A 56289-nucleotide genomic window follows, 5' to 3' on the forward strand; every position below is an offset into this window, starting at 1 on the left:
ACCGGGTCCGCGGTGCGGCGGGGGGTGTAGCGGCCGGTGACCTCCAGCCAGGTGTCGGGGCGCAGGACCGGGGGGACCTCGCCGGTGAGGGCGATCTTGACCGGCTGGGCGTCCGCGGCGCAGCAGTTGAGGCCCATGCGGACCAGGTACGGGGTGCCCTCGCGGTCCAGGGTGACGAATCCGGTGATCTTCAGGTCGCGGCCGCGCAGGGAGCGGCCCTCGTCGTAGACCGCGCGGCCCGCGTAGTCGGCGACGGTGAGGCGGAGGGGGTCGCCGGCGGGCAGGGCCGGGAAGCCGAGGGGCTTCGTCAGGGCCGTGCCCGTGTGGGAGGCGCTGTAGGAGCCGAGGGCCGGCGGGGCGACCAGGATCAGGGCGAGGACCGGGAGGGTGAGCAGCCAGGAGACACGGGGCTCGTGGTGGTGGTGTTCCCGGGCGGGGGCGCGGCGGTCGTAGTAGAGGGTCGCGGCCGCCGTCGCGATCAGGACCGCGCCCGCCAGGAGGACCAGGGGCCGCAGGCCCTCCTTGACGTAGCGCAGGTACAGGTCGGTGGTGCCGGCGTGCACGAGCGTGGAGCCGAGCAGGAAGAGGAGGGCCGACTGGGCGAGGCGGTTCACAGCAGGACCGTTCCGGTGAGGGCCGCCACGAGGACGGCCAGGGCGAAGGTCGCGGGGGCGAAGCGCAGGGCGAAGGCGCGGCCGAAGGTGCCCGCCTGCATCGCGAAGAGCTTGAGGTCGACCATCGGGCCGACGACCAGGAACGTCAGACGGGCCGTCAGGGAGAACTGGGTGAGGGAGGCGGCGACGAACGCGTCCGCCTCCGAGCAGAGGGACAGCAGCACGGCCAGGGCGGCGAGGGCCAGGACCGACAGGACGGGGTGACCGGCGGCGAGGGCCAGCCAGTCCGCCGGTACGACCGCCTTGAGGGTCGCCGCCGCCATCGCGCCCACGACCAGGAAACCGCCCGCGTGCGTCACGTCGTGGCGGACCGAGCCCCAGAACGCCGCGCCCTTCCCCTGACCGTCGTACGGGGTCCGGGCCGGGGTGCGCAGCCAGTCCGTGCGGCCCACGCGGTGCCAGAGCCAGCCCATCGCGCAGGCCACCAGCAGGCTCGCGACGAAACGGGCCAGGACCATCTCGGGGTTCTGGGGGAACGCCACGGCCGTCGCCGTCAGCACGATCGGGTTGACGGCGGGCGCCGAGAGGAGGAACGCCAGGGCCGCCGCCGGGGTGACGCCCCTGCGCACCAGCGCCCCGGCCACCGGCACGGACGCGCACTCGCAGCCGGGCAGGACCGCGCCCGCCACGCCCGCCACCGGCACCGCCAGGGCGGGGCGCCCGGGCAGGGCCCGGGCGAAGAACGACGGCGGTACGAACACCGCGATGACCGCCGAGAGCAGCACGCCCAGCACCAGGAAGGGCAGCGCCTGGACCAGCACCGCGACGAACACGGTCATCCAGCTCTGCGTCACCGGTGCGGACAGGGCGCCGCGGATCGGGTCCTGGAACATCACCGCCGTGAGCAGCAACAGGGTCAGCAGGAGGGGGGAGTCGAGGTGCCGGGCCTCGTCCCGGTCCCTGCCCGGGCCTTCGTCCTTGTTCCCGACTTGGCCTTCGTCCCTGTCGCTGACCCGGCCTTCGCCGTCCCCGTCGGGGCGTGGCGCCGTGTCGGCGTCCGCGTGCGGGTCCCCGGGGTCGGTGGGGGCGGTCTTCGTGGTGGCCACGGGCCCGGTACCTCCGGTGGTGCGCGAGGGCATGTCCCTCCCCTCCCCCTGCTTACGGGCGGTGCGGCCCCGGCGTTCACGCGGCACCGTCCCGTTCTGGAACCGGCCGCCCCGGTGCGGCAGTCTTCTCCCCGTGGGGAGCGTTCCGAACCAAGGCCGGCCAGGTGATTTCGCCACGCACATGATCGTGTGCGGTGACGACGGACTGGCGCACCGGCTGGCCGCCGAACTGCGCGGCGTCTACGGCGAACAGGTCACGCTCGTCGTGCCGCCCTCGGGGCGCCGGGTGCGCCAGCCGGTGGTCGGACGCGCCCGGGCCGCGTCGGCCGCGCTGCTCGACCGGTTCGTGAACACGGCCGCCGGCCGCACGGGCACGGGCGGCGCCGAACCGGCCCCGGCCGAACAGGTCGTGGAGGCCGCCGAGATCACCGAGGCCGTGCTCGGCGAGGCGGGCGCGGACCGGGCGGCCGCGCTGGCGCTCGTGTACGACGACGACGAGACCAACATCCGCGCCGCGCTCACCGCACGCCGGCTCAACCCACGCCTGCGTCTCGTCCTGCGCCTGTACAACCGGCGGTTGGGACAGCACATCGAGGAACTGCTGGACCAGACGGCCGCCCTGGCCGCCGGGACCGGGTCCGGGCCCGCGGGACTCGACGCCTCGACGACCGTGCTCTCCGACGCGGACACGGCCGCGCCCGCGCTGGCCGCCACCGCCCTCGTCGGGACCAGCAAGGTCGTCCAGACGGAAGGCCTCGTGCTGCGGGCCGTGGAGCGGCAGCCGCCTCGGCCGGGCGAGGTGGCCGATCCCGGGCTGTGCACCCTGGCGTTGCTGTCCGCGACGAGCAACGACCCGGCCGGGGCGGACGGTTCCGAGGGCAGCGGGGAGCACGGGCCGCGACTCCTGCCGGACGAGGCGGCGGTGGCGTCGGCGACCGGGCGCGGGACCGTGGTCCTGGAGCAGGTGTCGTACTCCGGGCCGTCCCTGCCCTCGGGGCGGGGCGGTGTGCCGCCGATCGGCTCGCTGTTCTCGCGCCGGCTGCGGTGGTCGCTGGCCGGTCTGGTGGGGTGTGTGCTCGCGCTCGCCGTCGCGCTGATGGTCGTGACCGGGGAGCATCCGCTGTACGCCACGTACGTGACGCTGCTCGACCTGTTCGGCATCAACGACCCGGCGTACCACGACTCGACCGGGCGGCAGGTGCTGCAACTGCTGTCCGGGCTGGTCGGGTTGCTGCTGCTGCCGGTGCTGCTGGCGGCGGTGCTGGAGGCGCTGGGGACGTTCCGCAGCGCGTCCGCGCTGCGCAAGCCGCCGCGGGGGCTCAGTGGGCACGTGGTGCTGCTGGGGCTGGGGAAGATCGGCACGCGCGTGCTGACGCGGCTGCGGGAGCTGCACATCCCCGTGGTGTGCGTGGAGTCCGACCCGGAGGCGCGGGGGCTCGCCACGGCGCGGCGGCTGCGGGTGCCGGTGGTGCTCGGGGACGTCACGCAGGAGGGCGTGCTGGAGGCGGCGAAGATCCACCGGGCGCACGCGCTGCTGGCGCTCACCAGCGCCGACACGACGAACCTGGAGGCGTCGCTGTACGCCCGGTCCGTGCGGCCCGACCTGCGGGTGGTGCTGCGGCTGTACGACGACGACTTCGCGACCGCCGTGTACCGCACGCTCCGGGCCGCCCACCCGTCGGCCCTCACGCGGAGCCGGAGCGTGTCGCACCTGGCCGCGCCCGCGTTCGCCGGGGCGATGATGGGGCGGCAGATCCTCGGGGCGATTCCGGTGGAGCGGCGGGTGCTGCTGTTCGCGGAGCTGGAGGTGGGCGGGCATCCGCAGCTGGAGGGGCGGACGGTGGGGGAGGCCTTCCGGGCCGGGGCGTGGCGGGTGCTGGCGCTCAACACGGCGCCCTCGACGCCGGGTGTGGAACGGGGGGCGGCATCGGGGCTGGTGTGGGATCTGCCTCCCACGTATGTGCTCGGGGCCGGGGACCGGGTGGTGCTGGCGGCGACGCGGCGGGGGCTGGCGGAGTTGCTGGGGCGGAGGCGGCGGGAGCGGACCGGGGCGTGACGCCGAGCGGTGTCTCTCACGGCTCGGCGTCACGAGGTGCCCGGGGTTGGTGCCCGGATCGGGGCGTCGCGCAACCCGGCGCTGCGGGGTGCCGCCCGCGCCCACCCGTGCCGCCCCGGCGGCACGACTGGCCGCGGGTCGCGCGGGTGGCGCGGGTGGCGCGGGTCGCGCGGGTCGCGCGGGTGGCGGGCTGGTGACGCAGCGCCCAAGGGGCGCGGGGAACTGCGCAGCCGGCCACGCAGCACCCGCAACCGCCGACGCCACCCCCCCTCCCCGGGCTACCGGGCGCCCGAAGCCCCCTTCAAGTGCCGCTCCGCGAACTCCAGCTCCAGCCGCACCTGCTTGATCCGCTCGTCCACCACCAGGGACCCGTGTCCGGCGTCGTAGCGGTACACCTCGTGGACCGCGCCCCTGGCCTCCAGGCGCTTGACGTAGTTCTCGATCTGGCGGATCGGGCAGCGGGGGTCGTTGACGCCGGCCGAGATGTACACCGGTGCCTTGACCCGGTCGACGTAGGTGAGCGGGGACGAGGCCTCGAAGCGGTCGGGCACCTCCTCCGGCGTGCCGCCGAGGAGCGTGCGGTCCATCGCCTTCAGGGCCTCCATCTCGTCGTGGTACGCCGTGACGTAGTCCGCGACGGGCACCGCCGCGATGCCCACGGCCCACGCGTCGGGCTGGACGCCGAGGCCGAGGAGGGTGAGGTAACCGCCCCAGGAGCCGCCGGTGAGCACGAGCCGCTCGGGGTCGGCGAGGCCCGAGTCGACCGCCCACTCGCGGACCGCGGCGATGTCCTCCAGCTCGATGAGGCCCACGCGGTGCTTCAGCGCGTCGGTCCAGGCGCGGCCGTAGCCCGTGGAACCGCGGTAGTTGACACGGATCACCGCATAGCCGTGGTCGACCCAGGCCGCCGGGCCCGCCGCGAAGGAGTCGCTGTCGTGCCAGGTCGGGCCGCCGTGGATGTCGAAGACCGTGGGGAGCGGGCCGTCGGCACCCCGCGGCTTCTGGACGAGGGCGTGGATGCGGCCGCCCGGCCCCTCCACCCACACGTCCTCCACCGGCACCGAGCCGGGCGACTTCATGCCGGGCGGGTCGAGGACGACACCGCCCGCCGTGGAACGCACCGCCGACGGCTCGGCCGCCGAGGACCACAGGTACTCCACGCTGCCGTCGGGCCGGGCCGTGGCGCCGGAGACCGTGCCGGGCGGGGTCGGGATCTCCGTCAGGGCGCGGCCGGCCAGGTCGTAGCGGAACAGCTCGCTGCGGGCCTCGAAGCTGTGCGCGATGAGCAGGCCGGTGCCGTCCGGGTACCACTCGGCGCTGACGTCGCCGGGCAGCTCCAGCGCCAGGTCCGTCTGCTCGCCGGTGGCCACGTCCCACACCAGGGGCTCCCAGCGGCCGCGGCGCTGGTGGCCGATGAGCAGGCGCGTGTCGCCGTCGACGGGGGCGAAACCGAGCACCTCCAGGCCCAGCTCGCGGGTGCCGCCCTCGGTGTCGTCCAGATCGGCCACCGCCGTGCCGTCCGGGCGCAGGACGCGCAGGGCCGAGTGCATCGCGTCGCCGTGCTCGGTGTGCTCGATGGCGATGAGCGAACCGTCGTGGGAGAGGTCGCCGACGCCGGCCGACTCCCGGTGGCGGTAGATCTCCACCGGGGCCTGTCCGGTGCGGACGAGGTGGATGGTCGTCCCGTCCTCGTCCGTGGAGCGGCCCACGACCGCCGTGCGGCCGTCGCGGCCGAGGGCGAGGCCCGCCGGGTACGAGGCCTGGAGGCCCTCGGCGGCCGGCTCGTTTGGGCCGCCCTCGAAGGGCTGGCGGCGCCACACGCCGAACTCGTCGCCGTCCTTGTCGTCGAACCACCAGATCCACGCGCCGTCCGGTGACAGCACCCCGTCCGTCGTGCCGTTGGGCCGGTCCGTGACCTGGCGCTGCTCGCCGGTCGACCGGTCCCAGGCGTACAGCTCGTACGTCCCCGTCGCGTTCGACACGAACAGGGAGCGGTCCGGCGCGTCCTCCGCCCAGTCGGGCAGGGACACCCGGGGCGCCCGGAAGCGCTTCTCCCAGTCGGGCATCGGCTCCTGCTGTCCCGCCTGTACCACGTGCTCGTGCTGGTCCCGCTCATCCCGTGCGTCGGGCCCGTTGCTCTCAGTCATGGCCCCATACTGCCCGCCTCCGCCGGACTTTCGCTGGCCAGGTCCCCAGCCTGTGGACAACCTCCACCGCTCCCCCTCCGGCCGTCGCCCACCCCGCGGGCCGGGAGCGGCCGGCAGCCCCGTACCGTGGGGGGTGTGTACCGGTTTCTGCTGACGCCCCGATGGTGGGGGATCAACGCCTTCGTACTGCTGTCGATCCCGTTCTGCGTCTTCATGGGGTCCTGGCAGCTGGGCCGGTTCGAGGACCGCGTGCAGGACCATCGCACCGCGACCGAACAGGTCTCCGAAGCCGCGCGCGAGACGCCGCGGCCGCTGGCGGAGATGCTGCCGGTGACCAAGGCGACGTCCGGCAAGCCGGTCACCGCGACCGGGCGCTACGGCGAGCAGTTGCTGGTGCCGGGGCGGGAGCTCGACGGCCGGAAGGGCTTCTACGTGCTCACGCTGCTGCGCACCGACGCGGGCGAGGCGCTGCCGGTGGTGCGGGGGTGGCTGCCCGGGACCGCCGACGCCGCCAAGGCGCCGGCCCCGCCACGGGGCGAGGTCACGGTGACCGGCGCGCTGCAGGCGTCCGAGACGCCCGGGGACAACGGGGTCAGCGCGCGGGGCGGGCTGCCGGCCGGGCAGACCGGGGCGATCAGCGCGGCGTCGCTGGTGAACCTGGTGCCGTACGACGTGTACGACGCGTGGATCACGCTGGCGAAGGGCGACGCGGGCATGGAGGCCGTGCCGGCCACGGCGCCGCCGGACACGGGGCTCGACCTGAAGGCGTTCCAGAACCTCGGCTACACCGCCGAGTGGTTCGCCTTCGTGGGGTTCGTGATCTTCATGTGGTTCCGGTTGCTGCGGCGCGAGGTGGAGTTCGCGCGGGACGCGGCGCTGGGGCTGGTGCCGGACGAGGAGCCGGCCGCCGTGGGGGCCGCCGCCAAGTGAGCGGACGTCCGGGCCGGGACCGGGTGGGTCCCCGGCCCGGCGCGGCGGGCGCCACGGCTGAGGCCGCCGGGGCGCGCGGCTACGCCCCCGCCAGCATCCCCGTCCAGTACACCGTCCCCGCGCACGCGTTCGGGACGACGACCGAGGCCGCGCCCGAGCCCGTGCCGGGCGTGTAGGTCACGGCGACGCTGCCGTCGACCGTGCCGTCCTCGCGGGCCAGTTGCGGAGCCGTGCCCGTGTCGCCGCCGGTGGACGTGCCGGCCGTGGTCGCCGGGTCCTGCGAGGGGGTCGGGTCGGGGGTGGGGTCGGGACCGCCGACGCCGCCGCCGGCCGGCGGGCAGGTGTCCGAGGGCACCCAGGCGAACCGCACGTCGTAACCGAGGCCCGGCTGGAGCACCAGCTGGGCGGCCTCCAGGGACGGGTCGGGCAGCAGGCCGGCCGCCGCGTCCCCGGCGGTGTGCCGGGCGGAGCCGACCCTGCTGACGTCGGCCGCGCCCTGCGGCACCGCGCTCACCGAGCCGGGTGCGGCGACCGTGCAGGCCGCGCCGGAGACGTTGGTGACGCGGAAGGAGCCGGAGACCGCGCCGGTGGAGTCGGGGGCGCCGCTGCTCCCGGACGCCGGGCCGAGCTGGGCCGGGGTGCAGGCGGGGACGCCCGCGGTGGTGGAGGAGGAGGGGCCGGTGCCCTGGGACGCGCCGCTGCCGGTGCCGGCGCCGCCCTTGTCCTTGTCCTTCTCCTTCTTGTCGTCCTTCTCCTTGTCCTCGGACTTGCCCGAGGAGCCGCCCGCGGTGCTCCCGCCGCCGTCCGGGCCCTTGCCCTCGCCGGCGCCGCCCTGGGTCTGCGAGGCGTTCGCGGCGACCGACGGGTTCGCGTCGGAGCCGGTGGCGCTCGAGACGTGGACGAGGGCGGGGACGGCGGTGCCGATGAAGAGCGCGGCGGCGGCCATGCCCACGACGGCCTGCCGCTTGCGGGCCCGCCGCTGCGGCACCGCCTTGCGCAGGTACTCCAGCGTGCCGTCGCGCGGCTCCACCTCCTGCACCGCCTGGTGCAGCATCGTGCGCAGGTCCAGCTCGTCCGAGTCGAGCCCCTGAGGGCTCTGGTCGTCGGGGCCGTCGTTCACAGTTCCGTTCCCAGCGTGCGATTGCTTCGGATCTTGCCCGTGCAGCTTTGTCGGCTCGTGCCACTCGAAGGGCTCGTGCCGGTCGCGCCCGTCACGGGGCGCGCCGTCCGATGCGCTCATGCCGGCGCCTCCATGGCCAGCCTGAGCGCCGCGATCCCGCGCGAGCCGTACGCCTTGACCGAGCCCAGGGATATGCCGAGGCTCTCGGCGACCTGCGCCTCGGTCATGTCCGCGAAGTAGCGCAGCACCAGCACCTCGCGCTGGCGGCGCTGCAGGCCCTTCATCGCCTTGATCAGGGAGTCGCGCTCCAGCTGGTCGTAGGCACCTTCCTCCGCGCTGGCCATGTCGGGCATGGGCTTCGACAGCAGCTTCAGGCCGAGGATGCGGCGGCGCAGCGCCGAACGCGAGAGGTTGACGACCGTCTGGCGCAGGTACGCCAGGGTCTTCTCGGGGTCGCGGACCCGCTTGCGGGCGGAGTGGACACGGATGAAGGCCTCCTGGACGACGTCCTCGCAGGAGGCCGTGTCGTCGAGGAGGAGGGCCGCGAGACCCAGCAGCGAGCGGTAGTGCGCCCGGTAGGTCTCGGTGAGGTGGTCGACGGTCGTACCGGCCGCGACACCGTCCTCGGCGCCGTCACGCTGGTTCGGGATGCGGGCCGGCCGCGCTGCGGGCACGGGCGCGATCACCGGCATGCCACCGGGCGTACCGGGCGTGCGGGGCCGGAGAGCCGCCGGACGGGGCGGTCGCAGGACCGTGCCGCGTGCCGCGCTGAAGTCGAGTACCTCTGCCACGCCTGTTGGACACGCCGACCCCGGTGAGGGTTGTACGTGCCGGGCATCACTTTCATGCCGACCGTCGCCGTGGACGGTCTACCCGCGTCAGGCAGCACAACCGATGGTGCGTCAAATGCCCTCATGCGTCCCGCTCTTCCCCTATGTCCAGATGTGAACGGACGTCCCCACGCCCGGTTCCAGGCGTCCCCACGCCTGATGAAGCGCTCCCACGGCCGAAGAGGCGACCGCAAAGACGCTCCCCGCCCTCCGCGCGGTTGCGGAGGGCGGGGAGGTAAATCCTCTGCTGCCGACGGGCCCGGGACAAGTGGTCCGGATCATCGACCAGCTCACATGTCGCCCACAGATCCTACAAACCGCCTCTGACAACGGCTCGGGGATTTTGCCGCTTCGCGGTCGCGCGCGCCCGTGCCCTCGCGTCAGGGCAGTTCGGCGGCCACCAGCTCGGCGATCTGGGCGGTGTTGAGCGCGGAGCCCTTGCGCAGGTTGTCCCCGCACACGAAGAGTTCCAGCGCCGTCGGGTCGTCCAGGGCCCGGCGCACCCGCCCGACCCAGGTCGGGTCGGTGCCGACCACGTCGGCGGGGGTCGGGAACTCGCCGGCGGCCGGGTTGTCGAACAGCACCACCCCGGGCGCCGTGGCGAGGATCTCGCGGGCCCGGTCGACGGTGACCTCGCCCTCGAAGCGGGCGTGCACGGTCAGGGAGTGCGTGGTGATCACCGGCACCCGGACGCAGGTGACGGCCACCGGGAGCCCGGGCAGCCCGAGGATCTTGCGGGACTCGTCCCGCACCTTCATCTCCTCCGAGGACCAGCCGTCCTCGCGCGCGGTGCCGGCCCACGGCACGACGTTCAGCGCGACCGGCTCGGGGAACGGCCCCGTCCGGTCGCCGACGGCCCGCCGCACGTCACCGGGGCTGGTGCCCAGCTCGGTCCCGGCGACCAGGGCGAGCTGCTGCCGCAGGGTCGTCACGCCCTCGCGCCCGGCGCCGCTGACGGCCTGGTACGAGGAGGCGACCAGCTCGCGCAGCCCGAACTCGGCGTGCAGCGCGCCCAGGGCCACGATCATGGAGAGCGTCGTGCAGCTGGGGTTGGCGATGATGCCGCGCGGGCGCATCCGCACGGCGTGCGGGTTGACCTCGGGCACGACGAGGGGCACGTCCGGGTCCATCCGGAACGCGCCCGAGTTGTCCACCACCACCGCGCCCTTGGCCGCGGCCAGGGGCGCCCACCGCTCGGCGACGTCGTCGGGGACGTCGAACAGGGCGACGTCGACGCCGTCCAGGGCCTCCTCGGTGAGCGCCACGACCTCGGTCTGCTCACCGCGCACGGCCAGCTTGCGGCCGGCCGAGCGCGGGGAGGCGACGAGCCGGATCTCGCCCCAGACGTCCGCCCGCTGGGAGAGGATCTGCAGCAGGACCGTGCCGACGGCCCCGGTCGCTCCCACGACGGCGAGCGTGGGCCGGCCGGAGCGGCCGGTCTGCCCGGATCCGGCCATCAGCGGCCGGTGCCTCCGTAGACGACGGCCTCGTCGCTGTCGGAGTCGAGCCCGAACGCGGAGTGCACGGCGCGGACGGCCTCGGGCACGTCGTCGGCGCGCGTGACGACCGAGATGCGGATCTCGGAGGTCGAGATCAGCTCGATGTTCACGCCCGCGTCGGACAGGGCCGTGAAGAAGTCGGCCGTGACGCCCGGGTTGGTCTTCATGCCGGCGCCGACGAGGGAGATCTTGCCGATCTGGTCGTCGTAGCGCAGCGAGTCGAAGCCGATGCCGGCCTTGTTCTTCTCCAGCGCGTCGATGGCCTTGCGGCCCTCGGTCTTCGGCAGCGTGAAGGAGATGTCCGTCAGGCCCGTGGCGGCGGCGGACACGTTCTGCACGACCATGTCGATGTTGATCTCGGCGTCGGCGATCGTGCGGAAGATCGAGGCCGCCTCGCCCGGCTTGTCCGGCACGCCGACGACCGTGACCTTGGCCTCGGAGGTGTCGTGCGCGACACCGGAGATGAGAGCCTGCTCCACCTGCTTGTCCCCTTGCTCGATCGGCTCGCTGCTGACCCACGTGCCCTGCAGTCCGCTGAAGCTGGACCGGACGTGGATCGGGATGTTGTAGCGGCGGGCGTACTCCACGCAGCGGTGGAGCAGCACCTTGGACCCGGACGCCGCCAGTTCGAGCATGTCCTCGAAGGAGATCCAGTCGATCTTCCGGGCCTTCTTCACCACGCGCGGGTCGGCGGTGAACACGCCGTCGACGTCGGTGTAGATCTCGCACACGTCGGCGTCGAGGGCGGCGGCGAGGGCCACCGCGGTGGTGTCCGAGCCGCCGCGGCCGAGGGTGGTGATGTCCTTGGTGTCCTGGCTGACGCCCTGGAATCCGGCGACGATCGCGATGTTGCCCTCGTCCACCGAGGTCTTGATGCGACCCGGCGTGACGTCGATGATCCGGGCTTTGTTGTGGACCGAGTCGGTGATGACACCCGCTTGGCTGCCGGTGAACGACTGGGCCTCGTGGCCCAGGTTCTTGATCGCCATGGCCAGCAGGGCCATGGAGATCCGCTCGCCGGCGGTCAGCAGCATGTCGAGCTCGCGCCCGGCAGGCATCGGGGAAACCTGCTCGGCGAGATCGATCAGCTCGTCCGTCGTGTCGCCCATCGCGGAAACCACGGCGACCACCTGGTTGCCGTTCTGCTTCGCTTCCACGATCCGCTTGGCGACGCGCTTGATGCCCTCGGCATCGGCTACGGAGGAGCCTCCGTACTTCTGCACGACAAGGCCCACGTGCGCTCCTCGCTCAATCCGTCTCTATCCGCTCATACGCATTCGTACCGCGGTCGGCTCAGTCTAACGAGCGTCCGAAAAACCCCTCCGCGATATCGCATGGTGAGATCCGGCGCCCGTCCAGAGGGGCTCATGCCCATCTGGACACGGGCCACGCGGAAAAGTGCCCGGCGTCACAGGCCGTTCGCACCCCCATCCGGTTACCAAACTTTCAAGCACTATGGTTCGGCTGTGCGCGTACTCCTGGTGGAAGACGATGAACCGGTCGCCCAGTCCCTGCGCCGTGGTCTCAAGCGCTACGGCTTCGACGTCGCGTGGGTCACCACCGGCGAGGCGGCGCTGCGCCACGAGGACCCCTACGAGGTCGTCCTGCTCGATCTCGGCCTGCCCGACACCGACGGCCTGGACGTCTGCAAGGCGCTGCGCGCACGCGGCGACGTCCCGATCATCGTGATCAGCGCCCGCAGCGACGAGACGGACCGGGTGGTCGGCCTGGAACTCGGCGCCGACGACTACGTCTCCAAGCCCTTCGGCGTCCGTGAGGTCATCGCCCGGATCAGGGCGGTCATGCGCCGCGCGCGGCCCCGCACGCCCGCCGCGGACGCCCCGGACGACGGCCCCGACCGCTACGGCACGCGCCTGACCGTCGACCGCAAGGCGGCCCGGGTGCGCCTGGACGGCGCGGAGGTGGCCCTCGCGCCCAAGGAGTACGACCTGCTGGCCTTCCTCACCGAGGAGCCCGGGGCGCTGATGTCGCGCGAGCAGATCATGGAAGCGGTCTGGGACGCGAACTGGTTCGGGCCGACCAAGACGCTGGACGTGCACGTGGCGGCGCTGCGGCGCAAGCTCGCCGGGGCGATCACGATCGAGGCGGTGCGCGGGGTCGGCTTCCGGCTGGAGATCGTCACCGGCGAGGGCGACGGCGACGGCGCCTCGTGATCCGTCAGCTCGTCCGCAGCTACGTCCTGCTCGTCGCGGTCGCCATCGCGCTGTTCACCGTGCCGGTGGCGTTCACGCTCACCGACCAGTTGCGCGACGACACCGAGTCGGCCGTCCTGCGCGAGGCGGACGCCATGGCCCTGCTGCTCGGCGACGGCCGCGCGGCCTCCTGCCAGGCCCTGGAGGAGATGGCCCGGGCCTACGACGACGAGATCCAGGTGACCGGCGCCCCGGGCTGCGCGGCGGACCTGCCCCGGCCGGTGCGGGACGCGGCACTGACCCGGGCCCTGCGGGAGGACCGCTCCACCACCGACTGGGGGTCGTCCTTCATCTGGGGCCCGGAGCTGGTGATCACGGTGCCCGCCCGCGCGCCCGGCACCGACCGGACCGTCGGCGCCGTCCGGGTCGTCTACTCCACCGACGAGATGACCGGCCGCCTGTGGCAGATCTGGGGCTTCCGGGCGGTCCTCGCGGTGCTGGTGCTCGGGGTGGCCGCCCTGCTCGGCGTCGGGGTGGCCCGGCGGCTGACCCGGCCGCTGCGCCAGCTCAACGACATGGCCAGCCGGTTCAGCGACGGCGATCTGACCGCCCGCTCGCCCGTCACCGGCCCGCCCGAGACGCAGACCCTGGCGCGCACCCTCAACCAGGGCGCCGAGCGCCTGGACACGCTGATCGCGGCCCAGCGGATCTTCGTCGCGGACGCCTCCCACCAGCTGCGCACCCCGCTCACGGCGCTGCGGCTGTCCCTGGACAACATCGCGGACGGCGTGGACGACGCGTTCGTACGGGAGGACGTGGAGCAGGCGACGGCCGAGGTGGTCCGGATGAACCGCCTGGTCAACGGTTTGCTGGTGCTGGCCCGGGCCGAGGCCAAGGTGTCGGCGGCGGAGCCGCTCCCGCTGATGGACATCGTGCGGGAGCGGCTCGCCGTGTGGAGACCGGCCGCCGACGAGCGCGGAGTCACCATCACGCTCGGGGGGAGTGCCGACGGCCGGCCGTCCGTGCTGGCCGGCCCCGGTCATCTGGACCAGATGCTGGACAACGTGCTCTCCAACGCCCTGGAGGTCTCACCCGACGGCGGGACCATCACCGTGCGGGTGGAACCGGGGGGCGAGGTGGTGGCGGTGTCGGTCCTGGACGAGGGGCCCGGCATGTCGGACGCCGAGAAGTCCCGTGCCTTCGACCGCTTCTGGCGGGGCCAGGGCCTGACCGGGAAGGCCGGATCCGGCCTCGGCCTGGCCGTCGTCAAGCAGCTGGCGGCGGACGACGGCGGGACCGTGGCCCTCCAGGACGCGCCCGGGGGCGGCCTGTGCGTGACCATCACGCTCCGGGCGGCCCACCGGGGCGGCGGCTGACGCGGCTCAGCTCTCCGGCATCTTCGAGGAGTGGTGGTTGACGATCAGCCAGCTGCCGTCCGGCTGCTTCTCGTAGGCGTAGGTGTAGCGGGCCTCGACGGTGCTGCGGGCGCCCGTCCCGGGGTCGGTGAGCGTGAACTCGTAGACGCCGGTGTCGATGACGGTGTCGCGGTCGAGGATGTTGACGTGCGAGTGGATCTTCGTGCCGACCGGCTTGTTCCGCAGGAAGTGCTCGAAGTAGTCGACGATCTCGGCCCGGTCGGTGCGGACGCGGTCGGAGACGGTCGGCAGCAGGACCGCGTCCTTCGCGTACAGGTCGGCGACCTTCCGCGGATCGCCGGTCCGCAGCGCGGCGTTCCAGGTGTCGAACAGGCCGAGCACCTGCGCCTTGGTGACCGGCGCGGCGTGCCTCTTGGACGCGCTCTGAGGGTCGGCTCCGGCGACTCCGGCACCGAGGGCGAAGGAGCCGGCGACGGCGGCGGCGACCGCGGTGACGGCGGCCGTGCGGCGGCGGGCGGAGCGACGGTTCATGGCATCTCCAGGGGTTCTCAGGGGAGTTGACTTGCCTCCGCTTCCTCTGCGGTGGAAGTGACTCAAGCCTCGCGTCCCCCTGGTTAGGGCCCGTGCAGCCGCCGTACAGCGGACGTCCAGGATGTCTCCAACTCACTCGGAGCGAGCCCGGGATGCCGCCCGGGAGAGCGGAGCCGATGTCGCCGCGAGGGCCCCGGAAATGCGCAGGCGGGGACATCGTGCGCGCGCTACCTTCGGCGCCATGGACATACTGCGCTACGTGGCGTTCAGCACGGACCCCGAGGGCGGCAACCCGGCGGGGGTGGTGCTCGACGCGAGCGGTGCCGACGAGGCGGCGATGCTGGCGGCCGCGGCCGAAGTGGGCTACTCGGAGACGGCGTTCGTCACGCGGGCCTGCGACGGCTCCCTGGCCGTCAGGTACTTCAGCCCGCTGGCCGAGGTGCCGTTCTGCGGCCACGCGACGGTCGCGACGGCCGTGGCCCACGCGGAGCGGCACGGCACCGGACGCCTGCTGCTGCGCACGGCGGCGGGCCTGGTGCCCGTGACGACCGAGCGGGCGGCGGACGGCACGCTCGTGGCGACCCTGGTGAGCGTCGCGCCGCGCACGGCGCCCGTCGGCGAGGCGGATCTGGCCGAACTCCTGGCGATCCTCGGCTGGTCCGCGGCCGACCTGGACCCCGAACTGCCGCCGCGCGCGGCCTTCGGCGGGGCCTGGCACCCGGTCCTCGCCGCGGCCACCCGGGACCGGCTGGCCGCCCTGGACTACGACATGCCCGCGCTGGCCGCCCTCATGGCCCGCGCCGGCTGGACCACGGTCGACCTGGTCTGGCGGGAGTCACCCACCGTCTTCCACGCCCGCAACCCGTTCCCGCCCGGCGGCGTGGTCGAGGACCCGGCGACGGGAGCGGCGGCGGCCGCGTTCGGCGGCTACCTGCGGGAGCTCGGACTCGTCGCGCCCCCGGCCACGCTGACGATCCACCAGGGCGCCGACATGGGCCGCCCGAGCGTGATCACGGTGTCCGTGCCGGAGGGCACGGACACCGGGATCGCCGTCACCGGTACGGCCGTGCGGATCTGACGGCCTACTTCGCCGGGCGCAGTCCCAGCGGGCCCGCGATCTCCTCCGCCATGACCCGGCCCGCCTCGAACTCCAGCGTGTCGTCGCCCATGCCCTGGTCCGTGTCCAGTCCGTCGAGTTCGGCGAGGGGCTGGTTGAGGCGGACGTGGGCGAGGACCGACTGCAGCGCCCGGAGGGTGGCCGAGGCGGTGGAGCCCCAGTTGGAGAAGTACGAGAACTGCCACCACCACAGGGCCTCGGTGGTGCGGCCGGCGCGGTAGTGGGCCATGCCGTGGCGCAGGTCCGTGATGACGTCCGTGAGGTCGTCGGAGATCCGGGCCGGCACAGGGGCCTTGCGCGGCTCGTAGGGGTCGAAGACCTCGGAGTAGACGTCGATCGGGTCCAGCAGCCGGGCCAGGTTCTCGCGGAGTTCGTCGACGTCCGCGTCCGGGCCCGTGTCGGGCTCGTAGCGCTCGTCGGGCACGATGTCCTCGTGCGCGCCGAGCCGGCCGCCGGCCAGCAGGAGCTGGGAGACCTCCAACAGGAGGAAGGGCACGGCCGATTCCGGCTCGTCGCCCCTGGCGACCTCCGTGACGGCGACCAGGAAGCTCTCGACCTGGTCCGCGATCTGGACCGCGAAGTCGTCCGGGTTCTGGTCGGTGGCGTGCAGCGTGGCGTCAGACATCTAGGAGTCGTCTCCCCTCGAAGGCGCGGCCGAGCGTGACCTCGTCCGCGTATTCCAGGTCGCCACCCACCGGGAGGCCGCTGGCCAGGCGGGTGACCTTCAGGCCCATGGGCTTGATCATGCGGGCGAGGTACGTCGCCGTCGCCTCGCCCTCCAGGTTGGGGTCCGTGGCGAGGATGAGCTCGGTGACCGTGCCGTCGGCGAGGCGGGCCAGGAGCTCCCTGATGCGCAGGTCGTCCGGGCCCACCCCGTCGATCGGGCTGATCGCGCCGCCCAGGACGTGGTAGCGGCCCCGGAACTCACGGGTGCGCTCGATCGCCACGACGTCCTTGGGCTCCTCGACCACGCAGATGACGGCCGGGTCGCGGCGGGTGTCGCGGCAGATGTTGCACAACTCCTCCTGCGCGACGTTGCCGCAGGTCGCGCAGAAGCGGACCTTCGCCTTGACCTCCATCAGGGCCTGCGCGAGACGCCGTACGTCCGTCGGCTCGGCCTGGAGGATGTGGAAGGCGATCCGCTGGGCGCTCTTGGGACCGACGCCGGGCAGCCGCCCCAGTTCGTCGATCAGGTCCTGGACCACGCCTTCGTACAACGGACTGCCCTTCCTGGGTCTTCGAGGCCGGTACGCGACCTCCCGTACGTACCGTAGTTGTCGGCCGCCTGTCCGAGGAAGGCGGTACGCGGGTTCAGAACGGCAGGCCGGGGATGCCGCCGCCGCCCAGGCCCTGCGCGAGCGGGCCCAGCTTCTGCTGCTGGAGCGCCTGCGCGTTCTCGTTGGCCGCGTGCACGGCCGCCACGACGAGGTCGGCGAGGGTCTCGGTGTCCTCCGGGTCCACCGCCTCCGGGTCGATCTTCAGCGCGCGCAGCTCGCCGGCGCCGGTGACGGTGGCCTTCACCAGGCCGCCGCCCGCCTGCCCGTCGACCTCCGTCTGCGCCAGTTCCTCCTGCGCCCGCGCCAGGTCCTGCTGCATCTTCTGGGCCTGCTGAAGCAACTGCTGCATGTTGGGCTGGCCACCACCGGGGATCACGATCAGCTCCTTGCTCGGTACGGGTTTTCCCGTTCGGCACGAGCCTACGTGGTCGGGCCTGCCGTCGCCCCAGCACTCTTTCGAGTGAGTCCCCCTCGCGCCCCATAACCGATCAAGGAATACTTCCGGGCGGAAAAGCGGCGAAAGCCACGCCTTCGCCACCCATAGGGGGGTAGGAAGGGTCCGGCGCGTTCCGGACGCGGACCTCACGTGTCGTGCGTGTCAGGTGTGTCACGTGGGTCGGTCGTCGGGTCGGTGGGTCGCGCAGCGTGATCGGTGAGCGCACCGTGCGTGGTCGCTCGTGGTCAGTAGGGAGTGCCGGGTGGGTCAGCCGGAGATGCAGCCCGAGGGGCCGCCTCATCAGGACGGGCGGGGCGAGCAGGCGGCCCGGCCGCGGCCGGGTGATCTGACCGGGCAGCCCCTTCCGCTCGGGGACTGGGGGGAGCCGGCGGCCCGGCTGGACGAGCTGTACCGGTGGGTGGAGCGCGGGGCGCTGCGCACGGCGGCCTGGTACCTGGCGGACCGGGTGTGGAAGCGCCGGTGCGCGCGGAGCCTGCGCTGCGGGGCCGCGGCCGGGGCGGTGACCGGGGTCGCGCTGCCCCTGCTGGAGCTGACCGGGGTGGTGCGCGGGGTCGCGCCCTGGGGGTGCCTGGCGCTGCTGCTGGGGGTGGCGTGCGTGGCCGTGGACCGGTACTTCGGGCTGACGTCCGGGTGGATGCGGGACGTGGCGACCGCGCAGGCCGTGCAGCGGCGGTTGCAGGCGCTGCAGTTCGACTGGGCGGCCGAGAGCGTGCGGGAGGTGCTGGGCCCGACGGAGGGCACGGCCGGGGAGGCGGCCGAGCGGTGCCTGGGGGTGCTGCGGAGGTTCTCCGAGGACGTCACCGAGCTGGTGCGTGTGGAGACGGCCGACTGGATGGGGGAATTCCGGGGCGGGTGCGCACCCGCGGGCGTGCACGCGGTGGTGTTCCCGGGCGGGGCCCGGCCGGCGGAGGCGGGAGGCGTGAACGGCAGGTTCGCCGTGCCGCCGCACGGCGGAACCCGGCCGAACATGCCCCGGCAACGACCACCGGAGCCGCGGTGAGGACCGTACCGGCCGGAACTCGACGGTCGGCGGGCCCGGGCCGGCCGGCACCCCGCTGAGGGCGGAGACAGCCGGAGCGCACCGGTGAGGAGCGGACGACCGGAACTCGCGGTCACGACCGGGGCGGCCGGAACCCGGTGGGGCCGGGGCGGGGCGGCCGGGCCTTCGAGCAGGGTCGGGGACGGTCAGGCTCACGCCGGGTCGGGGAAGGCGACCGGGCTGCGCAGGCCCGACCTGCCGACCGCGCGCACCCCGAAGAACACGTTGTCCTTCGACAGGTCCACCTCGTGGGTCGTCACGTCGCCCACCGGGATCACGTGGGTCCACTCCGGCGACGTCGTCTCCCGCCACACCACCTCGTAGCCCGCCAGGTCGGGCTCCGGGCCCCGGTTCCACACCAGTTCCGTCGTGTTCGTCAGCGAGGACGTGAGGATCCTCGCGCCCCGCGGTGTGCCCGGGGCCTGGGCGAGCGTCCACAGGGCGGCCGCGTTCACCCGGGCCACGCGCGCCGTGAAGCCGGGGTCGCAGAACTCCGGCAGGTCGCCGTACTGCTTGCCCGTCCCGTCCACGCGCACGTCCTGGTGCTGGTGGGCGAAGTCCTCGGCCGGCTCGGTGAAGCGCGCCGCCGGGTAACCGCGTTCGAGGAACGGGATGTGGTCGCCGCCCCTGCGGTAGCGGTCGCGGCGGTGGATCACGCGGACGCGCATGCCCGTGGCGTCGTTGTCGGCCACGTCGCGTACGAACCGGGCCAGTTGGCGGGTCGCGGAGTCGTTCTCGCCGCCGACCGAGCGCCGCACCGCGGCCTGCTCGGGGGTCTCCGAGGACGGGACGCCCTCCGCGAACAGGCGGATCGTGTACGGGTCCCGTGTGCCGTCGTCCGCCGTGGGACTGCCGACGATGTCGTTGGTGAACATGCCCTGGACGTCCGTCCCGGCCGTCTTCAACAGCTGTGCCAGGTGGCCGGATCCGTACAGGCCCTGCTCCTCCCCCGCCACCGCCGCGAACACGATGGTCGACGCCGGGCGGCGCCGGGCCAGCACGCGGGCCAGCTCCAGGACCACGGCCACGCCGGAGGCGTCGTCGTCCGCTCCGGGCGCGTCGGACGTGGCGTCCATGACGTCCGTGACCCGGGAGTCGTAATGGCCGGCGACGACGTAGACGCGGTCCGGAGTGACCGAGCCGCGCAGTGTGGCGACGACGTTCGTGATGCGGGTGGCGGTGGGGATGCGCGGGGCCGGCTGCTGGACGTACGACTGGAGTTCCGCGGTCATCCGGCCGCCGGACGCGGCGGCGTACGAGCGGAGTTCGGACAGCAGCCAGTCGCGGGCCGCGCCGATGCCGCGCACCGGGTCGTCCTGGGACGAGAGGGTGTGGCGGGTGCCGAAGGAGACCAGCCTGTGGATGGTCGCCTCGATGCGCCGCGGGTCGATCTCCCGCAGCAGGGCGCGCAGTTCGCGGGTGGGGCGCTGGGCCGTCGCCGGGGGACGGCCGGGGTCCGGCCGCGCCGCCGCCTCGGCCGGGCCCGTCACCCCGCCCGCCGCCGCGGTCGCCGCCGTCGCGGTCAGGACCGTTCTCCTGCTGGGGCGCATGGATCCTCCCGGGGCTGGGGGTGCCGACCCGTCAAGCATGCGCCGTGACAGGGAAGTTCGTCACTGCCTCGTGTACGTCAGCCGTTCCCCGCTGCTGGTGTTGGTGCGCTGCAGGGTCCCGTCCGCAAGGACGGTGATCTCGGTGGCGGCGCCCGGGGTGCAGGCCGTGCGCGGCTGCCCCACGGTCACGGTGGAGGGGCCGATCCGCAGCGGGCCGCCGGCGTCGGGGGCGGCGGCCAGTTCCCCTTCGAAGACGCAGTGGTAGGTGCCGCCGCCCTTGGTCGGGCCGTCCGCCACGAGGGACAGCACCGCGTCGCCCGGCTCGCCCTGCCGGAGGGTGAGCCGGCGGGTGTGCTGTCCGTCGGCGTTGTCGATGGTGGTGGTCCAGGTGCCGAGGTACGCCGTCGGGACCGTGCCGTCCGCCGGGGAGGCGGAGGCCGTCGGCGAGGGGCCCCGGGTGGTCGGCGGTGCGCCGGTGCTCCGGGTCGGCGAGGGCTGCGCGTGGCCGTTCTTGCCGTCCCCGCCGCCCTGCATCAGCGCGAACACCGTCCCGCCCGCCGCGAGCGCGACGACCAGGGCGATCACGACGAGCAGCGCGGTGGACCGGCCGTCGCGCCCGTGCGGCTCCTGCCCCGGGCCGTACGGCGGGACCGGGCCGTAGGGCGGCGGCCCGTAGGGCGGGGTGGAGCCGAGTCCGCCGTGACCGGGGTACGACGCACCGCTCGCGGCGCCGGGCTGGGGGTGCTGCTGCGGGTGGCCGTAGGCCGGGTAGGGGGCCGGGTACGGGGGTGGGGGCGTGTGGGTGTGGGGCGGGACGCCCGGGCCGGGGGACGCGGCCGGGGCCGGCGGCGCGGGTGCGGGGATGCCCTGGCCCTGGCCCGCGGCCACGGTGGGCAGGTGGTTCAGCGGCGCCCCGGAGCCCGGCGCGCCCGGCGGGGGCGGGCCCGGAACGGTGCCGGGCACCGGCGGAACGGGCCCGGACGCGTCGGCGGCGGGGGCGTGCTCCGGGGTGGGGCCGGGGCCTGCGGGGACGGCCGAAGGGGCGGGGCCGGAGGCGGAGGGATCCGCGGGACCCGCGGCACCGGCAGGACCGGCAGCGCCGGACGGGTGCGCGGGACCGGCGGCACCGACGGCGGCGGCAGCGGCGCCGGAGCCCACGGCGGCGGGCGGAGCGGCAGGTCCCGAGTCCGGACGGCCGGCCGGTCCAGGAGCGGGGGCAGGCACAGAAGCGGGGGCAGGCACAGGCGCGGGGGCATGTCCAGGAGCGGGGCCCCGCCCCGGACCGCCGGTCCCCGGACGCGCCCCGTCCCCCGCGTCCGCCCGGGCCGGGGATCCCGCCCCCACGCCCGATACCGGCTCCCCCTCCGGGTTCTCCGCGTCCAGCAACCGCACCGCGTGGCGCCCCAGTTGGGCCACCAGTGCGCTCGGCAGCCACGGGTCGAGGGCGCGGCCGTCGGAGACGGTGTCGTCCGCGCCCGTGCGCCGCAGGACGTGGTCGAGGTCCGGACGGGCGGCGGGGTCCTTGCGCAGGCAGTCGCGGACCAGGTCGGCGATGCCCTCCGGCACGCCCTCCAGGTCCGGTTCCTCCTGGGCGATGCGGAACATCAGGGCGTGCACGCCGCTGTTGGCGCTGCCGAACGGCAGCTTGCCGGTGGCGGCGTAGGCGAGGACCGAGCCGAGGCAGAAGACGTCGCAGGCCGGGGTGATGCGGTCGCCCCGCACCTGCTCGGGCGCCATGAAGCCGGGCGATCCGACGAGCGCGCCGGTGCGCGTGAGCCCGCCGTCGGTCACCGTCTCCAGCGCGCGGGCGATGCCGAAGTCGATGACGCGCGGGCCGTCGATGGTGACCAGCACGTTGGACGGCTTGAGGTCGCGGTGGACGATGCCGGCGGCGTGGATGTCCTTGAGCGCGTGGGCGAGACCGGCCGCGAGGATGCGCACGGTCCGCTCGGGCAGCGCCCCGTGGTCGTGCCCGACGACCTGCTGCAGGCTCGGTCCGGCGACGTACCCGGTGGCGACCCACGGCACCGCGGCCTCGGTGTCGGCGTCCAGCACCGGAGCCGTCCAGTACCCGCCGACCCGCCGGGCGGCCCGCACCTCCTGCCGGAACCGCTCGCGGAACTCCTCCTGCGCGGCCAGCTCCTCGCGGACCAGCTTCACGGCGACGGTGCGGCCCCGCTCCGAGCGGGCCAGGTACACGTGCCCCATGCCGCCCGCACCGAGCCGCGCCAGCAGCCGATAGGCACCGATGCCCTGCGGATCCCCCGGCCCCAACGTCTCCATCGCTCAGCCGCCTTCCCCCCACACGCGAGCAACAGACCGAGAATAGTGCGGGGCGGGGGCCGGGTGACCTGGGAGACGTCTACGGTTCCGTAACAGGCGGGCCGGACGCGTCGAGCACCTGCGCCAGCCGCTCCAGCACGCGGACCGCCTCCGCCAGTTCCGCCTCCCCGAACGCCTCGGCCAGCCGGTCGGCGAAGGCCGCGTGCCCGGGGCCGATACGGGCGACGGCCGCGCGGCCCTCCTCGGTCGGAGCGAGGAGCTTGGCCCGGCGGTGCGCCGGGTTCGGCCGGTACTCGGCCAGCCCCCGCTCCACCAGCAGGTCGGCGATGCGCTGCACGCTCTGCCGTGTGATCCCCATGGCGCGGGCGATGCCCGAGACGGGCAGCGGCTCGCCGAGGACCGCGCCGAGCACCTGCCACCAGGCGGCGGTGAGCCCGGCCGGCCGGGCCAGGTCCTCCGCGACGGCGAGGAACTGGCCGTTCAGCCGGAACACCCCGAGGGCGCTGCGGCTGAGCAGCTCCTGGCGTTCCCGGCTCACAGCGCCCCGGCCTTCTCCAGCACCGCGTACGCCGAGGCGTCGGAGTCGTGGAAGAGCCGGTACCAGGCGTCCAGCACCTCGCCCTCGTACACCCCGAGCAGCCGGAGGACCTCCCGGGCGAACGCGACGGGCTCGGTGGGGCCGGCCGTGACCAGGCCAGCGTCGGTGACGGCGTCGGTCTCGACGTAGCGGTCGCCGCCCGCGTAGCCGGTCGCGGCCAGGTAGAAGGAGACCGCGCTGGTGTGGGCCCGGTCGTCGAGCAGGCCTTCCCTGGCCAGTCCGGCGGTGGCCCCGCAGATCGCGGCGACCGGGACGCCCGCCTCCAGGAAGGTGCGGGCCTTGCGGGCGAAGGGCGCGAGGTCACCGGACGTGTCCCAGAGGTCGGCGCCCGGGAGGATCAGCAGGCTGCTGTCCTCGGGGCGCAGGTCGGCCAGGGCCAGGCCGGGCTGGACGCGCAGGCCGCCGATGCTGGCGACCGGGGCGGTTGACGGACCGACGGTGCGGATCTCGTGGCCGGCGCGGGCGAGGTGGGCCGTGGCGTGGCCGGTCTCCCAGTCGGCGAAGGTGTCGTAGACGGCGAGGTGGACGGGCTTGCGGTCTGCGGTGGCGTTCATGGTTCCTCCTCGGACCCTGTGCCTTATGACAGCATCCTGGCATCTCGACAGGATGCTGTCAATCGATCGGGCCCGGCATGGACAACCTGTCGCGGAATGGGGCCGACGCCCGACAGGCCGCCGATACCACCGCCCGCTCCCCCGCGCCTACGCTCGCCCGCATGACCCCTCAGCCGAACCCCGAAGCCGGCGCCGCCGTGAAGGCCGCCGACCGTGCCCACGTGTTCCACTCCTGGTCCGCCCAGGAGCTCATCGACCCGCTCGCCGTCGCCGGTGCCGAGGGGTCGTACTTCTGGGACTACGACGGCCGGCGCTACCTCGACTTCTCCAGCGGGCTCGTCTACACCAACGTCGGCTACCAGCACCCCAAGGTCGTCGCCGCGATCCAGGAGCAGGCGGGACGGCTGGCCACGTTCGCGCCGGCGTTCGCCGTCGAGGCGCGCTCGGAGGCGGCCCGGCTGATCGCCGAGCGGACCCCGGGCGACCTGGACAAGATCTTCTTCACCAACGGCGGCGCCGACGCCGTCGAGCACGCCGTCCGGATGGCCCGGCTGCACACGGGCCGCCCGAAGGTGCTGTCGGCCTACCGCTCGTACCACGGCGGCACGCAGCAGGCCGTGAACATCACCGGCGACCCGCGCCGCTGGGCCTCCGACAGCGGCACGGCCGGGGTCGTGCACTTCTGGGCGCCCTACCTCTACCGCTCCCGCTTCTACGCGGAGACCGAGGAGCAGGAGTGCGCGCGGGCGCTGGAACACCTGGAGACGACGATCGCCTTCGAGGGGCCGTCGACGATCGCGGCGATCATCCTGGAGACCGTCCCGGGCACCGCCGGGATCATGGTCCCGCCGCCCGGTTACCTGGCCGGGGTGCGCGAGCTCTGCGACAAGCACGGGATCGTGTTCGTCCTGGACGAGGTGATGGCCGGGTTCGGGCGGACGGGCGAGTGGTTCGCCGCCGACCTGTTCGGCGTCACGCCCGACCTGCTGACCTTCGCCAAGGGCGTGAACAGCGGCTATGTGCCGCTGGGCGGGGTGGCGATCTCCGGCGCGATCGCGGAGACGTTCGGCAGGCGGCCCTACCCCGGTGGCCTGACGTACTCCGGGCACCCGCTGGCGTGCGCCGCCGCCGTCGCGACGATCGAGGTCATGGCGGAGGAGGGCGTGGTCGAGAACGCGGCCCGGCTGGGCGCGTCCGTCGTCGGACCGGAGCTGCGGGCGCTCGCCGAGCGGCACCCGAGCGTCGGCGAGGTGCGCGGCGTGGGCATGTTCTGGGCGCTGGAGCTGGTGCGCGACCGCGGCACCCGCGAGCCGCTGGTGCCGTACAACGCGGCCGGGGAGGCGAACGCGCCGATGGCCGCCTTCGCCGCCGCCGCCAAGGCGGGCGGGCTGTGGCCGTTCGTGAACATGAACCGCACGCACGTGGTGCCGCCCCTCACGGTCGGCGAGGCGGAGCTGAAGGAGGGCCTGGCGGTGCTGGACTCGGCACTCTCGGTGGCCGACGAGTACACCGCGTAAGAGCTGTAAACCCGTCAGTAACAGACATTCTCGCGTCCTGTTCGAACGCGTAAGGTGGCGTGCCCGTAGACATGTACGCGCACGCCACCCGACGCGACGAGGGAGACGCCCTGACCATGCCCGGCAGCACCGGCGCCGTGACGCGCAGCACCCTGCGCCAGCAGATCGCCGACGCCCTCCGGGACGAGGTGCTCGCCGGGCGGCTCCAGCCGGGGCAGGAGTTCACGGTCAAGGAGATCGCCGAGCAGTACGGCGTCTCCGCCACGCCGGTCCGGGAGGCGCTGGTCGACCTCTCCGCCCAGGGGCTGCTGGAGGCGGACCAGCACCGCGGCTTCCGGGTGCACGAGTACTCGGTCGAGGACTTCCGCGGCATGATCGAGGCCCGCGACCTGGTCATCGAGGGGATGTTCCACGCCCTGATCACCGGGCAGCGCGCCTCCATACGGACCGACGACCCCCGCGTGGCGGCCGCCCTGGCCGGGGTGCGGCGGCGCGGCGAGGAGGCCCAGCGGGCCGCCGCGGCCGGCGACCTGACCGTGCTCATCGGCTACGACCTGCGCTTCTGGCGCGAGCTCGCCGCGGTCTTCGGCAACCCCTACCTCGCCGACTTCCTGCACCGGCTGCGCGTGCGGACCTGGGTGTGCGCGGTGCAGTACCTGCGCCGCCTCGGTGACCTGCGCGGCGAGTTGTGGGCGGGCCACACCGAACTGGTGGACGCCCTGGGTGCCCGCGACACCGACACGGCTCGGGCGATCATCGCCGGCTACAACACCCACTCGCTCGACCTGATCGAGCGTCTTGCCTCCGGATGACCTGCGTCGCGTGTGTCCGTATGGGTATGGGACATGCACGGCAGGAGCCGCGGCCGTGCCGCACCGCTACTCTTCCCTGACCACCGTGCTACCCGACCACCGCGCTGAGCGAGGAGCCTTCTTTGGCCTGTGATCTGTGGCTGGTACCGCTCGTCGACGTGTTGTGCCACACGCCGGACAACCCCTTCGCCGAGGAACTCGCGCAATACAACAAGGTGCTCGCCGAGGCCGGGCTGCCGCCGGTGCCGGTGTACCAGTACATGCCGGGCCTGTCCGGCGACGTCGCGCCGGTCGCGGGCTTCGACTACGACGCGCTGCACTTCCTGCGCCGCGCCTACCTGCTCCAGGTGTGCGGCCTGCCGGTGACACCGGTGGACGAACTGGGCGGGGACTACGAGCAGTTGCTGGAGATGTTCGAGTCCACGGCCCAGCAGTCGCACCTGGTCTGGCACTACGACCACGCGGGCGCCTACGTCCCGGTCGACTTCCCCAGCCCGCTCGCCGACGACGACCTCCTCGCGGGCGGCGGTCCGCTGGGCTCCTCGCACGCCCTGCTGCGGGAGCTGGAGGTGGTCGCCCCCGCGATCGGCATCGACCCGGCCAACCCGCCGGCGGCCCCCCAGCCGCCGCTCGCCCCCACGGAGCTGGAGGAGCCCGCCGTTCCGGCCCCGTACGATCCCAGCCCGTTCGCCCGCGAACGGCACGTCTGGCTGGGCCTGCACGCGGCCGTGACCCGCAGCCTGGCGCAGGGCTCGATGATCGTCTTCAGCTGAGCCGGCGGCTCAGCGGCCCAGCTGGGACAGGCCTCTCTGCACGTCGTCGACGTTCATCACCGGCATGAAGGTGACCTCCGCGCCCAGCTGGAGGAAGAAGGGCTCGGCGATCACCGGCATCTGGGAGCTGTCCTGCATGTCGAAGACCAGGAAGGCGGTGCGCTTGCCGTGGTCGGAGGTGAAGTAGGCCGCTTCGGGCCGCATCTGTTCCAGTGACTCCTGGAGCAGCTTGCCCATGGTGCCGTTGCGGATGTACTCGTTGGCCTTCTCGGTGTCCATGGACGCCTTGAGCAGTACGCGCATCGCACTCACCTTCTTTTACGTCGACGCACGCGGGGTGTGGATTTCAGCCTATGCCCGGTCCCGCCACCCCTTCCTGCGGAAGGACGCCGGCCGCCCCCGTGCGGAACGGGGGCGGCCGGCGGACGCGGGGAGACCGGGGTGCGTCAGATGAAGGAGTTGATCTCGATCGTCTCGTCCCGGCCCGGGCCCACGCCGATCGCGGAGATCGGGGCGCCGGACATCTCCTCCAGCGCCTTGACGTACGCCTGCGCGTTCTTCGGCAGGTCGGCGAAGGTCTTCGCCTTCGAGATGTCCTCGTTCCAGCCCGGGAGCATCTCGTAGACCGGCTTGGCGTGGTGGAAGTCGGTCTGGGAGTAGGGCAGCTCCTCGACGCGCCTGCCGTCGATCTCGTACGCGACGCAGACCGGGATCTGCTCCCAGCCGGTGAGCACGTCGAGCTTGGTGAGGAAGAAGTCGGTCAGGCCGTTCACGCGGGTCGCGTAGCGGGCGATGACCGCGTCGAACCAGCCGCAGCGGCGGTCACGGCCGGTGGTGACACCGCGCTCGCCGCCGATGCGCCGCAGCGCCTCGCCGTCCTCGTCGAACAGCTCGGTCGGGAAGGGGCCGGCCCCGACGCGGGTGGTGTACGCCTTGAGGATGCCGATGACCCGGCTGATCTTCGTCGGGCCCACGCCCGCGCCGGTGCAGGCGCCGCCCGCGGTCGGGTTGGAGGAGGTGACGAAGGGGTACGTGCCGTGGTCGATGTCGAGCAGCGTGCCCTGGCCGCCCTCGAACAGCACGACCTTGTCCTCCTCCAGCGCCTGGTTGAGGACCAGGACGGTGTCGGCGACGTACGGGGCGAGCTTGTCGGCGTAGCCCAGCAGCTCCTCGACCACCTGGTCCACGGCGATCGCGCGCCGGTTGTACAGCTTGGTGAGGACCTGGTTCTTGACGTCGAGGGCCGCCTCGACCTTCTGGGTGAGGATGGACTCGTCGTAGAGGTCCTGCACCCGGATGCCGACGCGGTTGATCTTGTCGGCGTAGGTCGGGCCGATACCGCGCCCGGTGGTGCCGATCTTCCGCTTGCCGAGGAAGCGCTCGGTCACCTTGTCCACCGTCACGTTGTACGGCGTGATGATGTGCGCGTTTCCGCTGATGAGGAGCTTGGACGTGTCGACGCCTCGCTCGTTCAGCCCGCTCAGCTCGGAGAGCAGGACCGACGGGTCGACGACGACGCCGTTTCCGATGACCGGCGTGCAGCCGGGGGACAGGATTCCGGAAGGGAGCAGGTGGAGGGCGTACTTCTGGTCGCCCACGACCACCGTGTGGCCTGCGTTGTTACCGCCCTGGTAACGCACCACGTAGTCGACGGATCCGCCCAGCAGGTCCGTCGCCTTTCCCTTGCCTTCGTCACCCCACTGAGCACCGAGCAGCACGAGTGCGGGCACGCGCGTACACCCCTTCCGGGCGGGGCATGTCCATGGTCGAGGGCGAACGCGGAGCGTCTGCAGCCGCGTGCACCGCGACCGCCGTTGGCCGCCAACCGTCGGACCGGATGCCCCGGAATAGACGAAGCCCCTGGCGCAATAGCGCAAGGGGCTCTTGCACAAAGATGCTACCCGAGGAAGCGAGGCATGGCCGAGGTGGCGACTTCCGCGACGTCCGAGCAGCTGCTGGTGGTGGTCGACCCGGGCGCCCGCCGGTCGGACGGCGAGTCCGTACGGATCGCGAAAGACGTGCTCGGAGCGGGTGCGGCGATGAAGCTGTGCCTGCCGGACGGCCCGGAGGAGTTCGCGCGGGCCCTGCGCCGCCGGGGCTCGCGGCGCCCGGTGGTGGTGGGCGACGACCGGGCCCTGATCCGTGCCGTGTCCCTGCTGCACCGGCACCGGGAGCTGGCCGGATGCGCGCTGTCGGTGGTGCCCGTCGGGGGCGCCCTCTCCCTCGCCCGGTCGCTGGGCGTGCCGACGGACACGGTGGCGGCGGCGCGGGCCGTGCTGGACGGGGTGGAGCGGCGGATGGACCTGCTGGTCGACGACAGCGACGGGGTGGTGCTGGGTGCGTTGCGCATACCGCCGGTGACGGCCGCGCCGGGGGAGGCGGAGCCCGAGGGCGCCGAACCGGGCCGCCCCTGGCTGCGCACCTGCCAGTCCCTGGTGCGCACCCTGGTCCCCGCCGCCCGCCCCTCCCGGCTCGCCGCCGCGCCCGAGCCGGGGCCGTCCCGGCTGCGCGTCGAGGTGGACGGGGAGACCCTCGTCGACCTGAACCAGCCGGTGGAGGCGGTGTCGGTGTCACCGGGCGCCGACGGGACCGCGTCGGTCGAGGTCAGGCCGGTGTCGGTGGGCGCGGAGGCCTCACCCCTGCTCGCGGAGGGCCGGACGGTGACCGTCTCGGGGGCGCACTTCCGCTACCGGGCGGACGCGGTGGTGTCGGGCCCCGTGCGCACGCGCACGTGGGTGGTACGGGAAGGGGCCTGGAGCCTGACCCTGCCGGCGGGGGCGTAGCCCTCGGGCCCTCCCCACTCCCGGTTCCGGCCTCATCCCGGGCCGAACGTCTTCTCCCGGTGCGTGCGCCAGCGTTCCATCATCGCGCCGACCTCCGCCTCGACGAACTCGAAGAACGCCAGCGTCTCGGCCATCCGGCGGCCGGCCGGGGTGTCGGCGCCGAGGCTGGTGACGCCCTCGCGCAGGGCGCCCTCCCAGCGCTTGATGACGGCTTCCCGGTTGGTCAGGGCCTCGTACCACTGGTCGCCGTGCATCCGGTAGCGCTCCCGGCGCGACCCGGGTTCCCGCTCCCGCGAGACCATGTGCTGCTGGGCCAGGTAGCGCACCGCCCCGGACACCGCCGCGGGGCTGATGCGCAGCTGCTCCCCCAGTTCGGCGGCGGTCATCACACCCTCGTCGGAGGAGAGGAGCGCGGCGAAGACCCGGGCGGGCATCCGCGCCATTCCTGCCTCGACGAGCTGCGCCGCGAAGGACTCGACGAACCGCGACACGGCCTCCGCGTCCCGGCCGCTCCCCGCTGATTCCGTCATGCGGCTCATCCTATCCGCGATTCATATGCTTCCTTAACTTCACAAGTTTCTGAAGTCAACGTACTTTCTGAAGCATGACGAAGGCCATCACCGTCTCCGGACTCCACAAGTCCTTCGGACGGACCCACGCGCTCGACGGGCTCGACCTGGACGTCGCCTCCGGTGAGGTCCACGGCTTCCTCGGTCCCAACGGCGCCGGCAAGTCCACCGCCATCCGCGTCCTGCTCGGCCTGCTGCGCGCCGACTCCGGTGCCGCCCAGGTGCTGGGCAGGGACCCGTGGACGGACGCGGTGGAGGTGCACCGCCGCATCGCCTACGTCCCCGGCGACGTGACGCTGTGGCGCAACCTCTCCGGCGGCGAGGTCATCGACCTCTACGGCCGGCTGCGCGGGGGTCTGGACCCCCGGCGCCGGGCGGAGCTGATCGAGCGGTTCGAACTCGACCCCACCAAGAAGGGCCGCACCTACTCCAAGGGCAACCGGCAGAAGGTCGCCCTGGTCGCCGCGTTCGCCTCGGACGCCGACCTGCTGATCCTGGACGAGCCCACCTCGGGGCTGGACCCGCTGATGGAGGAGGTCTTCCAGAGGTGCGTCGCCGAGCAGCGCGACCGGGGCCGCACCGTCCTGCTCTCCTCCCACGTCCTCAGCGAGGTGGAGGAGCTGTGCGACCGGGTGAGCATCATCCGCAAGGGCCGCACGGTCGAGAGCGGGTCCCTCGCCGACCTGCGTCATCTCACCCGCACCAGCGTGGTCGCCGAACTGGCGGGCCCGCCGAACGGACTGGCCGGCCTGCCGGGCGTGCACGACCTCGACGTGCAGGGGCGCCGCGTCAGGCTCCAGGTCGACACCGACCGGCTGGACGGCGTCCTGCGCTCGCTGACCGCGTCGGGCGTGCGGTCGCTGACGTCGACGCCGCCCACGCTGGAGGAGCTGTTCCTGCGCCACTACCAGGACGAGGGAGCCACCCGATGACGACCCTCGCGGTCCGGTCCGGCGGCACCCGCCAGCTGGCCGGGACCGGCACGCTGCTGCGGTTCGCGCTGCGCCGCGACCGGTTGCTGATCCCGGTGTGGATCGCGGTGAACGCGCTCATGGTCCTCTCCATGCCGAGCACCCTGGAGGGCCTGTACGGCACCCCGGCCGAGCGCGCCGCACTGATCCGCCAGATGGAGACCAACTCCTCGCTGCGCGCCATGGTCGGCCCGGTCTTCGGCGACTCCCTGGGCGCCCTGACGGCCTGGCGGGCCGGCGTCTACGCCGGTGCCCTCGCAGCCGTCATGAGCCTGCTCGTCGTCGTACGGCACACCCGGGACGAGGAGGAGAGCGGCCGGCAGGAGCTGGTGGCGTCCGGGATGGTGGGCCGCCGGGCCTCCCTGACGGCGGCCCTGCTGGCGGCGGCGGTCGCGAACGGGACGCTGGCCGTGCTGCTGACGGCCGGCCTGGCCGGCCAGGGGGTGACCGGCGCGCTGGCCCTCGCGCTCGGCATCGCGGGCGTCGGCATGGTCTTCGCCACGATGGCGGCGATCGTCGCGCAGCTGACGGAGAGCGCCCGGCTGGCCCGTGGCCTGACGGCGGCGGTGCTGGGCGCCGCGTTCGTCCTGCGCGCGGCGGGCGACTCGGCGACCGACGACGGCTCCTCGGTCCTCACCTGGCTGTCGCCACTGGGCTGGCTGGAGAACCTGCGCCCCTACGCCGGTGAACGCTGGTGGGTGCTGGCCCTGCCCGCCGCGGCCGCGCTGCTCCAGGGGACGGTGGCCTACGTCCTGGCCGGCCGCCGCGACATCGGCATGAGCTTCCTGCCGACCCGGCCCGGCCCGGCGGGTGGCCGGCTGGGCGGCCCGGGCGCGCTGGCCTGGCGGCTGCAGCGGGGCGCCGTGCTCGGCTGGAGCGTCGGCTTCCTCCTCGCCGGAGTCGTCTACGGCGGCATGGCCGAGAGCGCGGCCGACCTGGTCGGCGACAACGACAACGCCCGCAGGATCATCGAGCGGATGGGCGGCCGATCCGGTCTGACCGACGCCTTCCTGGCGTCGATGGTCGGCATGCTGGGGCTGATCGCGGCCCTGTACATCGTCGCCTCGGTCCTCCGCCTGCACGGCGAGGAGACCTCGGGCCGGGCGGAACCCGTCCTGGCGAACGCGGTGGGCCGCCTGCGCTGGGCCGCCGGGCACCTGGTCATCGCCTTCGGCGGCGCCGCCCTGATCATGCTCCTGGCCGGTCTCGGCCTCGCCGCCGGCTACGGACGGCGGACCGGACCGATCCTGGCCGCGTGCCTGGTGCAGGTGCCGGCGGTGTGGGTGATCGGCGCGGTGACGGTGCTCCTGCACGGTGTGCTGCCCCGGGCGGCGACGGCGGCCTGGGGCATCGCCGGGGCGGTCCTGCTCGTCGGCTGGGTGGGTCCCGCGCTGGACGTGCCGCAGGCGGTGCTGGACGTCTCACCGTTCGGTCATCTGCCGAAGCTGCCCGGCGGGGAGATGGAGTGGGGGCCCGTGGGAGTGCTGACGGCGCTGGCGGTGGTCCTGGTCGCCGCGGGACTGGCCGGGCTGCGCAGGCGGAACCTGGCGGTGTGACACGGCAGGCCCCGCCCGGCCACGATCAGCCCACTTCCACGCTGAGCCCCTCCAGCCCCCTGATCACGAAGTTCGGTTTCCGCTGCGGCTCGGCGGCGAGCCGCAGCGCCGGCGCCCCCTCCAGCAGCGCGCCCATCGACGCCGCCAGCTCGATCCGGGCCAGGGGCGCGCCGATGCAGTAGTGGATGCCCGCGCTGAAGGAGATATGCGGGTTGTCGGCGCGGGCGAGGTCGAGGCGGCCCGGGTCGGCGAAGACCTCCGGATCGTGGTTGGCCGAGCCGAAGAGCATGGCGATCTCCGCGCCGCGCGGGATCGTCGTGCCGGCGATCTCGATCTCGTCCAGCACCCAGCGTTCGAAGAGCTGCAGCGGGGTGTCGTAGCGCATCAGCTCCTCGACCGCGGAGGGGACGAGCGAGGGGTCCGTGCGCAGCAGCTCCAGCTGGGCGGGGTTGCGGAAGAGCGCGTACCAGCCGTTGACCGTGGCGTTCACCGTCGCCTCGTGCCCGGCGTTGAGGAGCAGCACGCAGGTGGAGATCATCTCCTGCTCGGTGAGGCGGTCGCCCTCGTCGTGGGCCGCGATCAGGCCCGAGACGAGGTCCTCGCCCGGCTCCTCGCGGCGGGCCGCGATCAGTTCGCGCAGGTAGTCGGAGAACTCGACCGACGCCCGCACCGCCCGCGCCGCCGTCTCCCGCGAGGGGTTCAGCTCGTACATCCCGCAGATGTCCGCCGACCAGGGGCGCAGCGGGGCCCGGTCGGACTCGGGGATGCCCAGCATCTCCGCGATCACCGCGACCGGGAGCGGCTCGGCGACGTCCTGCAGCAGGTCGCCGCCGCCCCGCTCGACCAGACCGGCGGCGAGCTCGTCCGCCAGGCCCCGCACGTACGGCTTCAGCCGCTCCACCGTGCGCGGCGTGAACGCCTTCGACACCAGGCGGCGGATCCGGGTGTGGTCCGGCGGCTCCAGGTCGAGCATGCCGTGGTCGTTGAGCGTGTGGAACGGCTCGTGCTCCGGCGGGGGCGGGGTGCGGCCGAACTCCTCGTGCGTGAAGCGGTGCTGGTACGTCCGCCCCAGGCGCCGGTCGCGCAGCAGCGCCGAGACGTCCGCGTGGTGCGGGACGAGCCACTGGTCCGTGGGCTCGAAGTAGTGCACCCGGCCCCGGGCACGCAGCTCGGCGTAGGCGGGGTACGGGTCGGCGAGGAAGGCCGGGTCCCACGGGTCGAAGCCGAGATCGGAAGCAGCTGCCATGAACGGACGCTAGCCCGCCCCACCCCACTCTGACCAGGGGCGGCACCCCGCGTCACCCCGGCGTCACCAGCCGTGCCTCGTAGGCGAACACCGCCGCCTGCGTGCGGTCCCGCAGACCCAGCTTCACCAGGATCCGGCTGACGTGCGTCTTGATCGTCGACTCGGCCACCACCAGCCGCTCGGCGATCTCCGAGTTGGACAGGCCCTGCGCGATCAGCACGAGCACCTCCGTCTCCCGCTCGGTGAGGTCGCCGTAGGCCGCCTGCGCGGAGGGCAGCAGGCGCGGCTTCTCGGAGAGCTTGGAGAACTCGGTGATCAGGCGCCTGGTCACCGAGGGGGCCAGCAGCGCCTCCCCCGAGGCCACGACCCGCACCCCGTCCGCGAGCTGGCGGGCCGAGGCGTCCTTGAGGAGGAAGCCGGAAGCTCCCGCGCGCAGCGCCTGGTACACGTACTCGTCGAGGTCGAACGTCGTGAGCACCAGCACCTTCGCCGCGCCGTCGGCGGCGACGATCTCACGGGTCGCCTCGATGCCGTTCAGCTCGGGCATGCGGATGTCCATGAGCACGACGTCCGGGGCGAGCTCGCGGACCTTGGCGACGGCCTCCCGGCCGTTCACCGCCTCGCCGACGACCTCGATGTCCGGCATCGCGTTCAGCAGGACCGAGAAGCCCTCGCGCACCATCATCTGGTCGTCCGCGATCAGTACGCGGATGGTCATGCGTCATCCTCGTCCGGCAGGGCGACCGGCAGGAACACCGTCACCTCGTAGCCTCCGTCGTCCGTGCCGCCCACCGTCATCTCGCCGTTCAGCATCGCCACCCGCTCGCGCATGCCGGTGATGCCGTGCCCGGCACCGGGCGAGGGCTTGATCAGGCCCGGGCTGGGCGGCGGGCCGTTGACTATGCGCAGGCCCAGACCGCCGAGCACGTACCCGATCTCCACGCGGGCGGTCGCGCCCGGGGCGTGCCGCAGGCTGTTGCTCAGTGCTTCCTGCACGATCCGGTACGCCGACAGCTCCACGCCCTGCGGCAGCTCCCGCACCGCCCCGGTCACGACCTTCTCCACGTTCAGCCCGGCGTCCCGCACATTGGCCAGCAGTCCCTCCAGGTCGGCGAGGGTGGGCTGCGGGGCGTCCGGCGCCTCGTAGTCCTCGGCGCGGACGACGCCCAGGACGCGGCGCAGCTCGGTCAGCGCCGCGACCGCGTTCTCCCGGATCGTGGCGAACGCCTTCTCCAGCTCCGGCGGCGGGTTCTCCACCCGGTAGGGGGCGGCCTCCGCCTGGATGGCGACCACCGACATGTGGTGGGCCACCACGTCGTGCAGCTCGCGGGCGATCGTGGTGCGCTCCTCCAGCAGCGTGCGCCGGGACCGCTCGTGCGCGGTGACCGTCTGCTGGGCGGTGACCTCCTGCTCGGCGTCGCGCCGGACGTGCCAGACGGTGACGGCGAGGAGGACGAACGCGGAGACGACCAGCATGGGGCCGGTGTTGGCGCCGTAGCGGCCCGCGGAGCCGAAGAGCGTCTCGGCGAGGATGCCGTAGAGCGCGGTCAGCGCCCACATCCACGCGGCCGTGCGCGGCCGGGTGCGGATGGCCACGACGGTCAGCACCGTCAGGTGGCAGGCGAAGCTGCCCGGCAGCCACGGCCAGTCGCCCCACGGGTCGCCGAACGGAACGGCGAGCGGGGTGGCCGCCAGGGACAACCAGAACGCCCCGATCGGCCGGACCATGGTCAGCAGGACGGGGACCACCGCGAGCAGGCCGAGCGCCAGGGCCACTCCCTGGTCGACCGTGGCGATGGCCAGGGTGAGCAGGGCTGCCGCGCAGATCAGCGCGTGCGGTGTCCACGCCGCGTACTCCCGCAGCCGCCCGGGCAGCCGCCTGGTCACGGGGCCGTCGACGCGCATGCGCGGCAGCAGGCGGTAGGCGAACGCGTCATGGATCAGGTCCTGCCGCAGTCCGCGCAGGGCGTCCGCGGCCAGCCGGAACTCCGGGCTGCGCGGCTTGGCCCCGGCCCCCGGCGGCGTGGTCTGCAGGTGAGTCGTCTCGGTCACGTACAGAACGGTAGGCGCCCGCCGGGGTCGCGGTCGTCCCCAGTGAGAGGGGTTCCCCGGCGTCCCTCTCAGGTACTACGGGGGCCCGGGCACGCCGGCACCCGTCCGTCCCCGTCAGTACCCCGACGGCCGCACCAGTCCCGACTCGTACGCGAACACCGCCGCCTGCGTCCGGTCCCTCAGCCCCAGCTTCACCAGGATCCGGCCCACGTGCGTCTTCACCGTCTGCTCCGCCACGAACAGGTGCCGGGCGATCTCCGCGTTGGACAGGCCCTGCGCGATCAGGGCGAGCACCTCCGTCTCCCGCTCGGTGAGGTCGCCCACGCGCTCCTTCAGCGGGGCCCGGGGCCTGCCGTCCAGCCGGGAGAACTCGGCGATCAGCTTGCGCGTGATGACGGGCGCGAGCAGCGCTTCTCCCGCCGCCACCACCCGGACCGCCTCGGCGAGCTGCTCCGAGGAGGCGTCCTTCAGCAGGAAGCCGGAGGCCCCGGCGCGCAGCGCGTCGTAGACGTACTCGTCCAGGTCGAAGGTGGTCAGCACCAGCACCCGGATGTGCGGGTGCGCGGCGGTGATGCGCTCGGTGGCCTCGATGCCGCCGACGCCGGGCATGCGGATGTCCATGAGGACGACGTCCGGGGCGGTCGCGGCGGCCTTGGCGACGGCCTCCTCGCCGTCCTTCGCCTCGCCGACGACCACTATGTCGGGCTGGGTGCCGAGCAGCACGGTGAAGCCCTGCCGGACCATGCCCTGGTCGTCGACGATGAGGACCCGGATGGGGTCGCCGGTGCCGCTCGTCATGGGGTCCTTCCCTCGCGGTCGGTGATGCGGTCCGTGGTGCGGTCCGTGGTGCGGTCGGTGCCCGGGGCGTCGGCGGGCGGGGTGTCCGGGAGGAAGGCGGTCACCTTGAAGCCGTCCCAGTGCCACGGGTGGGCCGTCATGGTGCCGCCGAGCATCGCCACGCGCTCGCGCATGCCGAGCAGCCCGTGCCCCGCCCCGGTCGACGGCGGCGGGGGCGCCATCGGGCGGCCGTTGACGATCTCCACCTCCAGACCGTCCGGCTCATAGGTGAGCCGGACGGTGATCCGCGCGCCGGGCGCGTGCCGCAGGGCGTTGCTCAGCGCCTCCTGCACGATCCGGTACGTCGACAGCTCCACCCCGGGCGGCAGGGGACGCCGCTCGCCGTTGATCTCGGTGAGGACCTCGCGGCCCGCGGCCCGGGTGTTCTCCACCAGCGCGTCGAGCCGGTCGAGCGTGGGCTGCGGGGCGTGCGCGCCGGTCGTGTCCCCCGGGTCGGCGGACTCCCCGGGCCCGTGCTCCGAGCGCAGCACGCCCAGGACCCGGCGCAGCTCGGTGAGCGCCTCCAGCGCGTTCTGCCGGATGCCGGCGAGGTTCTCCTTGAGCTCGTCGGGCGGGTCGTCCACGAGGTGCGGGGCGACCTGCGCCTGGATGGAGATGACCGACATGTGGTGGGCCACCACGTCGTGCAGCTCCCGGGCGATGCGGCTGCGCTCCTCCAGCAGGGTGCGCCGGGTGCGCTCCTCGGCCGTGAGCGTGGTCTGCTCGACGAGCTGGGCCCGGGCCTCGCGTCTGCCGCGCAGGGCCGTGGCGACTATCACGACGACCGTGAACAGGGACAGTGCCAGCACGCCGGTGGTGTCGTAGCGCCCGGCGCCCCCCAGGGCCTCCAGGACGTAGGTGAGCAGCGCGGTCGCGGCCAGGGCGGCCGTCGCCGCGCGGGTGGGCACCCGCAGGGCGAGCAGCAGCAGCACGAACATCTCGGCGATGAGGCCGGCCGCGGTCCAGGGCCAGGTGTAGGTGTCCGGGTCGGAACCGAGCCGGCCGCGCACCGCCACGGCGCCCACGAGGAAGGCGCCCAGGGACAGCCACCACGCGGACACCGGCCGCCACAGCCCCAGGACCATGGCGCCGCCCTGCCCGCCCGCGACCAGCAGAGCCAGTCCGGACGCCAGGCCGCCGTTGTCGGTGATGTCGCCCGTGCCGCCGACCGTGACCCCGAACGCCGCCAGGCACACCAGCCCGTGCGGCAGCCAGCGCAGCCAGGTGGAGGGGGGCAGCGGATCCACCCGGAGGGTCCACAGGTCCTCGCGCAGCACGCGCAGCCATCCCGTGACGCGCGCCCGCAGCGCGCGCCCCACCCCCGTGTCCCTCACCCGGCCCAGCCTAGACATGGCGTGCCTTCGCCGCCGTCCCCCGGTCGGACGGGCGGTGCTCGCGCACCACCCGCGACCGGCGGTCCGGGCCTCCGCCCCGCTCGAAGGCGCGGAAGGCGGCCCAGCACACGGCGAGGGCCACGGCGAAGACGGGCAGCCACAGCAGACGGGCCCCGACCCAGCCGAGCCCGTCGGGCGGGGTGTGCAGCCCGGGCAGCCGGCCCGCGAGGAGTCCGGTGGCGGTCGTGGCCATCAGGGCCGTCTGGTGCCACAGGAAGACGGTCATCGCCGAGAGGTTGACCAGCGCCACCGCCGCCCAGGCCACGGGCCGGCGCATCGCCCGCCGCAGCCGCTCGCGCAGCAGCAGGGCGAGCCCGCACTGGGCGAGGCCGAAGGTGACGGCGGCCAGCGTCGGCGGGTCGAGGTTGGACATGCCCTGGCCGGGGACGCCCACCATCGACGCCGGGTAGCCCGCCCACGCGACGAGGCCCGCGGTCGCCGCCGCCCCCGCCACGAGCAGGATCCAGCCCGCGCGCCGCCGCTCCAGCTCGCCCCGGGTCCAGGCGGCGCCCAGGGTGTAGGGCACCAGCCAGCCGGCGACCACGTTCACCCAGCCCAGCCAGGCGGGGCCGCCCAGGCCGAAGCGCAGCAGGTCCACGTGGAGGACGACGGCCAGCGGCCACAGCGGGTTGAGCCGGGCCAGCAGTGGGGTCGCCGCCGTCAGGACGGCGAACACCACCAGGAACCACAGCGGTGACAGGGCCAGTTTCACCAGCGTGCGGACCGTGCCGAACTCCGCGCCCGACAGCAGCAGCGCCGACGCGGCCACCGCCCACAGGCCGGTCACGGCCAGGACCGGCCGGCTCAGCCGCACCAGACGGCCCGTCAGCCAGCTGCGGTACGGCACGCCGCGGGCGCGGGCCGAGGCGTGGCCCCGGGTGGCGACATGGCCGCCGACCAGGAAGAACACGGCGAGCGTCTGGAACAGCCAGGTCAGGGGCGCGAGCCAGGGCATGTGCCGCAGCGGGCTGGCCGTGCGCAGGGTGCCGCTGTCGGCGACGAGGGCCGTGACCAGCCAGTGCCCGAGGACGACACCGAGGACGGCGGCGGCCCGCAGGGCGTCCACCGCCCGGTCGCGGCCGGGCGGGGTGGCCGCGCCGACCCGCCGCGCGGCGCTCCGCAGCCCGCCGCGGACGCTTCGTGCACCGAGGTCAGTCATGGGTCACCGCCTTGGTCTCGCCCAGGACGATCCGGGCCAGGTTGGTCAGGGAGGTCGAGCCGGGCCGGAAGTAGTCGCTGTGGCCGCCGTCGCCGGCCGCGAAGACGCGGGCACCGAAGGCCGGGGAGACGGGGTCGGTGCCGAAGCCGACGGTGGTGCCGAACAGGTCCGCGCTGACGTACGGGACGTGCTCCACCCAGTCGTCGCCGCCCCGGGCCGCCCAGACGCGGGCCCGGGTGTGCAGGGCGGCGGCGGAGTCGGCACCGGTGCCGGGGCTGCCCACGAGCGCGATGTCGTCGACGGCGAGCCCGGCGGCGGCCCGCGCGCAGACGACGGAGCCGTAGGAGTGGCACAGCAGCGACAGGCGCGTCTCGCGGCCGGTGACGGCGCGCAGCCGGGCCACGAGCCGCCGCAGCGACGGGGCGGCGCGGTCGGCCCGGCCGGTCGTGGTGACCGTCGCGCTGACCGTGCCCGGCGTCTGGTAGCCCAGCCAGGCCACGACCGCGGTGCGGGTGCCCGCCGGGGCCTGCCGCGCGAGCCGCTCGTGCAGGGCGGCGGCCGCCGCGTGGAACCGGCCGTAGGTGTCGAGGCTCGTGTCGGACCCGGGGACCAGGACGGCGACGCGGTCGGCCCGGGCGAGGTCGCCCAGGACCTCCGTCACGCGGCCGGGGCCCCGGCCGTCGAACGCGAGCAACTGCCGGTCCGGGGAGGCCAGTCGGCGGTCCGCGGCGGCCCGGTCCCGGTCGTGGTGGGCGGCGGCCGTGCGGGCCGCCTCGGCCGCGTTGGCCCGGTTCGCCGCGTACGCCTCGTCGAGCGTCGACGCGGTCAGCGGGGCGAGGACGGCGGGGGGCGGTGCGGGGATCTCCGGTCGCACGGCCGCCGAGAGCGGGAGCACCACCGCGGCCGCGACGAGGGCGGCGAGCGCGGCACGGCGCCACCGACCGGCCCAAAACCCCCGCACCCCGCCGTCACGACGCTCCAGCCCGGCGCGGTGCCTTCGCCGGGCACGGGACCGCCGTACCGCGCCGTCGCGGTGGCTCTTCGCTGCGTACCCCACGGTCGTCCCCCCTCCGTCGCACCCGGCCATCGGGTCTGCGTGGAAGGGAAGTTACGGAGCGGCGGCCGTCGTCCGCGTCCCACCGCGGAACTCATCCGCGGCGTAGCTCTCAGGTACTAGGGGTATGACCGGGGTCCGGCCGCTGCGGGGACGCCACCCTGCGGACCCGGCGGCCGACGGGCCGCGGCAGCCCGGCTCACCAGGCCAGTTGCGCGATCTCCTCCGCCACCACCGCGCACGCGTCCGCCGCCGGGTCGATGAGCGGGAAGTGCCCCACGTCCTCCAGGAGCGTCACCCCCACCATCTCGCCGGCCTTCGCCGCCGCGTCCGCGTACGACTCGGCGACGATCTGCGGCACGTCGAGGTCCGCGCGGCCCTGGACGAGGGTGGTGGCGATGCCGGTCGGCAGCAGCAGCGCCGGGTCCGTCTGCGGCTGCCGCTCGGCGAAGTGCTCGTCGCCGCCCAGCAGTTGCCGTACCGCACCGCCGCACACGTCCAGCTTGTCGGCGACCGAGAGGTCCGCGATCGGGGCCAAGGCGACCACGCCGCGCAGGGTCGCCGAGCCGCCGCCGCGCCAGGGCGAGCCGGCCGGCAGGACGTGCCGGGCCGCGCCCCACAGCGCGAGGTGCCCGCCCGCCGAGTGACCGGTGAGGACCGTACGGCGCGGATCCGCCTGCGGCAGCACCCGCCCGACGAGCGCCGGGAGGGCGTCCAGCGCGGCGGCGACGTCGTCGAACGTGTCGGGCCAGCGGCCCGCGACGGCGGCGGCGTCACCGCGCCGGTACTCGACGCTGGCCACGGCGAACCCGCGCCGGGCCAGGAAGGCGGCGAACGGGCTGATGTGACGCCGGTCGTGCGGCGCCCGCCAGGCACCGCCGTGCAGCACGGCCACGACCGGGGCGGGTCCGCCCGGGCCGGCCTGCGCGCGGGGCGCGTAGAAGTCGATCACCTGGTCGGGGTGGTCGCCGTAGGCCGCGGTGGCGTCGGGGTCGACGGGCGCGTGGGAGAAGACCGACTTCTCCTCGGCAGCGGCCCGTTCTGCTGCGACGTCGTCCGTCATGCTCCAACCTCTCAGCGATGTAACGTGCGCGGCGGACCAGTTGAGAGTTCAGCCGTTGGCCGGGACGGTACCAGGCCCGTGACGTGCGGGGACATGGGGATGTCACGCTGGGTGAGGCCCGGGCCGGGCCCGTCGGGCGGGCGGCGGGGCCGGGACCGCCCGGGGCGTCCCGGCCCGGCCGCCGCTCAGGCCAGCGTCGCGGCCAGCACCCGCGCGGCCCGCTCCACGTCGGCGAAGCCCACGTACAGCGGCGTGAACCCGAAGCGCAGCACGTCCGGCGCCCGGAAGTCGCCGACGACGCCCTGCTCGACCAGGCGCTTCATCACGTCGCCGGCGTCCGGGCAGCGCAGCGCGATCTGGCTGCCCCGTTCGGCGTGCGCCACCGGCGTCAGGCACTCCACCCGGCCCTCGGGCACGTACGCCGCCACGCACTGAAGGAAGAAGTCCGTCAGCGCCAGGGACTTGGCGCGCACGGCCGCCACGGACACCCCGTCCCACACCTGGAGGGCCGCCTCCAGGGCGAGCATAGACAGGATGTCCGGCGTGCCGACCCGGCCGCGCAGGGCACCGGAGGCCGGCTCGTAGCCGGCGCGCATCCCGAACGGCTCGGCGTGCGAGTTCCAGCCCGGCAGCGGGGAGTCGAAGCGGTCCTGCAGCTCCCGCCGCACGTACAGGTACGCCGGTGCGCCGGGGCCGCCGTTGAGGTACTTGTAGGTGCAGCCGACCGCGAGGTCCACGCCGTGCGCGTCCAGTTCCACCGGCAGCGCGCCCGCGCTGTGGCACAGGTCCCAGACGACGTACGCGCCCGCCCGGTGCGCCGCGTCCGTCAGTCCCGGCAGGTCGTGCAGCCGTCCGGTGCGGTAGTCGACGTGGTTGAGCAGGACGGCCGCGGTACGGCCGCCCAGCGCGTCCGGCACGTCCGCCGGGGCCACGGGCCGCAGCGTGCAGCCGGTCATCCGGGCGGCGGACCCGGCGATGTACCCGTCCGTCGGGAAGGTCGTGGCGTCGACGACGATCTCGTCGCGCCCTTCCCCGGCCAGACGCACCGCGCCCACCAGGGCCTTGAAGACGTTGACGCTGGTGGAGTCCCCGACGACGATCTGCCCGGACGCGGCCCCGACCAGCGGGGCGATCCGGTCGCCGATCCGCTCGGGCGCCGTCCACCAGCCGCTCTCCTCCCACGACCGGATGCGCAGCTCGCCCCACTGGCGGCGGACGACGTCCTCGACCCGGCCGGGCACGACGGCGGGCAGCGCGCCGAGGGAGTTGCCGTCGAGGTACACCACGTCGTCGGTGACGAACTCCGCCCGCTTACCGCCCAGTTCGTCGGCGGCGTCCAGCTTCTCCGCGCGCACGCTCAGCTCAGACATACGACCGCGCCGTCCACAGCTCGGGGAACACGCTCTTCCGGGCGCGCTTCTCCAGCCAGGCCACCCCGGCGGAGCCGCCCGTGCCGGTCTTGGCGCCCATCGCGCGGCGGGTGGCGACGAGGTGGTCGTTGCGCCAGCGCCACACCAGCTCGGCGACATCGCTCAGCGCCTCGCCGAGGCGGGCGATCTCGTCCTGCTCGTCGCCCGAGTAGACGGCCGTCCAGGCCGCCTCCACCTCCGGCGAGGGCTCGTAGCGCAGCGCGACGTCGCGCCGCAGCACGGACTCGGGGATGTCGTGGCCGCGCCGCGCCAGCAGCCGCACGACCTCGTCGTACAGGCTCGGCTCGTGCAGCGCCTTCTCCAGTTCGGCGTGCACGCGCGGGGATCCCCGGTGCGGGACGAGCATCGACGCGGACTTGTCGCCGAGCAGGAACTCCATCCGCCGGTACATGGCCGACTGGAAGCCGGAGCCCTCGCCGAGGGCGCCGCGGTAGGAGTTGAACTGGGCGGGCGTGAGCTGGGCGAGCGGTTTCCAGGAGGCGTTCAGCGCCTCCAGTTCCCGTACGGACCTCTTCAGCGCGGCGACGGCGGTGGGCACGTCGTCGCCCCTCAGCGCCTGCGCCGCCGTCTCCCACTCGTGGACGATGACGGTGAACCACAGCTCCATCACCTGGGTCGTCACCAGGAAGACCATCTCTCCGGGGTCGTCGGAGAGGGTGTGCTGGAGGTGCGTGAGCACGTCCGCCTTGACGTAGTCCTCGTACGGCGTCGTGCCGTGGAAGTCGAGATGCGGGGTCTCGGGCTCGTGAGCCTCGTGGGACATCGCTGTCTCCTGCAGATAACTCCGGGTAGCGGTCCGCCCCTGCCGATGCCGGCACGGGGGCCCCGGTCCCCAACCGCATCCTGCGGGCTCACCCGTGGAACTGCAAGGCCCGCCCGCCGGACGGGGCGGGCCTCACGTGCGCGGAAGCGTCCTCAGCCGAGGACCTGCGCCGCCGTCGGCGAGGAGTCCTTCAGGAACTGGGAGCAGCGCTCGTACTCCTCCTGCTCGCCGATCGCCTGCGCGGCGCGGGCGAGGGCGTGCAGCGCCCGCAGGAAGCCGCGGTTCGGCTCGTGCTCCCACGGCACCGGGCCGTGGCCCTTCCAGCCGTTGCGGCGCAGCGCGTCCAGGCCGCGGTGGTAGCCCGTACGGGCGTAGGCGTACGACTCCACGGCCGCGCCGCGCTCGAACGCCTCGTCGGCGAGCTGCGCCCAGGCGAGCGAGGAGGTGGGGTGCGCGGCGGCGACGTCGGCGGGCGAAGCGCCCGACGCGAGCATCTCGCGCGGCCCGGGGTCATCGGGCAGGTGGGTCGGGGGCGGGCCCCCGAGGAGGTTCTCGTGAATGGACATGAGGACAAGTCTGCGGCATCGCGGCCACCGTGGCGCAGCGGGCGGCCGGTGTGCGGCAGGGCGCCAGCCGGACGCCGGGCACGCGGGGAGCATACGGAAGAGCCCGGCACCTGGGCAGGTGCCGGGCTCCACACGAGCGGACCGGCTGGAACCGGGTGGAACCGGATGAAGCCGGAGCGGACCGGGCTTACTTGATCTTCGTGCCGGTCGAGCGCAGGTGGCCGCAGGCCTCGACGACGCGCGCGGCCATGGAGGCCTCGGCCAGCTTGCCCCAGGTGCGCGGGTCGTAGGTCTTCTTGTTGCCGACCTCGCCGTCGACCTTCAGGACGCCGTCGTAGTTGCGGAACATGTGGTCCGCGACCGGGCGCGTGAAGGCGTACTGGGTGTCCGTGTCGATGTTCATCTTCACGACGCCGTTCTCCAGCGCGGTGCGGATCTCCTCCTCCGTGGAGCCGGAGCCGCCGTGGAAGACGAAGTCGAACGGTCCGGGGGAAGCGGCCTTGCCGAACTTGGCGGCGACGCCCTCGTTCAGCTCCTTCAGCAGCTCCGGACGGAGGACGACGTTGCCCGGCTTGTACACGCCGTGCACGTTGCCGAAGGACGCGGCGAGCAGGTAGCGGCCCTTCTCGCCCAGGCCGAGGGCCTCGGCGGTGCGGATCGCGTCGTCGACCGTGGTGTAGAGGGAGTCGTTGATCTCGTGGGAGACGCCGTCCTCCTCGCCACCGGTCGGGGTGATCTCCACCTCGAGGATGATCTTCGCGGCGCGGGCCTGCTCCAGCAGCTCCTGCGCGATCTCCAGGTTGTCGGCGAGGGTCTCGGCGGAGCCGTCCCACATGTGCGACTGGAACAGCGGGGACAGACCGGCGTCGACGCGCTTCTTGGACAGGGCCAGCAGCGGGCGTACGTACCCGTCGAGCTTGTCCTTCGGGCAGTGGTCCGTGTGCAGCGCGATGTTCACCGGGTACTTCTCGGCGACGATGTGCGCGAACTCGGCCAGGGCGACCGCGCCGGTCACCATGTCCTTGCTGTACTGACCGCCCAGGAACTCGGCGCCACCCGTGGAGATCTGGACGATGCCGTCGCTCTCCGCCTCAGCGAAACCGCGCAGGGCCGCGTGCAGGGTCTGGGTGGAGGTCACGTTGATGGCCGGGTAGGCGAACTTCCCTGCCTTCGCCCGGTCCAGCATCTCGTTGTAGACCTCGGGAGTTGCGATGGGCATGCGTCCGCTCCTTGTATCTGCGGGTTGACGTACTGCTGTCTACGGCCCTGACCTAGACCTTGGGGTGCGACGTCATCGTCGGCCCCATCTTTCCAGACTTGGCCGGAAGGTCCAGGCCACGTCCACGCCCTGGTCGGCCCCCGGTCAGTCGAGGCCCAGCTCGTCCTTGGAGAAGGCGAACAGGTACGGCACCCCGGCGCCCTCCTGGATCTTCTCGGCGGCACCGGTGGCCCGGTCGACGATGGTCGCGACGGCGACGACCTCGGCCCCGGCCTCGCGCACGGCCTCGACGGCGGTCAGCGGGGAGCCGCCGGTGGTGGAGGTGTCCTCGACGACCAGCACACGGCGGCCGGCGATGTCCGGGCCCTCGACGCGCCGCTGCAGCCCGTGCGCCTTGGCGGCCTTGCGCACGACGAAGGCGTCCAGGCGCTTGCCGCGGGCGGCGGCCGCGTGCAGCATCGCGGCGGCGACCGGGTCGGCGCCCATGGTGAGGCCGCCGACGGCGTCGAACTCCAGGTCCGCGGTCAGGTCCAGCAGCACCTGCCCGACCAGCGGGGCGGCCTCCCCGTCGAGGGTGACGCGCCGGAGGTCGACGTAGTAGTCGGCCTCCAGGCCCGACGACAGGGTCACCTTGCCGTGCACCACGGCCTTGTCCTTGATCTGCTGCAGCAGCGCGCCGCGCGTGTCCGTCATGGCGCCCAGCTTAGAGGCGGCGCCAGCTCCAGGTGGTGGTGGCCTCCAGCGGCTCCAGGGGCGTGACCAGGCGCGGCATGGTGTTGAGGCCGTTGGGCGGGCCGGTCTGCGGCTCCACGCACACGGCCTCCCGCTGCTCGTCGTAGACGACCACCCACTCCTCCCGGCTGGCCACCTTCAGCTCCAGCTGCCCGGGCCAGGTGAGGGTCACGTCGACCCCGCCGGGCATGCCGAAGCAGTCGTCCCAGGGGCCGGGCCCCGGGTCGACGCGGTTGCCGGTGGGCAGGTGGTCGTCGCCGCGCTCCTCCTGCCAGGCGGGGGCGAAGTCGAGGCGGACGTCCTCGCCGCCGAGGTTCCGGTTGAACCAGGGGTGCCAGCCGATCTGCGCCGGGAAGGACGACTCGTACGTCTCCACGGACATGGTCAGCGTCAGGGTGTCCGCGGTGAGGGCGACGATCTGGGTGACGCGGCCGGGATGGGGCCAGGGGGCGACGAGCTCGTAGGTGAGGACGGCCTCGTCCGCGCTCGTGCGGGCGGTGCGCCAGGCGTGGTCGCGGACGGTGCCGTGGATGGCGTGGGGCGGGGCGTTCAGCGGCATCTGCCGCACGACCGCGCCGTCCAGGAACCGGCCGTCCCTTATCCGTCCGCACCAGGGCACCATCGGGAAGCAGCCGAACCGCTCGCCCTGCCGCAGCAGCTCCACGCCGCCGATCCGCAGCCCTCCGACCCGGCCGCCGTTGCCCGGCTGCACGGTCACCTCCGCGTCACCCGCGGTCAGCGTGATGTCTTCGTCACTCACGGGACGACCCTACTGGGGTGATCAAGAGGGCCCTCGGTGGTCGGCCTCCTCCGGGCCCGCGGCGCGGTGGCTCAGCGACGCCGGCGCAGGACCCGGACCGCCACGACCGCCGAGGCCAGGGCGAGGGCGGCGGCAGGAGCCGCCCAGCGCAGCGGGGCCGGGGGTGCGACGGTCTGCGGTGCGGGCACCGGGGCGTAGCGGCCGCGGGGCGGGGCGTGGTCGACCTCCTCGGCGCTGCGCCCGATCATGGTCCGCCGCGCGTGCGCCGCCTCGGCGACGTCGTCGTCCTCGTCGTCCTCGACGCTCTCGTCGTCCTCGTCCTTCTCGCCCAGGGGATCGAGCGGGGAGGGCGGGACATGGCCCCCGAAGCCGGGCCGGCGCCCTTCGGCCGGGCCGGGCTCGGGGTCGGGGGCGTCGCCGGTCAGGCCGGGCTCGGGGTCGAGGCCCGGGGCGTCGCCGCCGGTTGCGGTGGCCGGGGGCTCGGCCTCGGGGGCCGGGGCGGAGGCCTGGTCGTCCGTCCGGCCGGTGCCCGCTCCCTCCCCACTGCCGACCGATTCCCCCTCCGCCGACGGGGGCGTGTCGTCGCCGCTGTCGGGTGTCGTTTCGGGGGCCGCCTCCGCGAGGTGTTCCGCGAAACGGTTCAGCAGCCGGGTGACGGCGCCCTCCACCGCGTCCTCGGGGAGTTCCCTGATCCGGCCGTCCGCCGTGGCCGTCCCGTCGAACACCACGGTGCAGCCGTCCTCCGCCTCCCGCAGCGCGATCCGCAGCGCGAGCGTGACCGAGCCGCTGCCGCGCGACTCCTGCGCCGATCCCTCGACGCCGTACGCGCCGGCGTCCCGCCGGGACACCCGTACGGCACCCCGGTAGGTGACGGAGTGGCTGCCGACCCGGATCTTCAGCCGTCCGGCGACGGGCTCCGCACCGGCGTCCTGCTGGAGCCCGGGCACCGCCCGGGCGACCCGCGCGGGGTCGTCCAGCACCTCCCTGAGCCGCTCGGCCGGAACCGGAACGAACACCTCGTGCTCCATGTCGACGGACTCTACCCAGCCGGGGCCGCCTCGCACCCGCGCCTGATGAAATCGCCCCCGATCCGCCCTCCGATCCGCCCCCGATCCGCCCTCCGATCCGAGCCGGATCCGGCCGACCGGGCGTACCCCACGGCCCGCGGACCGGCCGCGTGCCTCAGTACCGGGGATGCACCAGTGTCGACGGCGGCAGCCCCGCGATCCGCGTGCCGCGGGCCGCCCGTTCGCCCGCCGCCAGGGACGCGTCCGTGAGGAGGAGGGGGCGCGGCCCGTCCGGGTCGAGCCGTGGCTGCGGCTGTGAGCGGGCCGCCAGGACGAAGCCCCAGTCGCGGGGCGCGTGGGAGCGGTCGGCGGGCGTGCGGTCGGGCCCGACCGCGAACCCGGCGTGCCGCCCTCCGGCCCGGTACGGGGCCGTCTCGAAGCCGGCCGCGCGCAGGGTCGACTCCACCGTCCAGTAGCCGCGCGGGGCGGACTCCACCGGCCCCGCGTGCACCACGACCCGGCCCCCCGGGGCCAGTACGCGCCGGGCGAGGCCGTAGAACTCCTGCGAGTACAGCTTCGTGCTCGCCGTGATGCCCGGGTCGGGCAGGTCCGAGACGACCACGTCGTACGCCGCCGGGGGTGCGCCGCGCAGCCAGCCGAAGGCGTCGCCGGTCCGCACGCGCACGCGCGGGTCGCCGAAGGCGTGCCCGTTCAGCGCGGACAGGCCCGGGTCGGTGCGGGCCAGGCGCACCACCGCCTCGTCCACTTCGACGACGTCGACCCGCTCCACCCCGGGATGCCGCAGCACCTCGCGCGCCGCCAGTCCGTCGCCGCCGCCGAGGATCAGCACGCGCGCGTGCGGCCCGGCCATGGCGGGGTGGACCAGGGCCTCGTGGTAGCGCCGTTCGTCCCGCTCGCTGACCCGCAGCCGCCCGTCCAGGAACAGGTCCAGGGGCCGGCCCCCCGTGCCGCCCTTGAGGACGACCTCCTGCACTCCGCTCTGCAGCGCGACGCGCACGTCCCCGCCGTAGACGGCCTGCCGCGCGGCCCGTTCGAAGTCGTCGACGAGGACGGCGGCCGAGGCGAGGACCGCCAGCACGAGCGCGTTGCCGAGCAGCAGCAGCCACCGCGCCCGCCGGGTCAGATCGCGGCGGAACAGCCCGAGCACCAGCGCGCCGCCGACGACCGCGTTGACCGCGCCGGTGAGCAGGGCGCCCGTCAACTGCCCGAAGAACGGCAGCAGGAGGAAGGGGAAGGCGAGCCCGCCGACCAGTGCGCCCACGTAGTCCGCCGCGAACAGGTCGGCCACCGCGCCGCCGGCGTCCTGGCGGCGGACGCGCTGGATCAGCTCCATCAGCAGCGGGACCTCGGCACCGATGAGCAGCCCGGTGGCGAGGGAGAAGGCGACCAGGAGGCATCGCGGACCGCTGGCCCAGATCCCGCCCCAGTCTCCGGTCCAGGCGAAGACGGCATACAGGGCCATCGCGCTGCACCCGCCGACCAGGGCGAGGAGGGCCTCGACGGCGCCGAAGCCGGCCGCGGCGTGCGGGCGCAGCCGCTTCGCGGCGAGGGAGCCGAGACCCATCGCGAAGACCATCACGGACAGCACGACGGACGCCTGGGTGACCGAGTCACCCATCAAGTACGAGGCGAGCGCGACGAGTTCGAGTTCGTACACGAGTCCGCAGGCCGCACAGACGAACACGCCCGCGAGGACCAGGAACCGTCCCGTGCCGGGCCGGACGGGCAGGGGCGCCGGGCCACCGGAGCCTCCCCGGGCGCTCCAGTGCGGCGGGGAACCGGGCGGGGCGGGCGCGTGCGGCTCGATCACCCTGCGACGTTACGTCACGCCTCGACCGCGGTTCGTCACCCACACGTGTGGTGCTGGTTTACGGGGGACCGGTGCCGGTACGAGGACGGGAGCGGCACCGCAGCCGCCCGCGGGGGCCGGTTCAGTCGGGTGAGGCCGCCGCCGGGACGCGCAGGCCCACCTTCGTCCGGGTCGCCACCAACTGCCCGTCCTGCGGGTACGCGTGCCAGGTCCGCCAGTGCACCTGCCCCTCGTGGCGCTGGGCGAGCAGGGCCGTGAAGGCGTGCGGGCTGCCGGGGAAGACGCCGGCGAGACCGTGCGGGTGGTCGGAGACGAGGTCGAGCAACTCCTGGGCACGGCCCGCGAAGGAGCCCGGCGAGAGGACCTCGACGCGGGCCGCGAACTCGTACTCCCAGTCCCCCACCCGCTTGGCGACGCCGAGCGGGAGCGGTGTGCTGCTGCCCGGGATGCACGCCACCGTCTCCGAGCAGATGCCCCGCTCCTCCTCCAGCAGGACCTGGTGGGACGCGCCGAGAAGGCGCAACTGCAGCTTGCTGCCGTCCAGTTCGAGGTCGAGCGCGGCCAGTGCGGGAAGCGGCTCGCGCCCCAGGGCCCAGGCGAGATCGGCCGCGCGCGTATCGGTGTAGGAGGTGTTGAGGGTCGTGAGCATGGATCGGCTCCGCAAGCACACAAGGAGAGGGAGATGGGTCCGCTGCGCCCCGGTCGCACCGGGTGATTCGGCCCGGTCGGCCGGTTTCAGGAGGTCTCCGCAAGACGTCCGAGGGGCTGCGTTGGTGGTTTAGAGGGAATCATGAACTGTGGCGCCGCCACAGCGTTTTTACCCAAGTTCGTAGGGTTTCCATCCCTCAGAGGGCTCCACAGCTCAACTGTTCAACTACGGCGTGCGCCGGTGCCGGGGAGGCGTGCGCCGGTGCGCCGTGGCGCGCTCCCGGCTCCTGGCCGGGGCCTGGCCGGGGCATCCGACCGGCTCCCGAAGTCGCCTGTTGACGGGCGCAGTTGCCGCGGACACGGCCGAGGGGGCCGCCGCCCGGGCCGTTTTGTCCTACAGGCATGAGAACGTGCCCGAACGAACTCGATGTCCTGAGACAACCGTGCGAGGGATCCTCCGCACGGGACCCGTGCGATCCCGGACAGCGGAACGCGGGGCCCGCCCCAGGTGCGGACCCCGCGCTCGGTGGCTGCGGCTCCCCCGTCGGGTGAGCGGCCGACCCCGTCAGCTGCCCCCGCCGCCGCAGCCACCTCCCCCGCCGCAGGACGACCCGCCTCCGCAGGACGAGCCGCCGCCGCAGGAGCTTCCCCCGTGGTGGCCGCCGCCGGACGAGCCGGAGTCGCCCCCGGCCCACCAGCTGCCGCTGCCACTGTCGTGACGCGACCCGGTCGACGCCGCCGTCCCGCGACGCGTCGTGCGCGCGGGACCACGGGAACCGCCCGCGCGGGCGAGGGACACCACCGCCCCGATGACGAAGACCCCGATCACCGCCAGGATGATGCCGACGATCATGGCGTCACCCTCCTTCCGTTTCCCCCGAAGCGGCCCCCCGTGGGCGCCTCGCTCTTGCGTGCCGGGGAGATGCCCTCCCGCCACGCGCGCCAAAGCAGAGTTGAGGAACTCCAGAGCTTCGGCGCAGGATGGCCGGCATGACCTCCAGTGCGCGCCCCCTCCTCAACCGCCGGCTCGCCGGGTTCGGGACGACGATCTTCGCCGAGATGTCGGCCCTGGCCCTGAGCACCGGGGCCATCAACCTCGGCCAGGGCTTCCCGGACACCGACGGTCCCGAGGAGGTCAGGGAGGCGGCCGTGCGGGCGCTGCGCGACGGCCGCGGCAACCAGTACCCGCCCGGCCCCGGCGTCCCCGAGCTGCGCACCGCGATCGCCGCCCACCAGCAGCGCCGCTACGGCCTGTCGCTCGACCCCGACACGGAGGTCCTGGTCACCGCCGGCGCGACCGAGGCCATCGCCGCCGCCCTGCTGGCGCTGGTGGAGCCCGGCGACGAGGTGGTCGCCCTGGAGCCGTACTACGACTCCTACGCGGCGTGCGTCGCGATGGCCGGCGGGCGCCGGGTGCCGGTCACCCTGCGCGCGGACACCGAGGAGGGGCGGTTCCGCCTGGACCTCGACGAGCTGCGCGACGCCGTCACCGACCGCACCCGCCTGCTGCTGATCAACACCCCGCACAACCCGACGGGCACGGTCCTCACCCGCGCGGAGCTGGCCGCGATCGCCGAGCTGGCGGTCGAGCGGGACCTGCTGGTGGTGACGGACGAGGTGTACGAGCACCTGGTCTTCGACGACGCCGAGCACGTGCCGCTGGCGACGTTCCCGGGGATGCGCGAGCGCACGGTCACCATCTCCAGCAGCGGCAAGACGTTCTCGTTCACCGGCTGGAAGGTCGGCTGGGTGACGGCCGCCCCGGAGCTGGTCACGGCGGTCCGCTCGGCGAAGCAGTACCTGACGTACGTCTCGGCGGGCCCGTTCCAGTACGCGGTCGCCGAGGCGCTGGCGCTGCCGGACGGCTACTTCGAGGCGTTCCGCGACGACATGCAGGCCAAGCGGGACCTGCTGTCGGCGGGCCTGGAGGAGGCCGGCTTCCGGGTCTTCCGCCCGTCGGGCACGTACTTCGTCACCACCGACATCCGCCCTCTCGGCGAGACGGACGCCATCGCCTTCTGCCGCGGCCTGCCCGAACGCGCCGGTGTCGTGGCCATCCCCAACGCGGTCTTCTACGACCACCGCGAGGAGGGCGCACCGTACGTGCGTTTCGCGTTCTGCAAGCGGACGGGGGTGCTGGAGGAGGCGGTGCGGCGGCTCAAGGGCGTCGCGGGCGGCTGACCCACGGCGTCCGGCAGGGGCGGGAGAAAGAGCTACGGCGCGTACGGCGCGCACCGTGTGTGGTGCGTGCCGACGCGCCGTGACGGGTCGCTCGGGGGGTTACGCGTCGTCCTCGGGCTTCTCCGCCTCGTTGATCTCCTGCTCCAGGCCGAGCTGCTCGACGAGCCACTTGTCGAACTCGATCGCGGCGCGCACCCAGCTGACCGTCGAGGAGACGAAGTGCTCCAGGCTCACGCCCATGCCGATCAGCATCTGGGCCTCGCCGATCAGGCGGACCGTGCCGTCGTCGTGGGTGTGGCTGTAGACCTTGGGCCACAGGGTGCGGCGGTTCCAGTCGTCGATGGACTCCAGGATCTGCGGCTTGGCCTCGATCTCGTGGGGCCGGTCGTAGAACGTCCGCACGGAGAAGACCTGCTGGTCTCCCTCTCCACGGAACATGAAGTAGGTGCGGAACTGCTCCCACGGCGCCGCGAGGTCTCCCTCGTCGTCGACGACGTACTTGAGCTCCATCTGGTCGAGGAGCTGCTTCACGAGGTCCTGATCCGGGACGACGGGGCCCGCCGGTCCTTGGGGCTGCGGCTCGGGCTGGCCCCCGAAGTTCGGAATCGAGGACGGGTCGATGGTCACCGTGAATTTCCCTTCGTACGGATTCCGCCATCCTCCCCCATGCGGGGAGGGGGGTGGCAAGCCCCGACAGACCCTGTCAGCCCACGGCTGACACGATCCGGTCAACCGCAACCCCCGGGTGCCGCAGCCCGTCTCCCCCGGCGTCGGGTGAAGGGGGCGGCGGCCGTGGTGGCAGCGGAGCGGGGTCGTCCCCGGTGGGGGCTGGTCCTGCCGTTCCTGGCGGTGCCGGTTGTCGTCCTCGGGTTCCTCGTCATCGGCCTTTTCATGTGGGCCTGGGCGGACGAGAACGGGGACGAGCGCGCCGACGCGGTGGCCACCGTCCACTGCACGGAGGCACTGGCCTTCGGCGCTGCCGCGCGCCCGGCCCGCGCCGAGGCGCGCGAGTGCACCGTGCAGCGGGGCATCGACACCGCCTACGCGGCGTTGCTGCGGATGCCCCGCGCGGACGTACGGGACTGGCTGCGCGCCACGTACCCGGACGCCCCGGAGCCCCGCACCGGCGGCGGGGTCTGCGGGGCGCTCTGCCTGGACGTGACCCGCGGCAGCGGTCTGCCCGTCACCGCCGGGGCCCACGTGGTGCAGGTGCGGGTGGAGTACGAGAACGCCGAGACCGCGCGGGTGCGCTTCTCGGCGTTCACGACGTGACGTGCCGACTTCTACGGCGTCCTGCCCGTGGCCGGGCCCACCAGCAGCTGGTCGCCGAAGCGGTCCACCCGGACCGTGTCGCCGTCCTTGATCTCCCCGGACAGGATCTCCTTGGCGAGGCGGTCGCCGATGGCCGACTGGACGAGCCGCCGCAGCGGCCGGGCCCCGTAGGCCGGGTCCAGTCCCTCCTCGGCGAGCCAGGCCAGGGCCTCCGGCGTGATGTCGAGGCTCAGGCGCCGCTCGGCGAGGCGCTTGGCCAGGCGGTCGATCTGGAGCTTGGCGATGCGCTCCAGCTCGGGCTTGGTCAGCGCGGCGAAGACGACCAGGTCGTCCAGGCGGTTGAGGAACTCCGGCTTGAAGGAGCTGCGCACCACCTCCAGCACCTGCTCCTTCTTCTCCGTCTCACTGGTGAGCGGGTCGACCAGGAACTGGCTGCCCAGGTTCGACGTCAGCACCAGGATCGTGTTGCGGAAGTCGACCGTACGGCCCTGCCCGTCCGTGAGGCGCCCGTCGTCCAGCACCTGGAGCAGGATGTCGAAGACCTCGGGGTGGGCCTTCTCCACCTCGTCCAGCAGGACGACGGAGTACGGCCGCCTGCGCACGGCCTCGGTGAGCTGGCCGCCCTCCTCGTAGCCGACGTATCCGGGCGGGGCGCCGACGAGCCGGGCCACGCTGTGCTTCTCGCTGTACTCCGACATGTCGATGCGGACCATGGCCCGCTCGTCGTCGAAGAGGAAGTCGGCGAGGGCCTTGGCGAGTTCGGTCTTGCCGACGCCGGTCGGGCCGAGGAAGAGGAAGGACCCGGTGGGGCGGTCGGGGTCGGCGATCCCGGCGCGGGAGCGCCGTACGGCGTCGCTGACCGCGCGCACGGCCTCGGCCTGGCCGATGAGCCGCTTGCCCAGCTCGTCCTCCATGCGCAGCAGCTTCTGCGTCTCGCCCTCCATCAGCCGCCCGGCGGGAATGCCGGTCCAGGAGGCGACGACGTCGGCGATGTCGTCGGCGCCGACCTCCTCCTTGACCATGGTGTCCCTGGCCACCTCCTCCTCGGCCTCGGAGGCGGCCTCCAGCTCCTTCTCCAGGGCGGGGATCTCGCCGTAGAGGAGCTTGGAGGCGGTGTCGAAGTCGCCGTCGCGCTGTGCCCGTTCGGCCTGGCCGCGCAGTTCGTCGAGGCGTTCCTTCAGCTCACCCACGCGGTTGAGGGACTGCTTCTCCTTCTCCCAGCGGGCGGTGAGGCCGCGCAGCTCCTCCTCCTTGTCGGCGAGGTCGCGGCGCAGCTTCTCCAGGCGCTCGCGGGAGGCCGCGTCGGTCTCCTTGCCGATCGCCAGCTCCTCCATCTTCAGCCGGTCGACGGCGCGCTGGAGTTCGTCGATCTCCACGGGCGAGGAGTCGATCTCCATGCGCAGCCGCGAGGCGGCCTCGTCGACGAGGTCGATGGCCTTGTCGGGCAGGAAGCGGGAGGTGATGTACCGGTCGGAGAGGGTGGCGGCCGCGACCAGCGCGCTGTCGGCGATCTGCACCTTGTGGTGGGCCTCGTACCGCCCCTTGAGCCCGCGCAGGATCGCGATCGAGTCCTCGACGCTCGGCTCGGCCACCAGCACCTGCTGGAAGCGCCGCTCCAGCGCCGGGTCCTTCTCGATCCGCTCGCGGTACTCGTCGAGGGTGGTGGCCCCGACCATGCGCAGCTCGCCGCGGGCCAGCATCGGCTTGAGCATGTTGCCGGCGTCCATCGCGGAGTCGCCGCCGGCACCGGCCCCGACGACGGTGTGCAGCTCGTCGATGAAGGTGATGATCTGCCCGTCGGAGTCCTTGATCTCGGCCAGGACGGTCTTCAGCCGCTCCTCGAACTCGCCGCGGTACTTGGCCCCGGCGACCATGGCGCCGAGGTCGAGGGCGACGAGCCGCTTGTCCTTGAGGGACTCGGGCACGTCCCCCTTGACGATGCGCTGGGCGAGCCCTTCGACGACGGCGGTCTTGCCGACGCCCGGCTCACCGATGAGGACGGGGTTGTTCTTGGTGCGCCGGGACAGCACCTGCACCACGCGCCGGATCTCCTGGTCCCGCCCGATGACGGGGTCGAGCTTGCCGTCCCGCGCGGCGGCGGTGAAGTCGGTCCCGAACTTCTCCAGGGCCTTGTACTGGCCCTCGGGGTCTGCCGTGGTCACGCGTCGCTGTCCTCGCGTCTTCTGGAAGGCGGCCTGGAGCTTCTTGGCGTCGGCCCCCTGCTGGGACAGCACCTCGCCGGCCGCGCCGCCCTTCGCGGCGATGCCGATGAGCAGGTGCTCCGTGGAGAGGTACTCGTCGCCGAGGTCCTTGGCGCGGGTCTGCGCGTCGGCGACGACGGCGAGCATCTCGCGGTTGGGCTGGGGCGGCGCGACGGTCGACCCCGTCACGCTGGGCAGCCCGGCCAGCACGCGCTCGGCGCCGGAGCGCACGGCGGCCTGGTCGGCGTCGACCGCGGCGAGCAGGTCGGTGATGTTCTCGTTGTCCTGCCCCTGGAGCAGTGCGAGGAGCAGGTGGGCGGGGGTGAGGTCCGGGTGTCCCTCGGTCACGGCCCGGTTGCTGGCAGCGTTGATCGCGTCCCGGCTCCGGTTGGTCAGCTCGGCGTCCACGTTCGCGTTCTCCTCCTTGCACTGACCCGTACGACTTACACAAAGTTGAGTCTACGACACTCAAGGACGTGCCGGGAGGGCCCGACGGGTTAAGTTCCGGACCATGGCGACCACGTACTCCGTCGATCCGGGTGCCCCGGACCCGGCGTTTCTCGGCTTCTGGCGGGATCGGCACCTGTGCACCCTGACGACGCTCCGCCCGGACGGCACCCCGCACGTGGTACCCGTCGGGGTCACCTACGACCCCG

At 73.7% G+C, this 56289-nt stretch carries 53 protein-coding genes (2 of these 53 cut by a window edge); 15 read left to right on the forward strand and 38 right to left on the reverse strand.

Annotated elements, in window-relative coordinates; all coding sequences use genetic code 11:
• A protein-coding gene (locus AC07DA_RS11870) for a TIGR03943 family putative permease subunit (protein ID WP_479126997.1) crosses the window boundary here: on the reverse strand, positions 1-614 show its 5' portion. 91 nt of this gene lie to the left of the window's left edge; 614 of the gene's 705 nt are visible here — the first part of the coding sequence; its start codon is at positions 612-614; the stop codon falls past the left edge of the window.
• Positions 611-1720, reverse strand: a complete 1110-nt coding sequence (locus AC07DA_RS11875; RefSeq protein WP_479126999.1) for a permease — start codon at positions 1718-1720, stop codon at positions 611-613. The genes AC07DA_RS11870 and AC07DA_RS11875 overlap by 4 nt, the downstream gene beginning before the upstream one ends.
• 181 nt (positions 1721-1901) lie before the next feature.
• Between AC07DA_RS11875 and AC07DA_RS11880 the strand changes: the two genes are divergently transcribed.
• Positions 1902-3776, forward strand: coding sequence for a potassium channel family protein (locus tag AC07DA_RS11880; protein ID WP_479127000.1), 1875 nt, complete (start codon positions 1902-1904; stop codon positions 3774-3776).
• 278 nt (positions 3777-4054) lie between these two features.
• Here the strand turns inward: AC07DA_RS11880 and AC07DA_RS11885 are convergent, their stop codons facing one another.
• Positions 4055-5923 (reverse strand): S9 family peptidase, encoded by a 1869-nt coding sequence (locus tag AC07DA_RS11885; RefSeq protein WP_479127002.1) that lies wholly within the window; start codon positions 5921-5923, stop codon positions 4055-4057.
• 135 nt (positions 5924-6058) lie between these two features.
• Here AC07DA_RS11885 and AC07DA_RS11890 point away from each other — a divergent pair, with 135 nt between their 5' ends.
• Positions 6059-6853 carry an SURF1 family protein gene (locus AC07DA_RS11890; protein ID WP_479127003.1) on the forward strand — a complete coding sequence of 265 codons (795 nt, stop codon included), beginning with the start codon at positions 6059-6061 and terminating at the stop codon, positions 6851-6853.
• Positions 6854-6932: 79 nt separating this feature from the next.
• Here the strand turns inward: AC07DA_RS11890 and AC07DA_RS11895 are convergent, their stop codons facing one another.
• The 4 genes from AC07DA_RS11895 to AC07DA_RS11910 all read right to left on the reverse strand — a co-directional run bounded on the left by AC07DA_RS11895 (position 6933) and on the right by AC07DA_RS11910 (position 11537).
• On the reverse strand, positions 6933-7973 hold the full coding sequence (locus AC07DA_RS11895) for a hypothetical protein (RefSeq protein WP_479127005.1): 1041 nt from the start codon (positions 7971-7973) through the stop codon (positions 6933-6935).
• 116 nt (positions 7974-8089) lie between these two features.
• Entirely contained in the window at positions 8090-8665 is a 576-nt protein-coding gene (locus AC07DA_RS11900) for a SigE family RNA polymerase sigma factor (RefSeq protein ID WP_039933275.1), read from the reverse strand.
• Between the two features lie 518 nt (positions 8666-9183).
• Positions 9184-10260, reverse strand: coding sequence for an aspartate-semialdehyde dehydrogenase (locus AC07DA_RS11905; protein WP_479127007.1), 1077 nt, complete (start codon positions 10258-10260; stop codon positions 9184-9186).
• Complete coding sequence (locus AC07DA_RS11910; protein WP_479127009.1) at positions 10260-11537, reverse strand: aspartate kinase; 1278 nt, start codon at positions 11535-11537, stop codon at positions 10260-10262. The genes AC07DA_RS11905 and AC07DA_RS11910 overlap by 1 nt, the downstream gene beginning before the upstream one ends.
• Positions 11538-11768: 231 nt before the next feature.
• On the opposite strand from AC07DA_RS11910, the gene AC07DA_RS11915 reads away from it, so the two are divergent.
• Entirely contained in the window at positions 11769-12476 is a 708-nt protein-coding gene (locus tag AC07DA_RS11915; RefSeq protein ID WP_479127010.1) for a response regulator transcription factor, read from the forward strand.
• Positions 12473-13831, forward strand: a complete 1359-nt coding sequence (locus tag AC07DA_RS11920) for a sensor histidine kinase (protein ID WP_479127012.1) — start codon at positions 12473-12475, stop codon at positions 13829-13831. Before AC07DA_RS11915 ends, AC07DA_RS11920 begins: the two co-directional genes overlap by 4 nt.
• Positions 13832-13837: 6 nt before the next feature.
• Here AC07DA_RS11920 and AC07DA_RS11925 read toward each other — a convergent pair whose 3' ends face one another.
• Entirely contained in the window at positions 13838-14362 is a 525-nt protein-coding gene (locus tag AC07DA_RS11925) for an SgcJ/EcaC family oxidoreductase (RefSeq protein ID WP_479127014.1), read from the reverse strand.
• A 241-nt stretch (positions 14363-14603) separates the two neighbouring features.
• Between AC07DA_RS11925 and AC07DA_RS11930 the strand changes: the two genes are divergently transcribed.
• A complete protein-coding gene (locus AC07DA_RS11930; RefSeq protein WP_479127015.1) occupies positions 14604-15440 on the forward strand; it encodes a PhzF family phenazine biosynthesis protein in 837 nt (278 codons plus the stop codon).
• A gap of 4 nt (positions 15441-15444) precedes the next feature.
• On the opposite strand, the gene AC07DA_RS11935 is transcribed toward AC07DA_RS11930, so the two are convergent.
• From AC07DA_RS11935 to AC07DA_RS11945, 3 genes are all read right to left on the reverse strand, one after another.
• Positions 15445-16104, reverse strand: a complete 660-nt coding sequence (locus AC07DA_RS11935) for a DUF5063 domain-containing protein (RefSeq protein WP_479127017.1) — start codon at positions 16102-16104, stop codon at positions 15445-15447.
• Entirely contained in the window at positions 16097-16696 is a 600-nt protein-coding gene (recR, locus tag AC07DA_RS11940; RefSeq protein ID WP_003991835.1) for a recombination mediator RecR, read from the reverse strand. Before recR ends, AC07DA_RS11935 begins: the two co-directional genes overlap by 8 nt.
• A gap of 94 nt (positions 16697-16790) precedes the next feature.
• Positions 16791-17132 carry a YbaB/EbfC family nucleoid-associated protein gene (locus tag AC07DA_RS11945; RefSeq protein WP_479127019.1) on the reverse strand — a complete coding sequence of 114 codons (342 nt, stop codon included), beginning with the start codon at positions 17130-17132 and terminating at the stop codon, positions 16791-16793.
• 322 nt (positions 17133-17454) lie between these two features.
• Here AC07DA_RS11945 and AC07DA_RS11950 point away from each other — a divergent pair, with 322 nt between their 5' ends.
• On the forward strand, positions 17455-18213 hold the full coding sequence (locus tag AC07DA_RS11950; RefSeq protein WP_479127021.1) for an SLATT domain-containing protein: 759 nt from the start codon (positions 17455-17457) through the stop codon (positions 18211-18213).
• 191 nt (positions 18214-18404) lie between these two features.
• Here the strand turns inward: AC07DA_RS11950 and AC07DA_RS11955 are convergent, their stop codons facing one another.
• The 4 genes from AC07DA_RS11955 to AC07DA_RS11970 all read right to left on the reverse strand — a co-directional run bounded on the left by AC07DA_RS11955 (position 18405) and on the right by AC07DA_RS11970 (position 23237).
• The gene (locus AC07DA_RS11955) at positions 18405-19802 is read right to left on the reverse strand and encodes a M20/M25/M40 family metallo-hydrolase (protein ID WP_479127023.1); all 1398 of its coding nucleotides are present in this window, start codon (positions 19800-19802) and stop codon (positions 18405-18407) included.
• Positions 19803-19862: 60 nt separating this feature from the next.
• Positions 19863-22085 carry a serine/threonine-protein kinase gene (locus tag AC07DA_RS11960; protein ID WP_479127025.1) on the reverse strand — a complete coding sequence of 741 codons (2223 nt, stop codon included), beginning with the start codon at positions 22083-22085 and terminating at the stop codon, positions 19863-19865.
• A 79-nt stretch (positions 22086-22164) separates the two neighbouring features.
• On the reverse strand, positions 22165-22623 hold the full coding sequence (locus AC07DA_RS11965) for a MarR family winged helix-turn-helix transcriptional regulator (protein ID WP_479127027.1): 459 nt from the start codon (positions 22621-22623) through the stop codon (positions 22165-22167).
• Positions 22620-23237: a DJ-1/PfpI family protein gene (locus AC07DA_RS11970; RefSeq protein ID WP_479127029.1), complete on the reverse strand. Its 618-nt coding sequence runs from the start codon at positions 23235-23237 to the stop codon at positions 22620-22622. The genes AC07DA_RS11965 and AC07DA_RS11970 overlap by 4 nt, the downstream gene beginning before the upstream one ends.
• Before the next feature lie 161 nt (positions 23238-23398).
• Between AC07DA_RS11970 and AC07DA_RS11975 the strand changes: the two genes are divergently transcribed.
• The 3 genes from AC07DA_RS11975 to AC07DA_RS11985 all read left to right on the forward strand — a co-directional run bounded on the left by AC07DA_RS11975 (position 23399) and on the right by AC07DA_RS11985 (position 26339).
• On the forward strand, positions 23399-24754 hold the full coding sequence (locus AC07DA_RS11975) for an aminotransferase class III-fold pyridoxal phosphate-dependent enzyme (protein WP_479127031.1): 1356 nt from the start codon (positions 23399-23401) through the stop codon (positions 24752-24754).
• 116 nt (positions 24755-24870) lie between these two features.
• Complete coding sequence (locus AC07DA_RS11980) at positions 24871-25566, forward strand: GntR family transcriptional regulator (protein ID WP_479127316.1); 696 nt, start codon at positions 24871-24873, stop codon at positions 25564-25566.
• Between the two features lie 122 nt (positions 25567-25688).
• Positions 25689-26339: a hypothetical protein gene (locus tag AC07DA_RS11985; protein WP_479127033.1), complete on the forward strand. Its 651-nt coding sequence runs from the start codon at positions 25689-25691 to the stop codon at positions 26337-26339.
• 9 nt (positions 26340-26348) lie between these two features.
• Here the strand turns inward: AC07DA_RS11985 and AC07DA_RS11990 are convergent, their stop codons facing one another.
• Both AC07DA_RS11990 and AC07DA_RS11995 read right to left on the reverse strand, forming a co-directional pair.
• Positions 26349-26642 carry a hypothetical protein gene (locus AC07DA_RS11990; RefSeq protein ID WP_479127035.1) on the reverse strand — a complete coding sequence of 98 codons (294 nt, stop codon included), beginning with the start codon at positions 26640-26642 and terminating at the stop codon, positions 26349-26351.
• A 143-nt stretch (positions 26643-26785) separates the two neighbouring features.
• Entirely contained in the window at positions 26786-28069 is a 1284-nt protein-coding gene (locus AC07DA_RS11995) for an adenylosuccinate synthase (RefSeq protein WP_479127037.1), read from the reverse strand.
• A gap of 186 nt (positions 28070-28255) precedes the next feature.
• Here AC07DA_RS11995 and AC07DA_RS12000 point away from each other — a divergent pair, with 186 nt between their 5' ends.
• Positions 28256-29122, forward strand: a complete 867-nt coding sequence (locus AC07DA_RS12000; protein ID WP_479127039.1) for a diacylglycerol kinase family protein — start codon at positions 28256-28258, stop codon at positions 29120-29122.
• A gap of 32 nt (positions 29123-29154) precedes the next feature.
• Here the strand turns inward: AC07DA_RS12000 and AC07DA_RS12005 are convergent, their stop codons facing one another.
• Entirely contained in the window at positions 29155-29652 is a 498-nt protein-coding gene (locus AC07DA_RS12005; protein ID WP_479127041.1) for a GbsR/MarR family transcriptional regulator, read from the reverse strand.
• Between the two features lie 74 nt (positions 29653-29726).
• On the opposite strand from AC07DA_RS12005, the gene AC07DA_RS12010 reads away from it, so the two are divergent.
• Together AC07DA_RS12010 and AC07DA_RS12015 are read left to right on the forward strand one after the other, a co-directional pair.
• The gene (locus AC07DA_RS12010; RefSeq protein WP_479127044.1) at positions 29727-30623 is read left to right on the forward strand and encodes an ABC transporter ATP-binding protein; all 897 of its coding nucleotides are present in this window, start codon (positions 29727-29729) and stop codon (positions 30621-30623) included.
• Positions 30620-32218 carry an ABC transporter permease gene (locus AC07DA_RS12015; protein WP_479127046.1) on the forward strand — a complete coding sequence of 533 codons (1599 nt, stop codon included), beginning with the start codon at positions 30620-30622 and terminating at the stop codon, positions 32216-32218. Before AC07DA_RS12010 ends, AC07DA_RS12015 begins: the two co-directional genes overlap by 4 nt.
• A 25-nt stretch (positions 32219-32243) precedes the next feature.
• On the opposite strand, the gene AC07DA_RS12020 is transcribed toward AC07DA_RS12015, so the two are convergent.
• From AC07DA_RS12020 to AC07DA_RS12105, 18 genes are all read right to left on the reverse strand, one after another.
• Positions 32244-33464 carry a cytochrome P450 gene (locus tag AC07DA_RS12020; RefSeq protein WP_479127048.1) on the reverse strand — a complete coding sequence of 407 codons (1221 nt, stop codon included), beginning with the start codon at positions 33462-33464 and terminating at the stop codon, positions 32244-32246.
• A gap of 52 nt (positions 33465-33516) precedes the next feature.
• Entirely contained in the window at positions 33517-34182 is a 666-nt protein-coding gene (locus AC07DA_RS12025; RefSeq protein WP_351354571.1) for a response regulator transcription factor, read from the reverse strand.
• Positions 34179-35516 (reverse strand): sensor histidine kinase, encoded by a 1338-nt coding sequence (locus AC07DA_RS12030; RefSeq protein WP_479127051.1) that lies wholly within the window; start codon positions 35514-35516, stop codon positions 34179-34181. The genes AC07DA_RS12025 and AC07DA_RS12030 overlap by 4 nt, the downstream gene beginning before the upstream one ends.
• Positions 35517-35630: 114 nt before the next feature.
• Positions 35631-36314: a response regulator gene (locus AC07DA_RS12035; RefSeq protein WP_479127053.1), complete on the reverse strand. Its 684-nt coding sequence runs from the start codon at positions 36312-36314 to the stop codon at positions 35631-35633.
• Positions 36311-37705, reverse strand: a complete 1395-nt coding sequence (locus AC07DA_RS12040; RefSeq protein ID WP_479127055.1) for a sensor histidine kinase — start codon at positions 37703-37705, stop codon at positions 36311-36313. The genes AC07DA_RS12035 and AC07DA_RS12040 overlap by 4 nt, the downstream gene beginning before the upstream one ends.
• Positions 37698-38906: an acyltransferase family protein gene (locus AC07DA_RS12045; RefSeq protein ID WP_479127057.1), complete on the reverse strand. Its 1209-nt coding sequence runs from the start codon at positions 38904-38906 to the stop codon at positions 37698-37700. Before AC07DA_RS12045 ends, AC07DA_RS12040 begins: the two co-directional genes overlap by 8 nt.
• Entirely contained in the window at positions 38899-39888 is a 990-nt protein-coding gene (locus tag AC07DA_RS12050; RefSeq protein WP_479127318.1) for an alpha/beta hydrolase, read from the reverse strand. The genes AC07DA_RS12045 and AC07DA_RS12050 overlap by 8 nt, the downstream gene beginning before the upstream one ends.
• Positions 39889-40159: 271 nt before the next feature.
• Positions 40160-41023, reverse strand: coding sequence for an alpha/beta hydrolase (locus AC07DA_RS12055; RefSeq protein WP_479127059.1), 864 nt, complete (start codon positions 41021-41023; stop codon positions 40160-40162).
• 185 nt (positions 41024-41208) lie between these two features.
• On the reverse strand, positions 41209-42393 hold the full coding sequence (gene kynU / locus AC07DA_RS12060; RefSeq protein ID WP_479127061.1) for a kynureninase: 1185 nt from the start codon (positions 42391-42393) through the stop codon (positions 41209-41211).
• The gene (locus AC07DA_RS12065) at positions 42386-43216 is read right to left on the reverse strand and encodes a tryptophan 2,3-dioxygenase family protein (protein WP_479127063.1); all 831 of its coding nucleotides are present in this window, start codon (positions 43214-43216) and stop codon (positions 42386-42388) included. The genes kynU and AC07DA_RS12065 overlap by 8 nt, the downstream gene beginning before the upstream one ends.
• A gap of 152 nt (positions 43217-43368) precedes the next feature.
• Positions 43369-43782: a DUF3151 domain-containing protein gene (locus AC07DA_RS12070; protein WP_479127065.1), complete on the reverse strand. Its 414-nt coding sequence runs from the start codon at positions 43780-43782 to the stop codon at positions 43369-43371.
• A gap of 187 nt (positions 43783-43969) precedes the next feature.
• Positions 43970-45001, reverse strand: a complete 1032-nt coding sequence (gene fbaA / locus AC07DA_RS12075; protein ID WP_479127067.1) for a class II fructose-bisphosphate aldolase — start codon at positions 44999-45001, stop codon at positions 43970-43972.
• A gap of 144 nt (positions 45002-45145) precedes the next feature.
• Complete coding sequence (gene pyrE, locus AC07DA_RS12080) at positions 45146-45694, reverse strand: orotate phosphoribosyltransferase (protein WP_104783174.1); 549 nt, start codon at positions 45692-45694, stop codon at positions 45146-45148.
• Positions 45695-45704: 10 nt separating this feature from the next.
• Positions 45705-46493: an aldose epimerase family protein gene (locus AC07DA_RS12085; RefSeq protein WP_479127070.1), complete on the reverse strand. Its 789-nt coding sequence runs from the start codon at positions 46491-46493 to the stop codon at positions 45705-45707.
• Positions 46494-46564: 71 nt separating this feature from the next.
• The gene (locus AC07DA_RS12090) at positions 46565-47521 is read right to left on the reverse strand and encodes an SRPBCC domain-containing protein (protein ID WP_479127072.1); all 957 of its coding nucleotides are present in this window, start codon (positions 47519-47521) and stop codon (positions 46565-46567) included.
• Positions 47522-47675: 154 nt separating this feature from the next.
• The gene (locus AC07DA_RS12095; RefSeq protein WP_479127074.1) at positions 47676-49331 is read right to left on the reverse strand and encodes a polyamine aminopropyltransferase; all 1656 of its coding nucleotides are present in this window, start codon (positions 49329-49331) and stop codon (positions 47676-47678) included.
• A 121-nt stretch (positions 49332-49452) separates the two neighbouring features.
• Entirely contained in the window at positions 49453-49980 is a 528-nt protein-coding gene (locus AC07DA_RS12100) for a DUF2617 family protein (protein WP_479127076.1), read from the reverse strand.
• Positions 49981-50544: 564 nt separating this feature from the next.
• On the reverse strand, positions 50545-50832 hold the full coding sequence (locus AC07DA_RS12105; RefSeq protein ID WP_479127079.1) for a hypothetical protein: 288 nt from the start codon (positions 50830-50832) through the stop codon (positions 50545-50547).
• 128 nt (positions 50833-50960) lie between these two features.
• Here AC07DA_RS12105 and AC07DA_RS12110 point away from each other — a divergent pair, with 128 nt between their 5' ends.
• Positions 50961-52160, forward strand: coding sequence for a pyridoxal phosphate-dependent aminotransferase (locus AC07DA_RS12110; RefSeq protein ID WP_479127081.1), 1200 nt, complete (start codon positions 50961-50963; stop codon positions 52158-52160).
• Positions 52161-52259: 99 nt separating this feature from the next.
• On the opposite strand, the gene AC07DA_RS12115 is transcribed toward AC07DA_RS12110, so the two are convergent.
• Complete coding sequence (locus AC07DA_RS12115) at positions 52260-52787, reverse strand: YbjN domain-containing protein (RefSeq protein WP_479127083.1); 528 nt, start codon at positions 52785-52787, stop codon at positions 52260-52262.
• A gap of 165 nt (positions 52788-52952) precedes the next feature.
• On the opposite strand from AC07DA_RS12115, the gene AC07DA_RS12120 reads away from it, so the two are divergent.
• The gene (locus tag AC07DA_RS12120; RefSeq protein WP_479127085.1) at positions 52953-53432 is read left to right on the forward strand and encodes a hypothetical protein; all 480 of its coding nucleotides are present in this window, start codon (positions 52953-52955) and stop codon (positions 53430-53432) included.
• Between the two features lie 11 nt (positions 53433-53443).
• On the opposite strand, the gene clpB is transcribed toward AC07DA_RS12120, so the two are convergent.
• Positions 53444-56041: an ATP-dependent chaperone ClpB gene (gene clpB / locus AC07DA_RS12125; protein WP_479127087.1), complete on the reverse strand. Its 2598-nt coding sequence runs from the start codon at positions 56039-56041 to the stop codon at positions 53444-53446.
• 103 nt (positions 56042-56144) lie between these two features.
• Here clpB and AC07DA_RS12130 point away from each other — a divergent pair, with 103 nt between their 5' ends.
• Positions 56145-56289: the beginning of a pyridoxamine 5'-phosphate oxidase family protein gene (locus AC07DA_RS12130; RefSeq protein ID WP_479127089.1), read on the forward strand. The gene runs 281 nt beyond the window's last position; the window shows 145 of its 426 coding nt (coding positions 1-145); it begins with the start codon at positions 56145-56147; its stop codon lies beyond the right edge, outside the window.

It is taken from the genome of Streptomyces sp. NPDC044921 (assembly GCF_056432865.1).

Bases quoted from the DNA above. Each gene is read 5' to 3' on its own strand.
- AC07DA_RS12090 (WP_479127072.1), bottom strand. From the start codon at position 47,521: ATGGAGCACGAGGTGTTCGTTCCGGTTCCGGCCGAGCGGCTCAGGGAG.
- AC07DA_RS11885 (WP_479127002.1), bottom strand. From the start codon at position 5,923: ATGACTGAGAGCAACGGGCCCGACGCACGGGATGAGCGGGACCAGCAC.
- AC07DA_RS12010 (WP_479127044.1), top strand. From the start codon at position 29,727: ATGACGAAGGCCATCACCGTCTCCGGACTCCACAAGTCCTTCGGACGG.
- AC07DA_RS12015 (WP_479127046.1), top strand. From the start codon at position 30,620: ATGACGACCCTCGCGGTCCGGTCCGGCGGCACCCGCCAGCTGGCCGGG.
- AC07DA_RS11955 (WP_479127023.1), bottom strand. From the start codon at position 19,802: ATGCGCCCCAGCAGGAGAACGGTCCTGACCGCGACGGCGGCGACCGCG.
- AC07DA_RS12105 (WP_479127079.1), bottom strand. From the start codon at position 50,832: ATGATCGTCGGCATCATCCTGGCGGTGATCGGGGTCTTCGTCATCGGG.
- AC07DA_RS12040 (WP_479127055.1), bottom strand. From the start codon at position 37,705: ATGTCTAGGCTGGGCCGGGTGAGGGACACGGGGGTGGGGCGCGCGCTG.
- AC07DA_RS11900 (WP_039933275.1), bottom strand. From the start codon at position 8,665: ATGCCGGTGATCGCGCCCGTGCCCGCAGCGCGGCCGGCCCGCATCCCG.
- AC07DA_RS11990 (WP_479127035.1), bottom strand. From the start codon at position 26,642: ATGCGCGTACTGCTCAAGGCGTCCATGGACACCGAGAAGGCCAACGAG.
- AC07DA_RS12020 (WP_479127048.1), bottom strand. From the start codon at position 33,464: ATGGCAGCTGCTTCCGATCTCGGCTTCGACCCGTGGGACCCGGCCTTC.
- AC07DA_RS12035 (WP_479127053.1), bottom strand. From the start codon at position 36,314: ATGACGAGCGGCACCGGCGACCCCATCCGGGTCCTCATCGTCGACGAC.
- AC07DA_RS12100 (WP_479127076.1), bottom strand. From the start codon at position 49,980: ATGCTCACGACCCTCAACACCTCCTACACCGATACGCGCGCGGCCGAT.
- AC07DA_RS11905 (WP_479127007.1), bottom strand. From the start codon at position 10,260: ATGGCCGGATCCGGGCAGACCGGCCGCTCCGGCCGGCCCACGCTCGCC.
- pyrE (WP_104783174.1), bottom strand. From the start codon at position 45,694: ATGACGGACACGCGCGGCGCGCTGCTGCAGCAGATCAAGGACAAGGCC.
- AC07DA_RS11930 (WP_479127015.1), top strand. From the start codon at position 14,604: ATGGACATACTGCGCTACGTGGCGTTCAGCACGGACCCCGAGGGCGGC.
- AC07DA_RS12025 (WP_351354571.1), bottom strand. From the start codon at position 34,182: ATGACCATCCGCGTACTGATCGCGGACGACCAGATGATGGTGCGCGAG.
- AC07DA_RS12065 (WP_479127063.1), bottom strand. From the start codon at position 43,216: ATGTCCCACGAGGCTCACGAGCCCGAGACCCCGCATCTCGACTTCCAC.
- AC07DA_RS11935 (WP_479127017.1), bottom strand. From the start codon at position 16,104: ATGTCTGACGCCACGCTGCACGCCACCGACCAGAACCCGGACGACTTC.
- AC07DA_RS11980 (WP_479127316.1), top strand. From the start codon at position 24,871: ATGCCCGGCAGCACCGGCGCCGTGACGCGCAGCACCCTGCGCCAGCAG.
- AC07DA_RS12055 (WP_479127059.1), bottom strand. From the start codon at position 41,023: ATGACGGACGACGTCGCAGCAGAACGGGCCGCTGCCGAGGAGAAGTCG.
- AC07DA_RS11925 (WP_479127014.1), bottom strand. From the start codon at position 14,362: ATGAACCGTCGCTCCGCCCGCCGCCGCACGGCCGCCGTCACCGCGGTC.
- AC07DA_RS12045 (WP_479127057.1), bottom strand. From the start codon at position 38,906: ATGACTGACCTCGGTGCACGAAGCGTCCGCGGCGGGCTGCGGAGCGCC.
- AC07DA_RS11880 (WP_479127000.1), top strand. From the start codon at position 1,902: ATGATCGTGTGCGGTGACGACGGACTGGCGCACCGGCTGGCCGCCGAA.
- AC07DA_RS11975 (WP_479127031.1), top strand. From the start codon at position 23,399: ATGACCCCTCAGCCGAACCCCGAAGCCGGCGCCGCCGTGAAGGCCGCC.
- kynU (WP_479127061.1), bottom strand. From the start codon at position 42,393: ATGTCTGAGCTGAGCGTGCGCGCGGAGAAGCTGGACGCCGCCGACGAA.
- AC07DA_RS11970 (WP_479127029.1), bottom strand. From the start codon at position 23,237: ATGAACGCCACCGCAGACCGCAAGCCCGTCCACCTCGCCGTCTACGAC.
- AC07DA_RS12070 (WP_479127065.1), bottom strand. From the start codon at position 43,782: ATGTCCATTCACGAGAACCTCCTCGGGGGCCCGCCCCCGACCCACCTG.
- AC07DA_RS11960 (WP_479127025.1), bottom strand. From the start codon at position 22,085: ATGGAGACGTTGGGGCCGGGGGATCCGCAGGGCATCGGTGCCTATCGG.
- AC07DA_RS12005 (WP_479127041.1), bottom strand. From the start codon at position 29,652: ATGACGGAATCAGCGGGGAGCGGCCGGGACGCGGAGGCCGTGTCGCGG.
- AC07DA_RS12000 (WP_479127039.1), top strand. From the start codon at position 28,256: ATGGCCGAGGTGGCGACTTCCGCGACGTCCGAGCAGCTGCTGGTGGTG.
- AC07DA_RS12110 (WP_479127081.1), top strand. From the start codon at position 50,961: ATGGCCGGCATGACCTCCAGTGCGCGCCCCCTCCTCAACCGCCGGCTC.
- fbaA (WP_479127067.1), bottom strand. From the start codon at position 45,001: ATGCCCATCGCAACTCCCGAGGTCTACAACGAGATGCTGGACCGGGCG.